Source organism: Leptothermofonsia sp. ETS-13, from assembly GCF_049200465.1.
GTDB lineage: Bacteria > Cyanobacteriota > Cyanobacteriia > Leptolyngbyales > Leptolyngbyaceae > Leptothermofonsia.
This window is the reverse complement of the sequence record NZ_CP120836.1, coordinates 3,800,854-3,858,524: the sequence shown is the minus strand read 5'-3', so window position 1 is coordinate 3,858,524 and position 57,671 is coordinate 3,800,854. Positions and strand designations below refer to the sequence as shown.

The window sequence follows — 57,671 nt, the reverse complement described above, 5'->3', positions numbered from 1 at the left end:
CCTTCAACGAGCCAATCAATCGTTTCTAGTTCAGGAGCTTGCAGCGTGTATTCCTTACCAGCCGGAATCACCACATTGCCTTTGTTATCTCTCATTTCTCCCTTAAAAATCACCAGACTACCATCCATAAGCCTGTCTTTCGCCAGATCTGCGGCTTTTTTAGCTTCCTCGCTTACAGCCGAACCATAGGGAGAGTTTTTGCAATATCCCTCTTTTAACCCACCTCGAATAACGTGCGGAATCTCTCCGTTCATCAAGGTTTTGCCTGCACGAATCATTTCTGCGTAGTTAACGTAAAACTTGCCCCAATTCCATTCCACTCCGGTTAAGTAGCCTTTGGGGGCGAGATCGGATTGATCCACATGGTAACCACAGCAGTAGATCCCCCGTTTCTCAGCCGTTGTAATGATCACTTTCAAATTATCTACCCGACCGGTAATTACATCCGCTCCCTGATCAACCAGACTGTTAGCTGCTTCCGCCTCTTTCACAGGCAAGGACCAGTCACCAGTCAGTACAGCCTGAACAGTGATATCCGGCTTAACGCTACGCGCTCCGAGGGTAAAAGCATTCACTTCGCGCAGCACGATGGAAATAGGCTTGGGCACAACAAAGCCCAGTTTCCCTGTTTTGGACATATAGGCAGCAACAATCCCAGCAATGTAGGCAGGTTCTATTAGGTAGGCAAGGTAGGAACCAACATTCTTGGGATGAACGCCTTCTTGATAAAGCGCCCCTGTATGGAAGAACTGAACTTCAGGAAACTCCTGCGCCATCTTTAAGATGTGCGGATCGTAATACCCGTAGGAAGAGGGAAATAGAGCGATCGCTCCGTCCTCTTCAATCATGTTCCGCATGGTTTCCTGAACTGCAGTAGTTTCAGGTACGTTGGCTTCGGTGACAGTTTTAACCCAATCGAGTGATGCGATCGCTTGCCTCCCTTCCGAAAGCGCCTGGTTATAGCCATAATCATCCTCTGGCCCCACATAAATGAATCCCATTTTTAGAGTCTGCCCCGATGTAGGGGAAGGCCCAGTCTGGCTTTGCGGAGGAGCGGGAGTGCAGGCCCACAGCCGTGAAGTAACCCCAAAAGCCCCGGTAGCAAGCAGCCCACGAATGACTGTCCGGCGGCTCATGGAAGAGAAAGATTTGCTGCTCATTAGGGTATGTCTCCTGGAGAGTTTGGGATTGCAATCTGCTGTTATCGCAGATCCAGGCTGATATTGCCCTGAACTGCGACAAACAGCACGAAAAGTAACCAATCTCAACCAAAGAAAACCCTATGAGAAGTCAGAAGCCAGAAGCCAGAATATAGCTATAGCCACCAGGCTAAGGACGGGGTGGAGGGGTGGACCCTGGCTGGGGGCGAAGCCCCCACACCCCCTTAAAACCAATGTCCTAAGCAACCTGGTGACAGCTATAAATCGGACTTCTGGCTTCCTCCGTCAAGCTACCGGCCGCCATCAAAATTGACATCCACTCAATATGCGCCCGCCTTAGTCAAAATCACCTGAACTGTTCGAGCAATCAAGATTAAGTCATAGAGAGGATGCCACTGATTTTGGTACTGCAAATCTAAACGGACAATGTCTTCAAAGTCTTTTATCATCGATCGCCCATTGACCTGCCACTCCCCAGTTATACCGGGTTTAACACGGAGACGTTGCCAGTGATGCAATTCATATCGGGCAACTTCATCCCCTGTTGGGGGGCGGGTTCCCACCAGGCTCATTTCACCCCGCAGCACATTCCAAAATTGAGGGAACTCATCCAGACTGGTACGGCGGAGAAACTTTCCAGTACGAGTGATGCGAGGATCCGATTCGTTTTTAAATATGAGCCCCTTTGCTTCATTTTTGATCTGCGCCTTCAGTTGCTCGGCATTGTCTACCATCGAGCGGAACTTGTAGATTCGGAAGGGGCGACCCATTAAACCGTAACGTTCCTGGGAGTAAAAAATAGGACCAGGGCTGTCGAACTTAATGGCGATCGCAACCGGAACGAATAGAATGGCGAGGACTATCAACCCTACCAGGCTACCTAAGATATCAACTGCCCGCTTGAAAACAGATGAAGCTGAACGATGGGGAGATTCTAAGTCTGCTGGAGCGATTACAGGGGAGTCCATGAGCGTCATGGGTAGAGCAGACTGCATAGCTTCTTCCGGAGACAACACTAACCGTATAAATACTGAATTCCATCTGGAATCACTATAGTGCCAACCCCCCCGACTGCGATAGTATCCGTTAGAACACGGAGTGAACTCTTTTCAAGAAATTCATATTTTGCTGTCTGTATAAAGTTTTAGTGAATTGATTGGTAGTGAACAGGCTTTCTACAGTTCTACCAATTCCGCCATCCACCTTTAGTTTCAACTTTTCCATTAGGCTGGACGGGGCGAATTTGCAGCAGGGAATGGTATTCCCGGCTACTTGCCCAGCGGTCAATCTCCCTTGCCCGCAAAACTGGAACGGGGTGGGTTAACTGTTCAGTCATCGCCTGCTTCAGCATAGCACCGAACTGATCTTCACTAATGTCGTCGTATGCCCGGGCCTGCTCCAAAAAGGCATCAAGATTCAGGTGTTCTGCCAGTTTGGGAGAACCACCGGAGAGTTTCATCAAAACGGAAGCTACTACTCTGGGATTCTGAGTCGCAAGGAGAGCGGCGCGATCGCAGGTAAACTCTGCACAGCGCACCCATTCCATCAACTGCGACTGTAAACCCTGGGCTACCCCCCCCAGACTGGCTAACTGAATCAAAATATTGGCCAGGGTCAGATAAACCCCGTGGTCACACTTCAAATGCCCCAATTCGTGGGCAATGACCGCCTGGATCTCCTCAGGAGTTAGTAAATCAATCAAAGCCGTATGCATAACAATGAACGGCTTCTTGCCCCGCATGGCAAACGTGTAAGCATTGGGAACCGGGTGCTGTCGAACATAAAGCTGTGGTGGCTCCAGGTCAAGAATCTGGCAAGCTTCCAACAACAATGCATGAAAGTTGGGAAGCTGCTTTTCACTCACTAAAACACTGGAGGCAATGTTATCTAAATAAAAAACTTGCTCAGCCAGAGGTCCCAACAGGTTACGAATCACCATGTCAAAGCCAGGCAGTTGCTTCAAATTTGCAGTTGCCTGTAAATCCAGGGGATGACGAAAGTGATCAGCTCTCAAACCAATGAGAGGCGTTTTCAGAAGAGACATAGGGTCAAGTCAATGCACGCTCACCGTCAGTATAGCGAGAAGTGAGGACAGCCGGATGAAGGGCAATGGAGTAGGGGTTTGAAGTGGACCCGTAAAACTGGACAGGGGGTTAAACTTTGAGCCACCTAAAAGTAGTGGCTGACCACTCCCAGTTGAGTGGAGCTTGGCAATGCCAATTACTGAACATTGCTCGTTCGATCTTCTATAGCTGTCGCCAGGTTGCTTAGGACATTGGCTTTAAAGGGGATGTGAGAAAGACTGGATCTCAATTTTCAGAGCTTAGGATCATGGACTTTAAACACTGCATTCTCTGAGTAAACTGGCCTATCCCCCTTACCATCTCCGAGTTGAAGCGGGGTGCCAAAGGCAAAGTGAGGTTTTGGGAGTTATTTAACTCTCATGCCTCCCCTTGACTTCCTGACTCCTATTTCCTTCGCAGCGCTGCATACCATTCATTAGCGCTAGTGATCAAATACACCTTGATACTGCAACAAGTCCAGTGCTGCCATGGTTGGAAGGCACTGAAAACATTGTTGGGCCAGATCCCAGCGTTCTTCTCGCTGAAGCATTGCGGTTAGTTTTCTACAGGCGCTCAACAGGTATCGCACATCGTTGGCGGCATAGCGAAGCTGGTCAGGAGAAAGGTTGGCGGCATTGCCCCAATCAGAGCTTTGCGCACTTTTGTCAAGCTCTATCTGTTCAAGTTCCTGAATCAGGTCTTTAAGTCCGTGACGCGGAGAGTAGGTACGAACGAGCTTGCTGGCAACTTTGGTGCAAAATAGTGGCGTGACCTGAATATTCAGGTGATAACGCAGAGTGGCGATATCAAACCGGGCAAAGTGAAAGACTTTGAGGGTACTATTTGCTTCTAGTAAATACTTAAGATTAGCAGCTTCGGTTTGTCCACGGGCAATCCGAATCACACTCACACGATCGCAGGGGTCGCACAGTTGTACCAGGCAGAGACGATCGCGCTGGGGTAACAGTCCCATTGTTTCAGTATCTACAGCGATCGCCTCCGCCTTCAGATACTCAGTCAGTTGATCAGCAGACAAGTCACCGTCAAAAATTTGAAAATTTTCCAACGCCATTGTGAGATCGGAAGCAGGATATAGGCTATAGAGTACAGAGTACAAGGATTTGGGATTTTGAGTTTCAGATTTTAGATTTAAGTCTATCCTGCCCGTTCCTGCTACCTTTCTCCCCTACCGGCGTTTAATAAAGATTTGGGTGAAATAATACTGCCCCTTCGAATTCTGGGCGACCCCAATACCAGTCAGGTCGTAGTTTCCTTCAATATTTTTGCGGTGCCCGGAACTTTTGAGCCAGCCTTGCACCGCCTGAGTGGCTGGATCTTGATGCCCTATATTGTAGGCAACATTCTCTGCGGCGCCAGCATAGGGGATCGAACGGGCAATCACCTGTACCCGTTGCTGAAATCCGTTATGGCTGAACGGAACCCGACCACTGGCCATTGCCTGGCTATGAGCCTGGGCCTGGGTACTAATTCGAGAGTCTAAAGTCAGGGGAGGGAGCCGACGGCTCCGCCGATGTTGGTTGATTTGGGTCAGGACGGATTGTTCGAGGGACTGGCGCGAAGCTGTTACCTGGTAGGTTCGTTGGGTTGGAGCCTGGACTGGTCGCCAAAGATGCCAATCAGGGAAAGGAGCAGCTACAGCAGACATTAGACTACCCGTTGTTGCGAAAGTACTGAGGGCAACAACTTTCATCAGGTTAGAGATTTTCATCGGTTTCACACTCGGTTCAAAGACAAAACTGGCAAATACTCATGACAAAACCATCCCTATGGTTCCCTGTAAAGGGGAAGAACAGAGAATGCTGGCGTGTACCCTGATGAGGGGGATGACTATGTTGGAGCTAAAGAAGTTCCAGTGAGTAGTAGAGTGACAAATGTCAAGTATTGTTAAGCCTGTAATGAGGATTTCACGGTCGCGCCTACGGATTGTGGTTTCTTAGACTGAGTATTAGATTCTTTCTCAAAATCTTTTGAAAGCGCTACGATGGCTTCCTCTCCCGACCCCTGAAACCCTCAGTTCACATCGCACTCTTACGCTTAAGTAATCTGTTTAATTAGCTTAATTAGTTAAATGAGTAAGTCGATGACCTCTGTAATTGAAAATAGATTAGAAATTTCCTCCTCTATAAATTTGCCCATCCCTTATGCTGATTATGTTTTGGGTGTAGCAATCTTTGACTTGAATGGTCTGCCTAAGGAGTATTACACAACATCAGAAAGCAGCAACATGAGCTGGGTACAAACAATTTTTCAAGCGCTGGGGCTGCAGTCGTTACTCATGTCTTCGCTGCAAGTGGAGGGATTTCACCACGCCACGATTTATGGCTCTGATTGCTGTGCTGTAGTTGTTAAACAGAGAACGCACTACACAGCCATGTTGGTTCAAAAGCATGATGAGTTGATTGATGATGCCTTTATTCATTGGATGCAACACTTCCAACTAAGTGAACTGAGACAAAATCCGCGTTTTCACGTTGCGTAGATGAGCAGATAGGAGCAAGCAACAAGCAACAAGCGACAGGCAAAAGGGTGGATGAGGGATAGGATGATGGGGTGATTAAGATATTTTTCTACTCCCTCCCTCACTCATTCCTTTCACCGTTCCTCTCCTGGCTTCTGACTCCTTTTTTCTCCGTAGCCTTAGCAAGCGATCGCTCCCTGGGTATCAATCTGCAAAACCTTTACCTGCGCTGTGGTACCCTGGCTTGCCCAGGCGGATTCCATCGCTGACCTGACGGCTTCTGCGGTTTCTGGAGCGGTGAGTGCTAACAGAGTCGGGCCAGCTCCGCTGATGACCATTCCGTAGGCTCCCGCTCCAATAGCGGCAGACTGAACTGCTTCATAGCCCGGAATTAATGGCTGACGATAGGGTTGATGAATTCGGTCTTGCAATGCTGCTTTTAGCCAATTACTATTAGCCGTTTCCAGTCCACGCAACAGCAGTCCTAAATGGGCAGTGTTGAAAATGGCGTCGGCACGGCTATAGGTAGCCGGTAGCACCCGTCGAGCTTCCTGGGTTGAGAGTTCAAAATTGGGAATTGCGACGACCGGAACAATATCTCTGTGCCAGGGAATTTCGCAGATTTCCCAGGGGGGAATCGATGCCCGTTGCTGCTAAGCGAGCCCCCCCCAACAAAGCTGGAATGACATTATCTGGATGGCCCTCAATATCCACTGCCAATTGCATGACCTGGTTCTGTGTCAAAGGTTTACTCACCAACACGTTCGCACCAACCAGGCCCCCGACAATGGCTGTGGCTGAGCTGCCCAACCCCCGTGCCAGGGGGAACACCTAGCTGAATCTCAATCTGGACTGGAGGAGGGACTTGATTGAGATGCTGGAATAGTCTGGCAAATGCCTGATAGACGAGGTTGTTGCTATCAGTGCTGACGTGATCGGCTTCTGCACCGCTCACTTTCATCACTACGCGATCACCACCCGTTGGCAATCGCGAAAAAGTGAACTGGTTGTAGAGCGTCAGAGCTGCTCCCAAACAATCGAACCCTGGACCCAGATTAGCCGTAGTAGCGGGGACTGTAACCGTGACTGTAGAATTCACAGACTTAGCCCTCGCTTCCCAAAACGTGCTGAAGGGCTTGCCTGACCGTTGGGTACTGGTACTGAAAACCAGTGGATTGGGTGCGCTTGGGCAACACCTGCTGCCCTTCTAAAACCACTTTTGCGCCGTCTCCTAGCAGCACTTCTAATGCGAAGCTGGGTACGGGTAGCCAGGAGGGGCGATGCATTACTTCCCCCATGGTGTTGCAGAACTCAGCCATTCTGACGGGATTGGGCGCAGTCGCGTTGTAGGTACCTTCCATGCTGGGTTGAGTCAGGGCTTGCAGAATCAGGTTGACCAGATCATCGCGGTGAATCCAGGAAAACCACTGTTTGCCTGTGCCAATAGGACCGCCTGCAAAAAGCTTGAAGGGAGTGAGCATTTTGGCGATCGCCCCTCCCATTCCGAGGACAATCCCAATTCGCAAAATCACCAGTCGCACTCCGAGTTCTCTTACTTTTTGGGCTTCGGCTTCCCATTCCTGGCAGACCTCAGCCAAAAAATCATTGCCAGGAGGACTCGTTTCATCAAACGTGGCAGTTTCGCTAGTCCCGTAGTAGCCAACCGCCGAAGCATTAACCAGCACCTGGGGTTTGGCTGTTACCTGGGAAATAGCCTCCACAATTTTCTGGGTACCCAACTTGCGGCTCCTCAGAATGCTTTGCTTATGAGCAGCTGACCACCGTTCTGAAATTGGTTCTCCTGCCAGATTGACCACTCCATCGCACCCCGAAATGGCCTGTTGCCAGTCTCCTGATTCAGTAGGAGTATAGGCCACAATTTCCACGCCAGGAAAAGTAGATTTTGGGAACACCCGTTCTGCATGAACCGCATTGCGAGTGAGCGCAACGACTTGATGCCCTTCCTGCTGTAGCCGTTCGACTAATCGGCTACCGACAAATCCTGTTGCCCCTGTAATGGCTACTTTCATAAATGGGTTGTTAGCTATTGGCTGTTAGTTGTCAGTTGGTGTGAGGGGAGGAGCGTGAGGGGGGATGGGTAGATGAGTAATAGGGTGAGGTTTCTTGACTCCATCACTCCTCCACTCCATCACTCCTCTACACATCCCCTTCCTTTTTCTTTCTTCTTCCTTTCTTCCTTCTTCTCCCCGGCCCCAATCTCTTCGCATTTACTTCGGATCGGGTTCTCCAATTTACTTCGGATCGGGTTCTCCATAAGCCATCCCATTAGCTTCGGCGTAGCGATTCATGAATCGCATGAATCGATCCCAGTGGTCTTCCTGGTCAATTTCGAAGCGACACTCCATATGATCGAAGTCGTCTCCTTCTGGACCTCCAAAATAAAATTTAACGGAGGAGGGTTCAACTTGAATCTCCCCTTCCGCATCAATTAACCGCATTGATTTGGAGAAGCGATTACGAAAACTGTTGAAGTGTTCGATGGATTTAAGTTGCCGGAAGATCATCAGGACGCTGCGAACACCCGTTGAACGATTGCGGCGGAGGCTAACGCCCTCAAGTTCTTCGGCAAGACCTTCAAAAAATTGGATGCTGGGGGCAGAGGTATTCATGATTTGGATGGCAAAGGGTAAACCTCAGTATACAAAAGTTCCGTAGCCTCCAAAACGATTGCCAACGGTAACGGGGATCACTTCAAGCGAGATAATGGGAGAAGATCCATCGCAGTGAGAACAATCTCCTGCTTTCGTTGCGGTTAGCTGAATGCCCTTTCTTTCCTGGTTTGTGAGTGCGCCGTTGTGGCTCCACATTGTTGCAGTAGGAGCCTGGTTGGGTGCGATCGGGTTGCTGGCAGAAGGGTTATATCGTCGCACCTCCGCTGGTTCAGAAATCGCTCGCAAGGTGCTTCACATTGGGGCTGGTAATGTGATCCTGTTTGCCTGGTGGCTTCAGATTCCGGCGTGGGTAGGAATTACGGCATCGGTGGTATTTAGCGCGATCGCCTTTCTTTCCTATCGATTCCCTATCCTGCCAGGAATCAACGGGATTGGGCGGAAAAGTTTGGGTACTTTTTTCTATGCGGTGAGTATTGGTATTTTGGTGGGCTGGTTCTGGTCTATTCAGCAGTATCACCATGCGGTGTTGGGGGTGCTGGTAATGACCTGGGGAGACGGGTTGGCAGCCCTGGTGGGGCAGCGGTTTGGCGAACACCCCTATAAGGTTTGGGATATGCACAAGAGTTGGGAAGGCTCTTTTGCCATGCTTCTGGTAAGTGGTCTCGTCAGCAGTCTGATTTTGCTGAGTGTTTACGGTAATAGCTGGCAGGTTTGGGCAATTTCGTTGACGGTTGCTCTGCTGGCAACGGGACTGGAAGCATTCTCAAAGTATGGAATCGATAATCTGACGGTCCCAATCGGGAGTGCAGCACTCAGTTTTGCGCTCACCCAGTTTTTACTTTGAAGTCCACCATTTTTCTGGAGTGATCCATCAGGGGGATGCCTGATGCTGAGCGTGCATGAAAGAATTTCTAGGAAACATATAGCTAGGTTTTCAAGTCTGTTTCAAGACAGGTAACCATCTCGCTGAACCCTGTTTTGCCTCCTATCGTTAGAGATATGTCAACTACTATCAAGTCGCCCGCGATCGCTTCCATTGAGTCTCTTCCACTTGCCTGTCAGCCCGATCCTACCCAGTTAGACAACATCAAAGCTCAACTTGATCTGGTGCTATTGGCACTGGAGGCGCTGGCAAAGATTGGTTCCGAAGCGATGCTACAGGCAGCGATCGACCTGAATCTGGAATCTCTGGTTGCGGATCGGGTTGCACTTTGGCGACTGCGTCAGTCGAGTCCCCTCCGTAAGGGGCAGGGTGGGCGCAAAAAGCTCGATGTGGAGGAGGCACGGGCACTGGTTCTGATTAGTTGTCATCTCGCTAAACAGCATCAGGAACTGATTCGGCGCGCAGTTGCCCTGTTAGAACAATTGGCGGAGCAAAATCGGGAACCTCACCAGTCAGCCTTGCTTGGAGACTATCTGGATGCTTTTAACAATACCTATCAGGAACGGATGGAGGAGGGTAGCAATGTTTCTCCAGAGGTCTTGACCCATCTCGCACTGAAGCTCCTGATTGATTTACTGTTTTATAGTGCGGCGAACGGTCCTCGCCGCCTCTGGCTGGCATTGATGGATCGGGCAAAATAGGGGCCAGGGGTTGGGGGATAGGAAGAAGAAAGAGGGAAGAAGAAAGAAAAAAAAGACAGGGATTGAGGATTAGGGATTGGGGACTGGGGGCTAGGGAACAGGGATTGGGGCAATTCAGAACTCAAAACTTTTCTGACCCTGTCACTCCCCTACTTCATCACTCCATCACTCCGTCACCCATCCATTCATCCACTCATTCACCTCTTTGCCCATCTACCCCTCTCAACAACTAACAATTAACAACTTCCCCTGTCGCCTGACACCGGATACCTGACACCTACTTACCCCCCTGTTCTTCACTAGTGATGCTCATGTCCCACTCAGTTTTGCGACGATATACCCCTCCAACCTGCACTTTGGAGATTATTGGGAGCCATTCGCCGCTGTCTCGGTGGATGGCACAACCAGTGTTGAAGAATCTGCGATTTCAATTGAGTCTGGATGATCCCAAGGTGCCCAAGGAGCAGTGGGTTACGCTGCGGGGCGATCGCGCCCAGCTAGAAGCTCTTTGCGAAGTTGTCTCAACCTATGTTCAGCATTTCCTGGAGCAGTCTTATAAACCAGCGGATGAACTGGTTCTGGCATCACAAACAGGTGCGATCGCCCCACGTCCAACCGTAAATGAAGAGTTGTTTATACCCCAGGCCACTCAAACCAACGCTGCTGGAATAGTGCTTCAACCGAAGGGGCTACTGACCCACGAACTGGTTTTGGGTTCCCTGGCAACTGAGGAAACAGGTCCAGTGGTGCGTCTGAGTGCATTACAGTTGTTTGACCTGGCAAATGCTCTGGATGAATACACCACCGAGATGGTGGCACTGCCAAATCTTCAACCTTCTCGCTCTGGCTGGCTCAAATCTTCTCCGGGGTGGGCTCAAATTGCAGCCGTATGCCTCGTTGTGGTGGGGCTTTCAACATCGGTTGTGAAACTGCTCGATCGCTCCCTCAGCCCAAACCCAGCAACCACGAGTCAGGGAGCCAGTAGCCGTGACCAACAGGTAGCATCCCAGCTTCCCCCGGCGGCAAAGGAAAATGTGCATCCCCCCGCAGCCTCCACCCAAAAACTTCCCCCTCTGCCCCCACCTGGGTCTGCCATTCTTGCAAGCCCACCCATGCCCAGGATCACCGTTCCATCAACGCTCCCAGCAAATACTGACAACAGTGCGGGAGAGGGGGCCAAGAGTGCCTCCGGTACCACTACAGAAAGTCGCGATGATCGCGCCCCAGCCCAGCCCCAAAGCTCCATCGCGCTGAATGAAGCAAGATCAGGAGGTCAAAGTAACCTTCCGGCTCCTGTATTCAAGGCTCCTGTATTCAAAAAGTCAGAGCGTGGTGATGATCAGGCTTCCCGGCGAACAGCAAGATCAACAGCATCTGAATCTGAGTCGACCTCTATTCAAGAGGATGCGCCTCAATCGGCGGATAGCAGCGCCTTTGATACAATTCCTCAAGTGGCTGAAGCGCGACGTTACTTTCAGCAGCGATGGAAGCCACCCGAAGGGCTCAACCAAACAATTGAATATACGCTGGTTATTAACCCCAACGGGTCGATTCAGCAAATTCTACCCCTCGGCCAAACGGCTGGTGATTATGTCGATCGCACCAGTATCCCCCTAGTCGGTGAGCCATTTGTCTCCTCTATTAAAGGGAGGCGAACTGCCAGAATTCGCCTTGTGTTAAGCCCGGATGGTAAAGTCCAAACGTTCCTAGAACAACTTTACTAGCTGTAATGAATTTTCACCTCAGCCCTCAGCCCTCTCCAACAACTAATATAGCGGTAGTCATTATGGTTAGGACGGGGCGCAGGGGTGGAACCCCTGGCTGGGGGCGAAGCCCCCACTCCCTCTCTAATTCCAATGTCCTAACGCTACCGCGTAGAGCTATATAAACTCTTAAACAACTAAGAAAAAATGAAAAAAAATGAAAAAAGAGGCTAAACAATAGCCTCAAAAAAACTTAAACAGAAATTCTGCAAAAACTTAAGTTCGCTTCTTTCGTCTGGCCTTCATCCTTTGAGCCCGATAACCCTTGGCAACGATAGCATGGTCAACTGGAAAACCTACCACAGGAATAACCTGGTACTTCCGCTCTTCATCCAGATGCTTCAGCTCGGTAAAGTCAACCCAGTGAATACAATCTACCGGGCAAGTGTCAATCGCTTCTTGAATCAACTCATCTGGATCGCCATCTTGCCGAACAACACGAGAGCGCCCATAGTCGGGCTCGATATAAAACGTATTGCGAGCAACATGAGCACAATGCTTACAACCAATGCAGGTTAACTCATCAACATATACCCCCTTCTGGCGGAAGGAACCCCCCAGTTCGGGTTCCAGCCCTGTACGCTCAGGAGAATCGCGTAAAAAACCACCCAACTCAGGCTCAAACCCTGATCGGTTCTCCCCCATCACAGGTTCAGACGCGATCGCCTTCTGTTCGACAGGTATCGGCGATGAGGAATCAGACATTAGGCACTCCAGCGTTGTAAAACCAGACGAATCGAACCATCTGCATTCTGCTGCTCTTCTGAAACTTGAAATCCTTTCTGAGTGGTTTCATTCAGAACAGTGTGGTACGCATATCGCTGAGTAACTTTGCTGAGGAAGCGATCAACCGTCAAATTTTGATTCCAGAATTGGAGGTCAGCCACCAATTCATACTCACTACCATTCCAGGCAAAGCCAACGTCATAGCCGTTGTCTTGCTCAATCGCGACTTCAGCAGTTTTTTTCTGTCCCCGATAACCGCGGACATCGCAGGGGCCTTCTTTCCAGTCAATCTCTAGATCGGTAAGAGCTGCTTTGAGAGAAGAAAGATTACGAATTTGAGTTTTGATCTGGCTAAAGTGTGACATGGCAATTTTTAACAAAAAGTAAAGGAAAAGAAAGATAAGGTTGAAAGACTACCACTCGCTAAAAGTAGCCTGCGCAGTTGCAGTTGCTGACTGATGTACCTCTTGAGCAAAATACTCAGAGGTTGCTTCCTGACTAAGTACCTGACCTAATTGGGCTTCGATCGCTGCAGTAACTTCCGCACAAGAAGCACCCACGATTCCAGTAACCTTCTCCTGTACCCGACCATCGGGATAGATAACAAATTCCAGTGTTTCCATGCTTCCCACTTAATAGATTGAATAGAAGCTAACCACCTGGCATATCAGCTGAAATAGTCGGCGAAACTCAATTGCCACGAAGTTAAGTCGCTTCAGAGAGTCACTCCACTTCACCACTGACCCAGTTATTCGAATGTGACCATTCGAATAAATACGAGTCATTTCTTTACAAAAAGAGTCAACCCAGTAGGGCAGCAACTCAATTATCTGACAGTTTCGCCTAACTTCGAACAGCAGTCAAGATAAAGATGGGCGAGGTTTTTAGCTTTACAAATCTTTACAAGATTGGTTTACAAATCTTTCCTCAATCCTGAGGATGAGGTTTCCTGACTATTACTCATTCACCTACCCACTTCTTTCGGCTCCTGACTTCTGGCTTCTATATAGCGATCCTATTTGAATTGTGAGAAAGGATTTCGCAGGAGTCCTTTCTCACAAAGCCTCTTAATCTCACGACTGATTGAGGACAACTGCTATAGCTGTTCTAAATTGTTTGTGAACAAGAGATTGTTTGTGAACAAGAGGAGTTGTGAAAGCCCTCCCACCAGGGAAAGACTCTTTCGCAATCCAAATAGAATTGCTGCTAGGCACAATTAAATTAAGGAAAATTTTGGGGGTGAAGGGGGTGAAACCCTCTGCCTGGGGGCGCAGCCCCCACTCTCCCCTTTACAAATTAATGATGACTACCTACTTAATTGGGTGGAAATTGATTGGATAATGGAGGTCTGTTTAGCCTACACATAGTGAATCAAGCGATGGATAGAGAGCATGCAACCAGCCGGGTCAACCTTTCATCTTCCCAGCCTGCCGCTTTGAGAGTTGGTGTCTTGGGGTTTGGAGGGCTTGGACAGGCGGCTGCCAGAGTGTTAGCCCCCAAACAAGAAATGCATTGGGTTGCCGCAGCAGACCGAAAAGGCTATGCCTACGATGCTCAGGGTTTAGATCCGGACTCCTGTATTGCTGTTTATCGTTCGCAAGGTTCACTAGGTTATCTCGAACCTGGTGGCGTTCTCAGCAATAACAGTATTCAAGAATTGATTGGACGCGCTCCGGTGGATGGATATTTTCTGGCTCTCCCGAATCTGCCGAATACCTTTATGGCGTCTGTTGCACGGCAGTTTATCCAGGCTGGCTGGCAGGGAGTTTTGGTGGATGCGATCAAACGAACCAGTGCTGTGGAGCAATTGCTTGCCATGGCAGATGAGCTGCAAGCGGCTGGGATTACTTACATGACGGGATGTGGGGCAACACCTGGCCTCTTAACTGCTGCGGCAGCATTGGCAGCCCAGAGCTATGCTGAAATTCATAGTGTCAAAATCACCTTTGGGGTTGGAATTGCGAATTGGGAAGCGTATCGTGCAACGGTACGAGAAGACATTGCACATTTGCCGGGTTACACGGTAGAGCAGGCACGAGCTATGACGGATGCCGAGGTGGAAGCCCTGTTGGATCAAACAAATGGTTTGATTATGCTGGAAAATATGGAACACGCCGATGATGTGATGCTGGAACGGCTAGGCATTTGCTCCCGCGATCGCGTTACTGTAGGCGGAATTGTAGATACCCGTAATCCGAAAAAGCCGCTCAGCACCAATGTTCAGGTAACAGGGCGGACCTTTGAGGGGAAGATTTCTACCCATACGTTTACCCTGGGTGACGAAACTAGCATGGCGGCTAATGTTTGTGGTCCTGCCTTTGGCTACCTTAAAACGGGGATTGGGCTGCACCAACGGGGACTGTACGGACTATTTACTGCCGCAGAGGTGATGCCACAGTTTGTTCGCTGACAGAGTGAGCGACGTATCACCAGCAGATGGTGTTCTTTGATAGAAGACTGTCAGTACATCTCTTGTCTCAGGATGCCACTGAGGGGTATCCCCCCCTTGGAAGGAGGGTGCTTTTGTGGGTAATAATCGCTATGCTGGGTGACATCTGTCTCCCAATATGTACGCTTTTTTACAAAAATCAAAATGGTACTCCCAATTCAGGAGGGGATGGTTCTAAGACAGCGGTACGTGATCCAGCAGATTCTGGGTCAGGGTGGCTTTGGGCGAACTTATCTGGCGCTTGATCGTGAACGGTTCGATGAGCCTTGCGTGATCAAAGAATTTGTTGTGCCTTACCAGGATAGTGCCCTGGTTGAGAAATCAAAGGTGTTGTTTCAGCGAGAAGCCAGTATTCTCTATCAGATTCAGCATCCTCAAATTCCCCGATTTTGGGCAGCGTTTGAAGATGAGCAGCGGCTGTTTCTGGTGCAGGACTATATCGAAGGACAGACCTACCGCCGCTTGTTGAGCGATCGCAAACAGCAGGGAAAGACCTTTTCAGAAGCAGAGGTGCTGCACTTTCTCAAGCATCTGTTGCCGGTTCTAATTTATATCCATGATCGGGATATCGTTCATCGAGATATCAGCCCTGAAAACCTGATTCTAAAAACGCAGGAAACGACCCAGCTTTCACCTACAGACTTCTCAACGACATCGGGTTTGCCTGTGCTGATTGATTTTGGGGCTGTTAAGGAAGCAACCAGCCATTGGCCCCTCATGTCCGCAGCTACGCGGGTCGGTAAGGTTGGCTATGCTCCGCCTGAGCAGATGCAAACGGGTAAAGTCTATCCCAACAGCGATCTCTATGCCCTGGCAGCTACGGCTCTGGCGCTTCTGACAGGGCGTGAACCTCAAACCTTGCTTGACAGCCAAACGCTGACCTGGCGCTGGCAGCCCTATGCCACTATTGAGGCAGAACTGGGCAGAATTTTGCAGAAAATGCTGTCGGTGTATCCGGGCGATCGCTACCAATCCGCACGGGAAGTACTGGCGGAACTCCAGCCTTTATTGGAGTCTTCCCAGGAAAGTACGTTGCTACCATCCCCTGCCACAGTTTCCAATCGCCCACAACCTCGCTCTGATGGGACTCCATCTCTGAAGCCAGCCGTTTCTTACTCTACGGTTTCCCAACCCTCTGGAGTGTCTTCTCCCTTAGCCAATGCTGAACTGCAGAAACCTCCCCAGCAATCGCGAAAGGGAATGGGGACAGGAGTTCAAGTGGGAATTGCCGCCTCTTTTCTGATTGCGTTGGGCATTGCGGTTCCTGTTCTATGGCGTGCCTGGACGGGAAACTCTGACTCCAATAAAGTCTGGGTATCCGGTGCAAAGCTTTCGGAGTCGGAAGCGTCCCGAATTCTTGAATTCCAGGGCATTAATTCCAGAGCCTCGGCGCTCAAAACACCAACTAATCCATCCTCTAGCCCAGACGATAGTAACCGTTCGCTTCAAGGGAATAAGTCTCCTCAGCCGATCCAGTTTCCACCGGGTAAAATCACGGCCACGCTTCAGGGCAATCTGGAGAATAATGACTCACAACCCTATGTTTTGAAGGGAGCGCAGGGACAAATTATGACAGCAACCCTGGAAGGAAGCGGGGTAACGATGAATCTCTTGCGCTCTAACCAGGAAGGGATTGATGAGGCATCTTATCGGACAAAAAGCTGGACTGGTCTGCTACCAGTTGATGACCAGTACCTGATTCAAGTTACAGGCTCCGGTTCCTATACGCTTGATGTGGTAATGTCTCCCCTTTCCCGCCCAACCCAGGAGCAAACGCAGCGAGTTTCCTTTGCCCGCGGTGCTTCAGGTACAACGGTGACCGGGAGCATCTCACCCAAACAGATCCGCCGCTATTTACTGAGGGCAAAACAGGGGCAGATCCTTGCGCTTAAGGTTTTGCAGGGGACTATCAATCTCAGTGCGATCGCCCCCAACGGTCAGCGGATTGGCGGCAGCACACCCCAATCCAAAGGATGGCAGGGACGACTCCCAACCAATGGAGATTATGTCATCGAAGTTTCTGCTCCTCAAACGGGAGACTATGTCCTCTCCCTGGAAATTTTTTAGCGCTACCCTCTGCCCCCTTTTTCGATCTCCTGGCAGACTAGCTGCACTAGTTTCTCAGCGGCTCCCGTTTGACCTCGCACCTGTCGGAGGTTTGCTTGCATCTGATTCAGCTTTTCTGGGTGCTTCAGAAAATCAAGCACCATTGCTGCTACATCCTCTGGCTGTAGCTTGCCAACCAATTCGGGTACGATTTCTGCCCTTGCCCAAATGTTAGGCCATGCCAGCAACCCCAGACGACGCAGTGCCCACCAGTTGATGACTGTTGCAAAGGCGGAACCTACCCCTGGCAGGTTTGCCAGCAGTCCGGGTAAACCATCCCACGCCCGCATGACATCCATCTGCTGAGTAGGCAATAAAACAATCATGGGCACTGCCAGGGCTCCCAGTTCAGCAGTGTTTGCCCCAACGGTTGTGATGCAGAGTGTGCATTGGGACAGCATTTCGTAGGCAGGAAAGGGAGTCCACAGCTCAACTTGTAAGCCAGAGCCTGTCTTCAGGATAGGTGTTCCTGATTCAGCCGCAGCAGATTCGGCTAGGCTGGCTTCTGCCCAACCAAATCGCTGAATGATTGGGTTTTGGAGGGGGCTTCCATACTTTGCCAGAGTTTGTAAATCAAGGGTGGGGGCAACGGGCATCACAAAGCGAATATTGGGGTAAATTTGGGCCACTCTTTCGGCGATCGCCAGCGTCAATGGTAATCCCAGCGCCAGCTTCATTGGTTTTGAGCCTGGCAGCAGCCCAATTAAAGGAGAATCGGTTGCAGATTTGGACGATTCAGTTTCTCCGGTTGTCCTGGCTTCTTCCGCCCCCACCTCTGCCATCAAATCTCCTACAACCGTGAATTTGTCTGCATGCTTGGGGGCGACGTGGGCTGCGACTTTGGGGTGCATGATGGCAAAGCGATCAATCCAGGCATGCCAGCGAGCTTCCCACTCGGCATAGACAACTGTGCGATAGCCCAATCGCTTGCCAATCACAACCGGGAAAAACTGATCACCTCCCAAAAACAGGACAACCCCCCGCTGTCGCCAATCCCAGTTTTCAGCAGTTTTTCCCCACAGCAAAAACTGGAAAAAATGCTTTGCTCCCTGCACTCGATCGACTTCTGGAAAGCGACGGGCGATCGCGACTTCCTGCCCGCTTGCATTGGCGCAGGGTGAGAGGATAACTGAGATCCGCACCTGGTCGCGATCGTCTCCCAATTTTTGCCGCAGAACCTGCACAACTGGTTTCACCCAGGTCGCCAGTTCTCCAGGTGCATTCGACAGAATTAAAATATCAATTGCATTATTCCTTTGTATAAGCATAGAGTTCTGTTCCCCTACCAGCCCCTCCTCCCTCACTAACAACTCCTAACACCTACACCCTACATCCTCTTTTAATTAAAATGATCGACTCGATTTGTGCAGCAAGGAATGGTGATCTGGTGCTATTCAAGCATTCATTGCTCAAGGCGCAGACATAAATCATTAGATGAAGAGGTTTCACGGCTTTCGTGGCAGTGGCCAAGGCAAGGTTCGATGGGATTTTACAGCAATTGCTACTACTCTGTTCCTGTCTGTATAGTGGGTGTTACAGTAAAAATTTTTTTCAGCTCTGTCCATGATTGACACCACCGTTCAAGTCAACGTGCGTGCTGCCACATTGAATGATGTTTCTACCTTGTTTAATTTGGTGAGGTCATTGGCGGAATATGAAAACCTTTCCCATGCAGTAACGGGTGATGAGGAACTGCTGAAGGAACATCTTTTTGGCGATCGCCCTTACGCAGAAGCAATCCTAGCGGAATATGCCGGAGAGGTGGCTGGATTTGCACTGTTCTTTTACAACTACTCCACATTCTTGACGAAACCGGGAATTTATCTCGAAGACCTGTTTGTTCTGCCTGAATATCGGCGGCATGGAATTGGCACCGCCTTGTTCAACTACCTAGCGCAGCGAGCAATTGCAGAGGGCTGTGGACGTTTCGAGTGGAGCGTACTGGACTGGAATGAACCTGCGATCTCCTTTTACCAGCGGATGGGCGCTGATATTCTGCCCGACTGGCGAATTTGCCGACTTACAGGAGCAGCTTTAGAGAAACTGGCAAAAGGGAAGCTAAGCTGGATGGCTTTGCCAATCCCTTCTCTGATAACGTTACAACCTGCGGGTGGAATAGAGATGGGATGCCTCAGGTACGTTTCATCAAACGTCCTTACAAACAAAAACATCCTTATATAGCTCTACGCGGGTGCGTTAGGACATTGGAATTAGAGAGGGAGTGGGGGCTTCGCCCCCAGCCAGGGGTGGAACCCCTGCACCCCGTCCTAACCACAATAACTATCACTATACTAATTCAAACAATGACTACCGCTATTCAAACAATGACTACCGCTATACCAATTCAATATGAGGATGCGTAGAATCAGAACCCTCTGTAGTCCCCCTTACCAAGAGGGACGGCGACAGCCGGGGGGTGATAATGTACAGCTTCATAAAACATTGGTATTACAAACAAAAACAGATGTGAAACAAGCTGGGAAATACGTCCCCTTCTTTTTTTAGATTACTAAGGTGGAAGTTTAGATTACTAAGGTGGAAGTTGCTTTATCCTACCCGCTTCATCTCCGAATAGACTTTAAATAGTAAGTATATAACGGTTGCAGATAAAACCCAGATTGTTACCGTGGGATGGGATAACAATGCAGCGAGGGTTAAACCTTTGATTGAATATTTTCTCAGCTATCCGCTGCGGGCATTTTTGGAAGCTGCAATGGATGCCATGGTGTTGATTGATACGGCATTGATTGCAGTTGATGCCAATTCTCTTGCCTGCGAGTTTTTTGGGCTTAAGAAAGAAGATATTGTCGGGCGGGCAATCGCCGATTTCACCCAACCAGACCCCAACCAACCAGTTCCCTGGCGAGATTTTGGTCTTCAACTCCGCTCAACCGGAGTACTCCGGCTCAAAAGTCTCGGTACCTGGCGAGAAGCCAGATACACCTTTACCCCCAATATCCTGCCAGAGCTAAGTTTGCTGGTCTTACGAGACGTAACTGGACAGCAACAGGCAGAACAGACAATACGGCAGTTAAACCAGGAATTGCAACAACTCAACCAGGAAATCGAGCAACGAGTTGAGCAACGCACTACAGAACTGCAAACTGCCTATGACCAGTTGTATACAGAATTGCAACGACAACGACAAGTTGAACAGACCTTAGCCGAAAGCGAAGCCCGTTATCGCTCACTAGTCGTTGCTACTTCCCAGGCTGTCTGGATTACAGATGCAGAAGGCCGTGCCCTGTCAGCTACTCCTGCCTGGTCAAAATTAACGGGGCAAACTCCAGACGAGCATCGCGGCTATGGTTGGCTCAATGCTGTTCACCCCGAAGACCGGGAATGGGTTTTGCAGGCGTGGAGACATGCGGTTGCAACGCAGATGCCCTACGAGGCAGAGTACCGGATCCTGATCAATGGTGAAGTACGATACATTATTGCCCGTGCAGTGCCAGTGCACTCCACCAATGGGCAGGTGCGGGAATGGATCGGCACCAGTACCGATATCACCCAGCGCAAACTCATTGAAGAGAACCTGCGGCAGAGTGAATCCAGGCTGGCGGCAGCCCAGGAAATTGCGCACCTTGGCAACTGGGAATATGACCTCACTACCCACAAAATTACCTGGTCAAAAGAACAGTTCCAAATTTACGGGGTGAATCCCGCGGAGTTTGAGCCCAGCTATCCCGAACTGCTTCAGTGGTTTTATCCCGAAGATGGTGAGCGGCTCAAGCAAGCGGTACAGCAAGCTATTTCCTCTGGTACTCCTTATGTCCTTGACCTGCGGCGGTTGCAGCCCGATGGCTCTGTTCAATATCTCGAAATTCGAGGACAAACCGTTTTAGATAACCAGGGGCGCGTCATTCGGCTTTATGGAACGACGCAGGATATTACTGAACGCAAACAACTGGAATATCGATTGCGATCGCAGGCTGAATATGAAGCTTTGATTGGAAAAGTCACACAACGAATTCGTCAATCACTGAATCTGGATGAGATTCTCAACAAAACTGTCAATGAGGTGCGGCAGTTGCTGCAGGCAGATCGGGTGCTGATTTACCGGGTTGCATCCGATAAAGCCAGTTTTGTCATTACAGAAGCGGTTGCAAACAATTGTCCTTCTATCATTGGGCGGGTTCTCCCCCCCGAAATTTTTCCGGCAGAGTGTCTCCAACTCTATCGGCAAGGGCAAGTGTGGGCCGTCACAGATATTGAGCAGGATAAGCTTTCCCCCTGTGTGGTCGATTCCCTGCACCAGCTAGGTGTGAAAGCCAAAATTGTTATTCCCATCCTTTGCCATACAGAAACTTCCAGCGAACCGTCAGAAAGCCTGTGGGGGCTTCTCATCGCCCATCAATGCTCAGCATCCCGACAGTGGCAGCCAACTGAAGTAGATTTGTTAGAACAACTGGCAAGCCAGGTGGGAATTGCAATTCAGCAGGCTGAACTTTACCACCAGGTTCAGCAACTCAACTCTGACCTGGAAAAGGAAGTGGAAAAGCGCACCAATCTACTTCGGCAAGCCTATGAGTTTGAGTCTACCTTGAAGCGAATTACCGATAAAGTACGCGACTCACTGGATGAAAATCAGATTTTGCAGAGCGCCGTTGAAGAATTGGCAAGAGTTCTCAGTATTCGCTGCTGCAATGCAGCATTGTTTGACTTTAATCTGGGGACCTCCACCATCTGCTACGAGTACACCAACGGAGCGGATGTTCCCTCCCACGGGCGTGTATCCAAAATTGTTGATTTTCCAGAGATCTACAGCCAGATTTTGCTGGGCCAGCACTTCCAGTTTTGCTCATTGGTGCCCAATCCCAGACGTGGGCGAGCAGCCATGCTTTGCTGCCCCATTTTTGATGACCAGGGGGTGTTGGGTGATCTGTGGCTGGTGAACCAGGCTGACTATGGCTTTAGTGAACAAGACATCCGTCTGGTACAACAGGTCGCTAACCAATGCGCGATCGCCCTGCGTCAGGCTCGTCTTTATCAGGCAGCCCAAGCCCAGGTTCAAGAACTGGAACGGCTCAACCAGCTTAAAGATGATTTTGTTAGCACAGTTTCCCACGAACTGCGCACCCCCATGTCCAACATTAAGATGGCGACTCAAATGCTGGAAATTGCGCTCAAAGAGGAGACTGGAGTTAGAAACCAGAAGTCAAAATTGGAAAAACATTCTCGTTCAAAGGTCGCCCATTATCTGACGATTCTCAAAGCGGAATGTCAACGCGAAATCAATTTAATCAATGATCTGCTTGACCTTTCCCGTTTGGATAATGGCAATGTATCCCTGAACCCAACCCAAGTTGACCTCCAACCGTGGCTCACTCATCTGGCAGAACCCTTTGTAGAACGGGCCAAAACTCAACAACAGCAGTTCAGGCTTGATGTTCCTGATCATCTGCTCACACTTATTACCGATGTGACCTACCTGGAGCGATTGCTGAGTGAGCTCCTAACCAATGCCTGCAAGTACACTCCCGCGGGAGAACAGATTGAGGTCAGAGTGAGACAAGAGAAAAGTCACATAGTAAAACATGACACTTCGCTAGTTTTTCTCTCCTATGCGCCCTCGCTGCAAATTTTCATTACAAATACCGGGGTTGAAATCTCTGAACACGAGCGCGATCGCGTCTTTGAAAAGTTCTACCGCATTCCCAGTAACGACCCCTGGAAGCACGGTGGCACAGGTTTAGGCTTGGCATTGGTGAAAAGGCTAGCAGAACGTCTAGGTGGAGAAATCGCCCTAGAAAGCGGCGAAGGGAAAACGACATTTAGGCTGCAATTGCCTATGGTACTTCCTTCACCTGAATAGTAGCAGTCGCTTGAATAGGCCGACCATTATAGACCAGAGTCTCGTGGGCATTAGTGTTCAACGTGACTCGAATTTTGTGCTCACCAGGAGGCAAGACGCCTAGGTAATACCAGTTGCCGTAGAGACGGGTGATTTTCTTGCCATCAATGTAAAGATGAGCATGTCCTTCACGAAAATTACCTCTTGTATTCACGCGCTCGGGCGCAAACGTGAAATTGGTAGTTTGAAGCTCCAGATTCCATCCCTTCATCGCATCGAGGTGCACAATCAATCGCACGGTAGGAACAGGCTGTCCTGGAGGAACTTCAACCATGGAATGGCGATGATGAGTTTCATCCTGGTGAGGCATTCCTGAACGATCGTGGGCATACAGTAAAGGGTGAGGAGGAAAAAGATCCGCGATCGCACCAGTTGGAGCGCAGAGTATACCACTAACCAGTATTTTGACGAGCCCCAAACCTTTTTGCATCATTACTTACTCTTTCCTCCGGGTGCTAGCACAGGGTGTAATCGCTACTTCCAACCCTTTGAAGACTGATCCAGTACGTAGGCTGCCACGGCTTCAATTTGCTCATCAGTTAACCGTCCTTTAAATGAGGGCATTGCGTTCTTACCATTTTTGACCTGGTTGATAATCGCATCCGCAGAGTCCATACCAAACTGTTTCAAGGTTTCGGCTTTGAGGGTTTTACTGGCTAAAACCACATTGCCCCCATTCATATGGCAAGCCGCACAGTTAGAACTGAAAACTTTGGCCCCCAGAGCAAGGTCTGCAGCCAAAACAGGACGGGCAAAGGTCAGGGTCAGGAGGGCGATCGCAACCACGATCATCAACAACTTTTTTCTCATGAGTGCTCTTCTTATTTAACGAATCGGCAAAACTCTTCTAATTTTGGGGAGCATTTACCCCGAAGTCAAAAGACAGGCTGTCGAAGATTGTTACAGTGGTATGTAGCGAACCTGTGCATACAGAATGAGGCAGGGTTTCTAAGGGATTGCGAGATCGCCTTCTGGCCCGTCGTCAGGCGCGTTAGGAGGCCAATTTGTAACAGGTGCCGGTTGGGGGTCAGGTAACAGGTGTCAGTCAGAGTTTGAGCTTCGCTGTGAATGGGGCGATCGCGGTGTTGTTTAATTAACGCCAGGCAGCGATGTGGTAATCATTTTGATTCAACTATTAACCTCAGTGCAGTTCAGGGAAAGAGCTGATAGCTAGAGGCTTTCCAATCAATGTGGAGTTGGCAGTTGCCTTCAATGTCAGCAATTGTGTTCCTCTGTTGAGCCAGCAAGCATATGTCAGAGCGAATAGCTGATGGCTAACGGCTAATGGTACAGTTTTCATCGGAGGGTCTTGAGGAATTTGCGATGAAAGCGCAGGTGTTTCGAGGGGTTAATCAACTGAGCTACGAGGAAGTCCCAACCCCGGAAATTTTGCCAGATGAAGTCCTGGTGCAGGTGCAAGTTGTTGGATTGTGCCAATCGGATATTAAAAAGATTCGTTATCCACTCTATGAACCCCCGCGCATTTTTGGGCACGAAACCGCTGGAACTATTGCGGCTGTCGGTTCTGAGGTGAAAGGCTGGCAGGTGGGCGATCGCGTCGTCGTGCTGCATCACATTCCCTGCATGCACTGTGCCTACTGCCTCAATGACAACTTCTCCATGTGTGATGTCTATAAAAACATCACTACAACGGCTGGTTTTGCCCCCAGTGGCGGTGGGTTTGCAGAATATGTCAAAGTGCCAGGGCATATTGTGCATAATGGCGGTTTGATGCAGATTCCCGATGGAATTACCTTTGAGCAGGCTAGCTTTGTGGAGCCAACCAATTGTTGCCTGAAAGCCGTCAAGAAAGCCCAGGTGCAACCCGGTCAAACCGTTCTGATCACCGGAGCGGGGCCAATTGGATTAATGTTTATCATGCTGGTGAAATATTGTGGGGCACGGGCGATCGCTACAGACCTGATTCCCAGTCGGGTTAAGAAGGCACTGGAGGTAGGGGCTGATGCGGCCTTTGATGCCCGCGACCCCGATTTACCGGCTAAAATTCAGGCGCTCACCAGAGGGTTGGGGGTCGATACCAGCCTACTGGCGGTTCCCAGCGAGAAGGCTTTCTTCCAGGCACTGGACTGCACTCGTAAGGGTGGCAAAATTCTCTTCTTTGCTGAATTTCCCGATGAGGTCGAAATTCCCATCAATCCCAATATTCTTTATCGCCGCGAGATCGACCTGATGGGCAGCTACAGTTCCTCCTTCCGGGTGCAACAACTGGCCGCAGACATTGTATTCAATCAATGGATTGATGTTGATGTGCTGGTGAGCGATCGCTTTCCCCTGAAAGATCTGGCTGTCGCCGTAGAACGAGCCGTTTCGCCAACCCCTGAAACCTACAAAATTCTGATTTATCCGCAATCATCGGGAAGGCAAATCTGAGCGAACCTTGCACCATGGAAAAGTATCTCTCGCCGTTATGAAAGGTCAGCCAGTGCAGCCCTCATTCACCTTCCTGATAGAAAGCTCACCCAGTTCAATTTATCGACGCATCACAACAGGTTACAGAGATGCTTTAGAACGACGAGGACATCAAGTTATCTACTTTGATCCGACACAGTATCCTGATTTTGAGCATGCCTTAAATCACTATATTGAGATCCTCAAATCACAAACAATTGACTATTTTGTTATCTTTGACAATTCCCCTCTCTCTTCCTTCTACTTAAAGGAATTAAATCGCTTTGTATTTGAAGAAAGTTTAGCTTTTCTCATTTTTATTCACCACGATAACATCTGGAGCAGTTTTACTACAACTGAATTAGAAACGGGTCATCATCCTTTAGAAGCCTGGCGCAGGACAGATAACAGAAGTATTCATTTCTGCCTGGAATACAGTAACTTCATTGATTTGAAGATCATGGGATTCAGTCATGCGCATCCCATTTTTCATGGTTCTGAATTTGAAAAGATAAACCCACCAGAAACCTATACTCATGATGTCTCGTTCGTTGGACATGTTTTACCAGGCATTGGGGATGTTTTTGAGCGATTTGAACATTTAGATTACTCTCATCTCATTGCCGCTGACTTCTGGTTACGGCTTGCTTCTCTCGATAGAAAAATTGCTCCTTCTGCAGTAGCCTATGCCAGTCGGGGCGGGAAGGTGATGGGCCATCCAGAATTTATTCAACAGCGATCGCTCTATCAGTATACGGTTAGCCTTCTATCCACCAGTTTTCGGGGAGAAATCCTTAAACGTCTTGCGACTAATTTTAAGATAGATATTATTGGTGGTGATCCGGGTTATCTGAGTGGGATTTCAACCAACCGCCTTTTGACAAAGGAAAACATTAGCTACCATCCTCCAACAGATAACTATAGAAAAACCCAAGCGGTATACAGCAGTTCTAAAATCAACTTGAATATCACAGGCATTCAATTTGATGATGCGGTCGTTAATCGCGTGATTGATGCAGGTTCATCGGGTGGATTTATCCTGACGGATCGAAGAACCGATTTAAGTAAAATCACGACCGTTAGCGAAGCAATTAGTTATCAAACGATCGATGAACTTTTAATGAGAAGATTCAATACTACCTGATCCATGAAAAAGAACGATTAGAAATTATCCATCAACTGCACAAAGATATTCAAGAGAAATGTACCTACGATGAACTCGTTGAATTTATCTTTTCAACCATCAGCTCTATGTCAGAACCAGAAGAAAATCAACCTGAAAGAATTTGCGTTGATCTTGGATGCGGTGATCATAAATCACCCGGTTTTATAGGCGTAGATATTTATCCTGGGCCTGAAGTGGATATTGTTGCAGACCTCAATCAGCAATTTCCATTTCCTGACAACAGTGTCGATTTGCTTAAAGCCTATGATTCGATTGAACATTTGAGCGATCGCCTCCATACCATGAATGAAATCTGGAGGATTTGTAAACCGGATGGAATTGTGGATATTCGAGTTCCTTCAACGGATGGTCGGGGAGCATTTCAAGATCCAACCCACATTAGCTTCTGGAACATCAATTCATTTAAATACTATTGTGTCGAATTTCCCAGCTACCTGGCTCTGTGTCAAAGATACGGCTTTAAAGGTGCGTTCAGTATTATTGAACTGAACCATGAAGACGAAACTCAAGATCATGTCATCCATGTCAGAGCCATCTTAAAGGCGATTAAGTCGGACGGTTTTCTAATCGATGATCTGGAAAAGCGGTTACGGCTTAGAGCCACCAATTTGATTATTTTTCCAGATTGGTCTCAATTGGGTGAACAACTCTACGAATACCTGAGTGAAGTGATTCGAGCGATCGCCCAACACCCGGACCGCCAATCGATGACCTTGCTTGTTGAAAAAGGCAACTTTCCTGAACAGGCTGAGATCAGTCTCGAAGAAGTGTTCTACGAGTTAGTACTCAACCTGTTTTTAACTGAGGGGATCGACATTGCAAATGAAGGGCCTGAAGTTTCACTCCTGGAAAATTTAGCTCCCCATGAATATGAAAAACTGTTTCAGTCCATCTCCTATCGAATTTCTATCCCCTTCGAAGATAGGGAGATCGTTGAATTCTTTCAGGCAGAAAGTTTACCGATTTGTGATTTAGAAACGTTGAAACAAAGTGGGGAAATTGCCTGATTCTCATCCACCGCAGCCACCACAACCGCCACAGCCAGCATCTCCACCACCATCCCCACTACCACAGCCGCTATTTCCACTCGTGCTGCTGCACTGACCACAGTCACTACCGCAGATTCTGCGTCCACTACTTCCACTACGACTGGTTCTTCTCTGACCCGTAATCAGACAGAACAGGAGCAAGGAGCCAGTGATGGTAGCAAGCAGCCCCTGAGCGCCAAAAATTTGCACAAAAACGAAGATTCCAAACAATCCTAGAGGAACCAGTGTCAGCCAGAGAATGAAATACAGCAGGTCAGTCAAACCCTTCAATAGTGGGAGTTGTTGATTTCTGAAGCTAATTTGTAGCCGCCAGATCAGGTAAACACCGACTAGCACGCACAGGAAACCCATATAGCCAACAGGTTTATTGCGAGACAGGCCGATCGCAATGCGAATCAGGCCCGTTGTGTATAAACCTGCAATTGCAAATAAAGTGATCTGGAGCGCGATCGCAGCCAAACTCTGAGAAAGGGGACGGTTTAGCAAACCTCCCCCAGCCGCCACGAGTGAGATTTGAGGAGACGTTTGCCCCATCCTGCGTAACTGACGCCTGATACCCCACTGAAACGCCTGATCCAGCAACCCTCCAACCAGAGCCGATAAAGCAAAAAAAGTGATAGAAACTCCCAGGCTACCAGGTTGGACAACTCTACAATCAGTTTTCCCATTCCCAACCCAAAGGGCACTAAACAAAAACCAGCCATCACCATTGGGGGAATGAATGAGTGTTCATTCATTCGCCAAAGTCGCCATTCCAGAACTCGGACCATAACAAAGCCAGTGACCCCAACCAGCAGGCAAAAGAAGAAGAAATCCGGGACAGCATATCTGAATGGGTTTAACCAATGGGAGGATGCCTGAATGGGTGGCGCGGCAACCGCCCAGGCGACACCACTAAACACCATGATCCACACCAGTCCCACAATCATGAAGGGATTGGCATAGAGGGTTGCAATCCACTGGCAATCTGGTTTAGGGATGATCCAGTTCTGCTCGGTATTTACGCGAGTAAAACGAGTATCCCGCCCAAACCGGATATGAGCGGGATGCCAGATGTCTGAAGGGGGAGGCTGATTAAAAAACTGTTCGTAGCTTTTTAGCGTTTTATTGTACCAGTCATTAAATTTCTGACGCCCCCAGGTTCCTCCCTTTGTGGGGCCGTGGTGCAAAGGCTTTTGCAATACTTTGGGACAAAATTCTTCCCAGTAGGAACGGGTGTAAAGCAAATGCAAATGCCAGACCTGATCCACCTGGTCAGAGGGTGTTACGGGATGATCGGAAATGGCTGCCAGAAAGACAAATTTCTTGTACTCTTCAATCACGCGGCTGGTATATTCGAGGCTCCAGCCATTCTCCCGGGCAAGACGGTGACTAAAGGGGAGGGCTGTATCCGTTTCGTCTAAAGAAGCTGTATCCGTTTCGTCTAAAGAAAATGTTTGAATCCGCTGGTATAACTCTGCCTGTTGCCTGTTCACAGTCAACTCCTTTGTGGGAATTCGGGAAGGGGCGAAATTCGTTGTGGTGTTGTTTCCAAAACCTTTCCTTACAGAGCCGATAGATTGACCATCTATCCAATAGGATCGAAACGCTGGAAATAAAATGGCTTCTATAACATTCCGTAGCGCTTAACATTCCGTGACGATTTACCAGAAACTTCAACTGCGATCGCTCCCATTCCTGATAGCCGGGCTAGTCAGTTTGCTGCTCCTGCTGTTATCTGGTTGCCACCCTTCCAACTTCCGCAGCCAGGCTGCCCAGGGTTCCCAGCTTGTGCTGAGTGCGCTCACCGATCCCAAAACATTCAATTTCGCGAATAACCAGTCCTTTCCCAACATTTTTTTGTTTGCCTATGAAGGATTGACCCGTGAAAACGGAGTGACGGGGAAAGTGGAACCCGCCCTGGCCGAATCCTGGGAAATGTCAGCAGATAAAAAGCGAATTGTGTTTACCCTGCGCGAAGGGTTGAAATGGTCGGATGGACACCCCCTGACTGTGGATGATGTGGTTTTCACCTATCGGGATATTGTGGCTAATCCGGACATTCCAACGGATGCAAAGGATGGTCTGCGGATTGGTCCCAGGGGATTGTTTCCCCAGGTGCGTAAATTGAGCGATCGCCGCGTCGAATTTCTGCTGCCAGAACCCTTTGCGCCTTTACTGCGGGCCACTTCTGCTCCCGATGGCGTTTTGATCATGCCCAAACATGCACTGGAAGAAACACTGCGAACCAGGGGCTCGGACGGCAATCTGAAGTTCATTTCCACCTGGAATACGGATACCCCACCGGAACAAATTATCGTCAATGGCCCTTTTCTGCTGGAGAGCTACACAGCGGGTCAACGCCTCGTGTTTCGCCGCAATCCCTACTACTGGCGCCAAGATGCCCAGGGTAATCCGCTGCCCTATATTGACCGGATTGTCTGGCAATTTGTGGAGAGCACCGATACCCAACTTCTCCGCTTTCGATCCGGTGACTTGGATGTAATGGGCGATTCCCGTCCCCTGCACCCGGAATACTACTCGCTGCTAAAACGGGAGGAGAAGCGAGGCAATTTTCAGGTTTACAATGGCGGTCCCTGGTCGGGTATCCTCTACATGGCATTTAATTTGAACAAAGCCCAGGATGCCAGCGGTAAACCGATTGTGGATCCGGTTAAGTCTCGCTGGTTCAATAATCTGGCCTTCCGGCAGGCGGTAGCCCATGCGATTGATCGCGATCGCATCAACGTCAACCTGTTTCGCGGTTTGGGAGTCATCCAAAATTCTCCGATTTCAGTCCAGAGCCCCTATTTCCTGTCACCCAAAGATGGCTTGAAGGTTTACGAATACAATCCCCAAATTGCGAAGGATCTGCTACTGAAAGCCGGGTTTCAATACAATAACCAGGGGCAACTGCTGGATGCAGATGGCAATCGGGTGCGGTTCACGCTATTGACGAATGCCAGTAATTTAGTTCGGGTAGCGATCGGTTCCCAAATTAAACAAGACCTGGCGAGAATCGGCATTCAAGTAGACTTTAACGCTATTAATTTCAACACTCTGGGCGACAAGATCTCGACGACAAGGGATTGGGATGCCCATATCATTGGCTTTACGGGTGGCATCGAACCCCACAGTTCTGCCAACTTTTGGATGACCAATGGAGCCTCTCACTACTTCAACCTTGCCCCCCAACCCGGTCAGCAACCACCGATTCAGGGCTGGCAGGCAACGGATTACGAAAAGGAAATTGATCGCCTCTTCATCGCCGGAGCTCGAGAATTGGACGAAACCAGGCGCAAAGCCATCTACGCCGATTTTCAGCGTCTCGTTCAAGAGCAACTTCCCATTCTCCTGCTGGTGAATGACTCTGCCTTGATGGCATCCCGCAACACAGTCGATGGCCTGAAATACACCGGCTTACCCAGTTGGGGATTATGGAATATCCACGAGCTGCGAGTTAAAAAATAGATGCTGCATAAGTAGCCACCTTAAACAGCATAAGGGACTCGCCGAGAAATAACATCCCACTTTCATCCACTTATCCACCCATCCACCCCGTTCAACTTGGGATTCTATTTGTACGCTGATCCCTAAGTAGGTGGCCACAATTAATTGTGAAGGGAGGCTTGGGGGCTACGCCCCCAGCCAGGGGTAGAACCCCTGCACCCCGTCCTAACCATAATGACTACCGCTATAAAGGTCAGTTTTCAGCATTTCTTAGCATCGTTCTGAGAATTGGGCTTGGATTACGATTGGCAGTAAGCTGGTTTACAGCGGTTTATGTCACTGGGTCACCCAGGAAGCATAGCGGTTTTCACTCCTATGAGGTACCTCCCTGTCCTAACCTACTGTGTATACCAGTGATTTGTTTCTGCTGGAAGCCTCTAAGACCTAAGCCCCAACCCCTTCCCTTGGAGGGAAGGGGAGCTCTGATTCAAGTCCCTCTCCATGTCGGAGAGGGGTTTGGGGAGAGGTCAAGCGATTTGTGTATACACGATAGCTGTCCTAACAGGATGTCCCTCGTTGGAACAGAAATTGCTATAGTTGATACCCATTGGGCAGAGCGGTTCCAACTTCTGCCGGGGGAGCTAAGCCTGGGAAAGCCACTGTAGGGTACTTGAAGCAATCATTATGGCAATCATTAACGATAATTACCTCAAACTAAAGGCAGGTTACCTGTTTCCCGAAATTGCCCGACGGGTGAACGCATTTGCCGAAGCAAACCCGACTGCCAGAATCATTCGATTGGGCATTGGCGACGTTACAGAACCGCTACCAGAGGCTTGCCGTATCGCCATGATTACGGCAGTTGAAGAAATGGGCGATCGCACCACGTTCAAAGGCTACGGCCCCGAACAGGGCTATTCCTGGCTGCGGGAAAAGATCGCCACCCACGATTTTCAGGCTCGTGGCTGCGATATTGATGCCTCTGAAATCTTTGTCTCCGATGGCTCTAAGTGCGACACTGGGAACATTCTGGACATCTTTGGCAACGACAACACAATCGCGGTTACTGACCCGGTGTATCCCGTATACGTAGATACTAACGTCATGGCCGGACATACCAGAGAAGCAAACGAGAAAGGAGAATACGGAGGGTTGGTTTATTTGCCAATTACTGCCGAAAATAACTTCACGGCAACGATCCCTACTCAAAAAGTGGATCTGATCTACCTCTGCTTTCCCAATAATCCTACAGGGGCAACGGCTACCAGAGAACACCTGCAAGCCTGGGTAGACTACGCCCGCACCCATGGCTCTATTCTCTTTTTTGATGCCGCCTACGAAGCGTTTATCACCGATCCAGCAGTTCCCCATTCGATTTACGAGATTGAGGGAGCCAGAGAATGTGCGATCGAATTTCGCTCCTTTTCCAAAAATGCAGGCTTTACTGGTACCCGCTGCGCCTTCACCGTTGTGCCCAAGACCTTGACAGCAAAAGCTTCCGATGGTTCTGATGTCGAACTCTGGAAGTTGTGGAATCGTCGCCAATCTACCAAGTTCAATGGCGTATCCTACATTGTACAGCGGGGGGCCGAAGCGGTCTATTCACCAGAGGGGCAGGCCCAAACTAAAGCCCTGGTCAACTTCTATATGGAAAATGCCCGCATCATTCGTGAACAGCTTACAGCGGCTGGATTGTCCGTTTATGGCGGGGTCAATGCTCCCTACGTCTGGGTCAAAACGCCCCATGGTCTTTCCAGTTGGGACTTCTTCGATAAACTGCTGCACACCTGCAACGTGGTAGGAACTCCCGGCTCCGGCTTTGGGGCGGCGGGAGAAGGCTACTTCCGCATCTCGGCCTTCAATAGCCGGGAAAACGTAGAAGAGGCTATGAGACGGATTACAGAAAAGTTTAAGGCATAATGCTAATTGACTGACAAAACTTGAAAAGGAGGGAGGCTAAGCCCTTGGTAAAAGGGCACTCGCAGATTAATGTGAAAGTTATAGCGGTAGTCATTATGGTTAGGACGGGGTGCAGGGGTGGAATCTCTGGCTGGGGGCGAAACCCCCACTCCCTCTCTAATTCCAGTGTCCTAACGCACCCGCGTAGAGCTATATATGAGTACTACAAGTGCTGCACATTTGACTCCTCCTAGCCTACCCTTGCCAAGGGGGGGCCATAGGCGGTGGGGTTTTGAGGTAGCCTTTATTGAGGAAACTGGTATTAGACTGAAACCTATCACCTACCCCCTGGCCCAATCTCCTACTCCCCTGGTGCTGGACACCATTGGACGCTTTTCATTATTTGAGAGGGCGATCGCCTGGTAGCTTTCGCACAAACCCCCCTGCGATTCCCCGATTGGGGTCTCGTAATTGAATGTGCTTTGAAGGTTGGAAGGAACAGGGGATCTGCGTTGCCCAGCACAGGTAATCGCCCTGAGTGTGGAAATAAACAACATCATTGACCTGCCTTTGCTCAACCTGGGCATTCCGCATCCGGGGTGGTAAAAAGATTCGTGCCTGGGCATTGCTGATACAGGTTGCGACTATAAGGCTGCCCACGAAAACCGGCAGCCACTTTATGACCTGATGGGATTTAGATCGATTCAGATCGTAGCTTTGTAGGGAATGGATGAGGGGAAATGTGCTGCCAAACCATTTATGAAAACAGATTGCTGCGGATAGCCCGATTAAAAGAACAATGTAGGGAATACAAAATCGAATCCAGGGAGCTTTGAGCATGATGAAGGTCATGCCGGTAAACCCTAATCCGGTTAACCAGCGCTGTCCAGGGTTGGGGTTCGTGAGCAGAGACTTGGTGTGGCAAACCGTTGCTAGAAGGGCGATCGCAATCAGAGCAACCAGGATTTGGTTTGGATAATTATCCCTCAGCCAGCGTTGAAATGACCAGAGCCAGGGAATGGTGCCCGTCGGAGGTTTGCCATACCAACTGGTCCATTGATGAGTGCTATTAGCAACAGACCGTACAGTTTCTAAAGACTGCGACCAGGGCAAATCCAAACACAAAATTGAGGAGGGATACAGTGGACAACCAGTCTTCACAACCCCTGAGAGCAGCATTGGAGAAAGCAGAACAATCAGAATCGCACTAGCTATCAACCCTTTTCGAAACCAACGTTTTCTGCCTCCCATAAAAAAGAGGCCAGACACCAGCACCAGGGGAAGCGCCGTTGGTTTCATGGTCATCGCCCCTGCTGCCAGGATGAGGGGAATGGCTTGTGCGCCGAGATCGTTAAGGGAGTGGTGGATGGATGGATGGATGGGTGGATAAGGGAGTGGGTGGAGTAATGGGGTGATGGGGTGATGGGGTGATGAGGGGGATGGGTAGGAGGAGGGATGGGTAATCCACTCACTCACCTTCCCACCCATCCATTCATTGGCTCTTTTTGTCTGTCGCCTATCCTCTAAGACAACAGGTGGTACGGCATTGAATTCAGACAAAACTATCATTGTCCAGGCAACGACTTCGACCAGCCAGAGTACCGGGAAGTCTGGGGAGGGAGATAGGGCGATCGCTACCAGAGTGCGAGAAGAGAGGATACTCAACGGCAGCAGACCAGCCAGGACAATAATGAACCAATCGCTGAGTCTTGCCTGATTGTGAACACTAAGATTTATGCTGATCAAAAGCTGAATAACTGCTATCCAGATCAGAAAGCTATTGGTTACTGCACTGACACGAGCATCGAAGATTTCGGGATTGAAGGGAGCCGCCAGCGCAAACCAGGATGAGGTGAACCCCAGATTGTTCATCAATAGCGCCAGACCAGGAACAGTGCCAAATTTAGCCAACCAGTTAATGGCCCCGTAGTGGTAGATTCCCGTATCAATCCAGGTGACCTGATGGCTGGTAAGGGCTGCAATCATGACTGCTACCAGCCCAAAACCTGCCATCCTTTGCAATGACAGTGCAGACCTGAAAGCAGCCAGATCTATGCGGGATCTGGGAGACAAAAGAGAGAGGGTGCAAAGTAAGCCAGCCGTAACTGCCCCCACCAGCGGAGATAGCGGAGAAATCAGAGACACCGCCAGTAAAGTCACCGATAAAACAACGATACCTAACCAGACGGCAAGAATGAAGCGATCGCCCATCCGCTCCAACTGATTGGCCCGCAGCGCATTGAGCAAGCCCGTGCCGATGACGCAGCACCCAATGAGTAGAAGTATCCAGGCAGCAATGAAATAAAGCATATACCTTGCGCAGCTTCAGATTTGCGGTTGGTAGATGCCTCTCACCCTCCCCCTTATTTCTTCAATTCAGATGCCAAATCGGGAAGTTTTGTAACGGTTCTTGCCACAAAGAGGTATTCTTTACCCTGCCTGGAATAGAAGCCAGGAGCCAGAATTAGAAGTCAGAAGAGAAAAGGGTTCTGGCTCCTGGCTCCCCAATCTCAATCAGTGCTGCTGGGCATCATTCCTACTGGCTACTTAACCTAAAGTGCCGGAAACACGTAAATTACAGCTCCTGTCTTCGAATCATTTTGAATGTCTGCGTGCCCTTTCTTTGCCATTGCCAGTAAAGTTGCCTCAACATCTTGAAAGCTGGCCCCTGTATCGGCAACGCCCTGGGTGACTGAGATTCTGCCATGACGAGCCTGGGCAGCCTTCAACAACCTGACATCCAGTGATTTGGCGTTCAGTTTGGGCTCCAGAGTATTCACGACCCGCGAGATACCTGGTTCCAGATCTCCATAGGAGTAACCCAGGTGCTTCAGACGCTTCAGGTTGTGTTCTTCCACCATTTCGGGAATGAGAAAGAGATCAACAATTTGACCAATCCCAAACAAACCGCCCGTTAGCAACCACAGAAAGCCAGAGACCATCTTGCCATTGTAGAAGCGGTGCAGCCCTCCGATTCCCAGTAAAATTGCCAGCCAAAGCAGATAGGAAGTCCATTTCGGTTCATGGTTATTAATTTTGTGTGTTTAGGGAACAGGTTATAGATTCAGCCCTAGCTCTCTGGTTTCCTGAACGAAAAACCGATCTCAAAATGGAGGGTTACCGTCAGTGATTATGCTTCAGATTTCCGACTTTTTTGGAAAAGTCGGAAATCTGGATCGGTTCAGAGAAAGAAAGCAGATGTCAATCAGGATTCATTTAATATCTGCAATGCCTTCCAAACCCGTTCTGGAGTCATGGGTAGCTGGGCCAGACGGGCTCCGGTGGCGTTGGCAACCGCATTGGCGATCGCCGGAGCCATACAGTTAGTGGTGATTTCTCCTACCCCTTTAGCGCCAAAGGGACCGTGGGGGTCTTCCGACTCAACCAGAAACACTTCCATTGGGCACATATCTGCCGCTGTCGGAATGCGGTAAGAGCGGAAAGCAGGGTTAAGAATTTTACCCTGTTCATCGAAAAGCAACTCTTCCATCAAAGCATAGCCAATGCCCATCGCACTGCCTCCCGTCGCCTGCCCCAGACAGATGCGTGGATTGATGGCCTTGCCTAAGTCGATCGCCTGCACCGAGCGCAATACCCTGACCCTGCCAGTTTCGGTATCAACTTCGACCTCAACCCCTTGAACCGCAAAGGTGAGGGTAGATTCGTCGGCAAAGTATTCCACATCGGCGCAGAGGCAGGAGTGGGAGGTGGCTTGAGCCAGGTCTTTGAAGGTCAGGGTTTTGCCATTCGCGTGGAACGTGCCGTTCGAAAAAGAGACTTGTTCGGGTTCCGCCTGTAAAAGTGTTGCTGCCAGTTGCAACAGTTGAGCATGGAGTTTTTCGGCTACCAGTTTGGCGGCATAACCAGAAATATAGAGCGTAGCGGAGGCATAGGAACCGGCATCAAAAGGAGTGGTATGGGTGTCAGCAGTGATGATGTCAATATCGGTAACGGTGATGCCCAGAACGTGGGCAGCAATCTGGCGCAAGGTAGTGTCCGAGCCTGTACCGACATCGACCGAGCCTGTCCGCATACAGAACCGACCGTCTGGCTGGAGAGATAGCCTAACACAGGCCATATGAATTTTCGCCAGGCCACTACCCTGCATGGAAATAGCAAAACCAACGCCACGCCGCAGATGAGGATTGGAAGCTGGTGATGGACTGGGGGCGTTACTCATCGCCTGGATTACTTTGTCAAAGCACTCTTCCAGCGCATAACCGCCGATCAAATTAAAGTGGTTTTCGCCCTGCCCGATCGCAATTACATCCCCTGGACAAATCACGTTTTTCCGGCGCACTTCGATTGGGTCAAGCCCCAACTTATGAGCCATTTCGTCCAGTAAAGTTTCCATCGCGAAAACTCCCTGGGTTGCACCATAACCCCGAAAGGCTCCTGCTGGCATGGTGTTGGTGTAAACGGCATAGCCAACGAAACGCTTGTTGGGGCAGCGGTACATCCCCAGCGATTCATTACCCGTTAGAAAGACTACGGTTTGACCGTGGTTGCCATAGGCTCCTGTGTTGGCGATCGCTTCCATATCCATCGCCACAAATGTTCCATCGGTTTTCATTCCAACTTTCAGGCGCACAATCATCGCATGGCGGCTATTGGTGCAAGTAAATTCCTCCTGGCGGGTAAACTCCCACTGGACGGGTTGCCCAATTCGTAGCGTTGCCAGAGCGCACAGGTCTTCACAGAGAATCTCCTGCTTATTGCCAAAACCGCCCCCGATCTTTGCCTTGTAAACCCGGATTTTCTCCTTGGGCAGGTCGTAGAGTTCTGACAGCACCCGCTGGCAATGAAACGGCACCTGAGTACTGGAGCAGACTACCAGCGTACCCTCCTCATCCAGCCAGCTTGTGCAGATGTGTGGCTCCAGATGAGCATGTTGCACTGCTGGCAGACGGTAAGTTTTTTCAACCACTAAATCAGCCTGCGCAAACCCCTGTTCTAAATCTCCTGACTGCATTGAAATGTAGCCAGAAATATTGCGATTGGGGTCAGCGATCGCGCTGGATTCAGGTTCGTCATGAAGGAGGGGAAAGTTTTGATTGTTAAATTCTGAGTATTGAATATTGAGTTCTGAGTTAACTCCCGGTTCCTGACTCCTAGCTCCCGACTCCTGGCTTCTGACTTCTGGCCCCTGACTTTTTTCTTCTTCCTTCTTTCTTCTTCCTTCTTCCTCATGGCTCCTACCCATCGCTGCGATTGGATCAATCACATGGGGCAGGAGTTCATAATCCACTTCAATCAACTGGCAGGCTTTTTCAGCGATCGCAACAGAATCGGCAACGACGGCAGCGACGCGATCACCTATGAAGCGGACTTTGTAATCCAGAATGTAATGGTCGAGAGGGTCAGGTACCGGGTCAGCATGTCCAGCCGTAGTGTAGGGGCGGCGGGGCACATCTTTATGAGTGAGAACCAGATGGACACCGGGGAGAGATTTCGCTTTTTCAGTGTGGATCTGGCGAATAATGGCGTGGGGGTAGGGCGATCGCAGCACTTTCATGTGCAGTAACCCTGGTGGTGCCCAATCAGAGGTATACACCGGCTTACCCGTCACAATGTCGGGACCATCTTGTTTGGGAACGCTCTGCCCAATTTGGGGAGTGGAGGGGGAGTTTTGAGTTTCGAGTTCTTCTGGTTCCTGATTGTTTTCTTTCCTCGTTTCTCTTTCTTCTTCCTTCTTCTCAGCCCCCAACCCCTCCTGACTCCTGACTTCTGGCTCCTTCCCCAAAAGAATACTCTCCACGATCGCCTGATACCCCGTACACCGACACAAGTTCCCTCGCATCGCCAGCCGCAGGTCGCTCTCGCCCTCAAACTTCACCTTCTCCGCACTCATCACCATGCCAGGGGTGCAGAAGCCACATTGGAAACCTTGCTTTTCCAGAAATGCCTGCTGCATCGATGAAAGCTGCCCGTCCTGAGCCAGCCCTTCAATCGTGGTAATAGTGTGTCCCTCTGCCCGCATCGCTGGATAGAGGCAACTATGCACCGGGGTTCCATCCATCCAGACAGTACAGGCTCCACAATCTCCTGTTTCACAAACCCGATGCACCCCGACCCAGCCATTTTGACGAAGCAGGCTCAGCAGGCTGGTTCCAGGAGAACACTCTCCGACTAATGACTGTTTGTTGACTTTGAGAGTGATGGGTTGCATGGGGGTGAGGAGTCGTTGTTAGTTGTTAGTTGTTGGTCAAATGAGTGAGGGGTGAGGGGGTGGATGAGTGATGGAGTCAGGAGTGATGAATTTTGAATTTTGGGGTTTGTCAAATTTTTTGTGGCAATCCTGGAAAGGGGGTCGAGGGAATCAGGATTTCAAGGAGTTAGAACCCCGTTTCCAGAACACTTTCGAATTTTGAGCTCTGGACCTGGCACCTATCACCTCTCCCTGACTCCTACCTTCTACTTCCTCAATTCTTCTAAGGCACGTGCAATCAAAACTTCGGTAATGTGCTGTCGATAGATAGCGCTGGCTCTGGCGTCTTGCAGCCAGTTGAGCGATCGCGTCGCTGCCACAACTTGTTCGTGGATGGGAAATCCCGAAAATTCCAGCAGGCATGGGGCTGCTACACAAGCTCCCAGACTAATGCGAGTCTGGGAGCTTGTACTATCATGGGCGGCCATTACCAGCGACAGGGCTGGGTCTGTAGCTGCGATGCCAAACCGCTGAACACTGGTAGACCAGTACAGCGAAGTTTGAGGGATTAATACCCGACGCAGGACTTCACCAGTCTGCAAAGCGGTCTTTTGTACACCAAGCTGAAAATCCTTTGCCGCAATCAGGCGAGGAGGGGCGCTGGGGCTCCAAATCTCATAAATGGCATCCAGCAGCACCATTAAGGGAGCCATCACTCCTACGGCCAGGGCCAGGCAGAGGTTTCCCCCAATGGTTGCCAGGTGGGTCACTTTAAAGGAAGCTGCCAGTGCGGAAACCGCTCTCTTAAAGGCTGAAGTCGCCTGCCACTCTGGCAACCAGGGATAGTCCAACAGTTGGCTGAACGTACAGGTTGCCCCGATCGCCAGATAATCTTCTCTAACCTCGATCGCTGACCAGTCCAGTGGTTCCAGATCAACCAGTGTATTGAGTGCGGGCTGCGGTTCAGAAAAAAGCCACGTCCCCCCCGCCAGCCATGCCCATCCCTGCTTCCAATCCTGAACAGCCTCTAAGCTAGACGGACGCAGGTAAGTTTCAATATTATGCAAATCCATAGCTCAATTCATAAGTAGGTAGTCATAATTAATTGGTAAAGGGGGGAGCTACTTATCTCACTGTATTCATTGGTGAATTTGTCGGCGCGATCGCGAATGTTCCACACCGCCGCTAGTCGTCCGGATGGTTTCAAAATCCGATGGAATTCAGGCAGGCACCGGATTGGGTCAAACCAGTGAAACGCCTGAAAACAGGTGACAAGATCAACTGAGGTATCTGGTAATCCTGTGTTTTCTGTGTTTCCGGCCTGAAATGTCACCTGGGGATGGCTTGTAGCAGCCTGACGCATTGCTAAGTTTGGCTCAATGGCGTAGACCTGTAAACCGCGATCGCCCAGTAGCCGTGAGGAAATACCCGTTCCTGCGCCTACATCTGCTGCCACCAAACCCGCCCCCATATTCAAGCCCTCTAGAATGGTGTCAATAACTTGCACCGGGTAATCGGGGCAGTATTGGGCATAAACTTCAGCCCGGTCTGAAAAGCATTCTAGTGAATCCATCTGGTGAAGTAGTGTTTTGTCTGCCATGTTACAAATGTGGCAAAAATCACATCTCACACCCGCTATCTCTAGTATTCTTTGTTTTTGGTGTTTTAAATTCAAAGTCGATGTGAGGATCGATGTCTAATTTTATTTTTAAATGGAAGTCATTGCTGGCTACTCCTTTCGGCTTTTGGTTAGCATTATTTGTATCAATAACGGCAGCAGGGCTGGTACCAACCAAAGCTTTTGCTGATCAAGTTCGGAACGCTTCGGACGATGTCCCAATAAGCTCTGTAGAGCCAGTATCAATTGATCAAATTTCAAATGTTGCCAGTCTTGATAATTCTGCTGGTTCCGATGCAGTTGAAGTCGATAATGGCATGGAACAGGTCACCTCGGTTTCCCAATTGAGGGATGTGAGGCCGACTGACTGGGCATTTCAGGCACTGCAATCCCTGGTAGAACGCTATGGCTGTATCGTTGGCTATCCAGACAGAACCTATCGGGGTAACCGGGCTCTGAGCCGTTACGAGTTTGCAGCCGGGGTCAATGCCTGTATGGACCGGATTACCGAGTTGCTGGCAGCGGCTACCAGCGATCTGGTAAAGAAGGAAGACCTGCTGGCTCTGCAAAAGCTTCAGGAAGAGTTTGCGGCTGAACTGGCTGTTTTAAGGGGTCGGGTAGACCAGATCGAAGTTCGCACCACCACCCTGGAAGCCCAACAGTTTTCGACCACAACCAAGTTAAACGGTTTGGTCTGGTTTAATGTGACTGGGGCCACGGCTGGGGATGATGTTTTATATGAAGCTGTTCCCGGTGCCAGGGCAGACGTGCGGTTTGCGGGTGCTCGCGATGCGTTGGGCAACCCCATCGTTTTGACCACAGGTGACCCTGAAATTACCTTTGGTTTCCTTACCTGGCTGACTCTCAGCACATCCTTCTCAGGTAAGGATCAACTGGTGACTCAGTTGACTGCGGGAAACTCCATTTCTCCGGTGAACCAGTACGCTTCTGCGGGGTTCTTTAACGCTTTTGGTGTACCGTTTACGGATCAGACAGCAGGCACGGTCAATGGCAGAAGTGATTTTGTTATCCATGACCTGTTCTATAGCTTCCCGATCAACGATTCTATGAAGCTGACGGTGGGTCCACGGGTTAACTGGTATCGCCATTTTGACTTCAACCGCTACACCTTTTTCCTGACGGGGACTAGTTCCTTTGATTCCATTGGCAGCACCCAAACCAATGCGATCGACCGGGGTTCGGGTCTGGTGTTTGAGTGGAACATCAGTAAGCAGTTCCGGTTTGCGGCTGCCTACCTGGGAGAAAATACCGAATTTTTGCCCAGCCAGTTTGGGTTTAACACCTCCAGCAATCCCAACTTTGGATTGTTTGGGGGTACCAACACCACCACGGCTGAGTTGACCTTCTCACCCACAAACACCATCAACATTCGCTTCCTGTACAACTATTCCAGGATTCAGGCTTATGGAGGACAGATTGGTGGTGCGATTGGTGAGCCAATTCCTTATGGTTATCTGGATGCGGGTCCCGGTTTCTCGATCTTTGACCCCATTACAGGCAATGTGTCAGATGGAGGGTTGAAGTATGCTTTTGCCCATACTTTTTCAGTGAACTTTGATTGGGCGATCGCTCCCTGGATTGGCATCTTCGGACGTTACAACTACGCCACCACCAAGCTCAAGCCGATTGATGAGCGAGTCAATACTCAATCCTTCCAGGTTGGGCTTGGCTTCCCCGATCTGTTCAAGAAGGGCGCTTTGGGTGTTGTTACCTACCTGGTGCCGATGGATATTTTGAAGGGTGAAGAGTTCTTTGCCTCCGGTGCGGGGGATGGCGGCACTATGTCTGAGTTTGAAGCCAGTTACTACTTCCCGATTACCAACAACATTGCCCTTGTACCGGCGTTCTATGTAATCTTCAACGCTAACAATTTTGACGACAACCCTACCATTTATGTGGGGAATGTTCGGGCGCAGTTTAGCTTCTGATTTAAGAATAGAAGCCAGGAGCCAGAATCGGTTTCTCTTCTGTTTCCTCTTCTATGGTGACCCTGCTTGAAATTTGGGCGTTACTGAAAAGTAGTATAGCGGTAGTCATTCTGGTTAGGACGGGGTGCAGGGGTGGACCCCTGGCTGGGTGATTCGCCCCCACGCCCCACATTTAAAACCAATGTTCTAAGCCACCTGGCGACAGTTATATCACCCAAACAAAATCAATACTCCAGGGGTTTCTTTGGGGTGGAAGAATACTTACACTGCTCTTTCACCGGTAAGCTGGGAGAACTTTTCTGGCTAACCCAATTTCAGAGGGTTACTGCCTAGAGTGCGTTGTTGCTTATTGCCCAAATCTTGCAGGAGATAGCTGTGCCAGGAGTTCATCGGGTTTTCCGGCTGCATTTTGGGCAAAGCGTCGCGCCAGCGGAGGAACGATCGCTAGCGGATTGCTGAACCCGGAAAACAGGTGAACACCCTCATGGCCAGGAATTGCGCCGATCAGGGGGAGGCGATCGCGGCTGAATGCAATCAGGCAGTGGTGCCAGATTCCCGGCAGATCCTTTAAGGCAGGCAAGATACGTCCAACCTGGGTTCGGATTTCTGTTTCACTCTTTTGGGCATCCACCGGCGCATCGGGGTCGGTTAAAGTGCGGCTGACCTGACCCATGCGCAGGGTCCCATCCCTCATCTGAATAGCTCCTGCGTCCAGAATTGCGGGTGCTGGTTCGTATCCCGGTTGATCCCACAGGGCATCCAGCTCTGCTTTGCTGGCCTCGGCTTCAAGCTGAAACCGTTGGGTATCGGCTGGCATCACTAAAGTTCGCAGGTTCAGGTCAACGGGAGGTGTCTCCACCAGTTCGGCATGGGTAAAGTAAAGCCGCACAGGGATTCCGGCAGCTTTCAGGAGCGATCGACTTAGAGCCCCGGCACAAACGGCAACATTCGCACTGTGGTAGACCTCTTCTCCACAGGCCACCCCGATGATCCGCAGGTTTTCGCCGTGCAACAGTCTGGTCACCTGCCCCACCTTTACCCTTCCTCCCAGTCGAGTGAATGCCTGAGTGTAGGCGCGGGCTGTGACCTCTGGAGCAATGTGTCCATGCTTAACTGTGAGGGCACCCGCGATCGCCGCCGGGTTCAGCAGCGGTTCCAGTTCACAGGCTTCCTTCACGCTCACCAACCTGGGCGGATCGGCAAAATGGGCATAGGACTGGGCAGTGGCCTCCAGATCCGCATCCGGGGTAATAGTTAACACCAGATCGAGCTCCCGGAACTGGGTATCCGCCTCTAGTTCTTGCGACAGGGTTTGATGAATCGCTTTTCCTTCAGCACAAATCTGACGTGTCAGGTCTGTGGTTCCAGACCAGTAAGCCAGCCCACCATAACCAAACCGGGTTGAGCCCTGAAGGAGGGAATGTCGCTCTAACAGAAGTACCGAAAACCCCCGTTTGACGAGTTCATAACTCAGTGCCGCTCCCGTAATTCCTGCGCCAATCACAATCCAGTCAAAGGGTTTCATAGGGAGATTGAAATGTATCTAAAGTAACAATGTTTGGCTCCAGCACAGTGATTTGATCATCCCCATGCGCTGCGATCGCCTCTGTAATCTAACGCATATGACATAGCAACAAAGTGACCCATTTATCTCTGCCAAGGAGGAGTTGAACGTGAACCATAACCGTCCCTTATCCATTCCCCGCCGTCAGGTCATTCGTGGACTACTGGCAGTCGGAGCCTTTGGCGCAACCTCGCAGTTTTGGGCCGGATGCAGTCCCAGTCCCATCTCAACTCCGGATGGTGGCACGAGTAGCCCCAGCCCTGCTACTGGCGGCAAAGAAATTTCAATGGGCTTCATCTACGTGGGGCCCAAAGATGACTATGGCTATAACCAGGCTCACTTTGAAGGGAAAGAAGGCGTCTCCAAAGTGACAGGGGTAAAAACCATTGAGCAGGCAAACGTTCCTGAAACAACGGAAGTGCAGGAAGTCATGCTGAACATGATCAACCAGGATGGGGTGACAGTCCTCTTCCCCACATCTTTTGGCTACTTTGACCCTCACATTCTGAAGATTGCCCAGGAAAACCCAGAAATCCAATTCTTTCACTGCGGTGGGCTTTATCAAGAAGGGAAACACCCCAACAACGTCGGCAGCTATTTTGGTTATATCGACGAAGCGCAATACGTGGCAGGTATCGTTGCTGCCCACACGTCCAAAACAGGTAAGCTTGGTTTCATCGCCGCTAAACCTATTCCTCAAGTGCTTCGAAATATTAACAGCTACACCCTGGGTGCCCGTACCGTTAACCCTAAAGTCACTACTCAGGTCGTCCTCACCGGCGATTGGGCGCTCCCCGTTAAAGAAGCCGAAGCTGCCAATAGCATGGCCGACCAGAGCATTGACGTGATTACATGCCATGTAGACGGCCCCAAAGTCATTATGGAAACCGCAGAGAAGCGGAGTATCTACTGTACCGGCTACCATACCAACCAATCTTCTCTGGCCCCCAAAGGCTACCTCACCGGTGCCGAGTGGGACTGGACAAAGATTTACACCAACTATGCTGAAGCAATCCTGGGTGGCAAGACCCTCATGAGCGAGGGGATTCCCCATCTGGTCAGAGGGGGATATAAGGATGGGTTTGTCAAGCTATCTGATTACGGCCCTGCCGTCAGCGAAGCCGCCAAAAAAGATGCGGACGCCGCTAAAGCGAAGCTAATGGAAGGTACGCTTGTGATTTACAAGGGAGAAATAAAAGACAATACCGGGAAAGTGGTTATTCCAGCAGGCAAAGAGTTTAAACAAACCGATCCTCAGTTGGAAACAATGGATTGGTTAGTGGAAGGAGTCATTGGCAGTACCAGGAGTTGAAGAAGTTGTTAAGGATCAACGTACAAATAAAATCCCAAGTTGAACGGGGTGGATGGGTAGATGAAAGTGGGATGTTATTTCTCGGCGAGTCCCTTAGGGGTTATTTGTTGGTCGCCAGTGAAGTGAGGGGTGGAGAGTGAGGGGTGAGAGGGCGATTCCTCTTTACCTCCAGTACCCAGCACTCCGTTACTCCCCAGCCGACTACTTTCCCGCTCCCCTTCCTGTACTCTCTATATAGCTCTACGCGGGTAGGTTAGGACATTGGAATTAGAGAGGGAGTGGGGGCGAAGCCCCCAGCCAGGGGTTCCACCCCTGCACCCCGTCCTAACCATGTCCTAACCATAATGACTACCGCTATAGCAGTTCTAAATCAGTCGTGAGATTGAGAAGCTTTGTGAGAAAGGATTCCTGCGGAATCCTTTCTCACAATCCAAACTTTCTCACAATCCAAATAGGATCACTATACTCATCTACCCTCCCACTCATCCACCCATGTACTCTTTTCCCTCTGCCTTCTTTCAAAGGCTTTCCAGATAACTCAGCAAATCTGCCATCTCCTGGGGAGTTGGTTGAAATTGAGGCATGGGAGGAGTTTTACCGCTGATTACCTGATAGATCAGGCTGACTTTCGACTTTCGCTCGGAAACGCCTTTAAGGCTGGGTCCCACGTGGCCATCTGCCTGGAGCCCGTGGCAGCCTGAGCAGTTCATCTGAAAAATGGCGTGCCCCTGAACCTCATCTCCTTTAAGGGAAAGAACTGTACGTATGTAGGGATCGGAAAGGCGAAATTGGTGTACACCCCAAAAAGCCAAACCGATAATTAGCAGGATTGCTAAAACTGCTAGCGCAATCCGCAGAGTAAAGTCTTGGTTCTTGAGCAGTTGGTTATCCAAAAGTCTTATCTAAAAAGTTAATAGAAAAGATTTTGAGAGGGATAGGAACAGACTTCTATACTTTAGAGCTTCTTCAGATAACTTTGCAATTTGGTAAAGGCTTGTATAGCGATCCTGCTTGAAATTTGAACGAGGTGCAGGGCTTCCACCCCTGCACCTCGTCCTAAGCCTGGTGGCTAAGCTATATCAGTAGAAAATTTGCTATCGACTGCGGGAATGGTTTCCAGTATGGACAGAGTGCTTTTGCTGAACCGCTATAGTACGATGGATGGTAGATAGACATTGTATAACCCTGTCTGCTGATTATTAAGGAGAAGCAACTTGGTAGAACCTATTCTTTGCGGCATTGTGCTTGGTCTAGTTCCCATTACCCTGGCTGGTTTATTCGTTGCAGCTTATTTGCAGTATAAGCGTGGCAACCAAGTGGGGATTTAGTGGGCGATCGCTTAATAGAGCAAAAGCTAATAAAGCATAAAGCCTGACTCAATGAGCCAGGCTTTTTAATGGTATGACGTGATTGATCTCATAACGAGACTACTCTCGAAAAGCAGCCCAAAAACAACTCCCTTCCGGGGGTAGAAATCTGGGGTAGAAATCTAAAGATTTTATAGGTCTTGTCTCTTCAAGATAAGAAGATGCTGTCGAAACTCAATAACCAGATTGGGCCTTGCCCTAATTTCCCAAACAGGTAGTATTTTAACGGTTCTTAACAAACTGAATGCGATAGGGTTACACTCAGCTCATTTCTATCCTTATTGTCCATGGCTTCTACCATTACTCTTGATTAAGAGGCAGTGGATCTATGCGCTTATTAGGGATTTCTTCAGATTTGGAACTAGACTGGTCGGTCTCCTACCACTTCGAGGCGTTAGAGTCCTACCCAGGTTTACTCAATTTTTTCAAAACCATTCCACCAGAGCGCGTGGGTTTAGTGGGTTTAAATGGGGAATATGACCACAGCGGTCTGGCTAAGCGAGTTGTGCAAGTACTTCACCAGAAGTTTGCTCCCCAATATCTGGAACATTTGCATGTTACACAACGGGGGGCTGTGATTGTTTTACGGGGACAGGTGCATGATCGCCAGGTCCTGACTCAGATGGTAGAGGTTGCTGGAACTGTGAATGGCACATTAAATGTCGAAACCTATGGAGTTCGATTGGTAGAGATTTAACGCTAAACAGTGGATTGATCGCCCTCGCCTCAGAAGAGCGATCAATCTGCTGATGCAAGGATTTCAAACTCAACCCCAAAACGTTCCAGCAAATCGCAGGTATCGTGGTCAACGAGATTGGTATCGCTGAGTTCAAGATTGTAAAAATCAACGCTGGTATGCTCAAAGTAGGGGCCAGCATGCCAGGTTCCCATCTCTAACTTGATGAAACAGTTGCCGGGAATTCGAAAGGCAGTAATGGCTTCCCAATTGGGGTAGGGGGCATCAGAGGCGGAGGCAACTCCAATCAACCAGTCCTTGCCTTCCAGGGAGCCAAGGCATTGGGTGCAGCGTAAGTGGCGGGTAATTTTGTGAAATCTTTGCCCGCGATCGCGTAATCGCATGATGTAAAAGCGGGGGATGCCGTTCTGCAATTGCAGTTGAGCATCTGCAGGACCGTAAGGCACACCATCTTCGGAAGCAAAGATGACCTGACCAAATGGCTCGAAAAGCTCCGGGGTTATTTCGAGGGCGGGGACTTGTCTCAAAAGATGGGTTTTCATGGTTGTTAGTTGTTAGAGAGGTGTGAGGGTGAGGTGGTGGTGGAATGATAGGTGATAGGTGAGGTTTCTCCACCCCCACCTTCCCACCCTTCCACTCCCCCACTCATCTACCTCTTGCCGCTTTTGCCTCCTTTCTCACCGCGTACCAAAGAGGCGATCGCCCGCATCTCCCAGTCCTGGGATGATATAGCCGTGCTCATCCAGTCCTTCATCGATTGCGGCAGTGTAGATGGGGACATCGGGATGCTGTTCATGAAAGTTACTGATGCCTTCTGGAGCGGCAAGGAGGCATATTAATTTGAGCGATTTGGGACTGGTTTCTTTTAGCCGCTGAACCGCGGCAACCGCAGAGTTTCCGGTGGCCACCATGGGGTCAACTACTAACATGTCTCGCTCTTCGATGTCGTGAGGCACTTTAAAGTAATACTCAACCGGAATCAGCGTTGTAGGGTCGCGGTATAAGCCAATATGTCCCACCCTGGCAGATGGCATCAGTTGCAGCATTCCATCGAGAATTCCCTGTCCTGCCCGCATGATGGGTACAATCACTAGCTTCTTTTCGGGGGCAAGGATGGGTGCATGCATGTTCGCGAGTGGGGTTTTAATCGGTTCATACTTAACTGGCAAATCTCGCGTTACCTCATAGGCCAGCAGCATGCTGATCTCGATCAGGAGCGATCGAAATTTTGCCGTACTCGTTTCTGCCCGGCGCATTAGTGTAAGTTTGTGCTGGACAAGAGGATGATCAATCACGATAACCTCACCAGTCATGAACGGCTCCTTTGTAGATGCACAGACCATTAGGGAAGATACTTTTGTACAACATTCCAGCCTGTTAAAGAAACCCAAATAAACGCAATACAAAGAATGGTATTAGTGCCAATGTGAAGCCACCTCGCCCAGGGACGTTCTTCACTGATTTGAATGGCGCTCCAAGCAGACAGAAATACCAGGTCAACGACTGCCAACCCCGCAAGAAGATGGGATGAGTGCCCCAGACTGCCATAGTGGCCTATAGTCCCTACGATGCCAATCCCCAGTAACAGCAGGACTAATCCGATCATGGCGATTCCGGTGATGTAGTGAAAAAGGTCGCACCCAATTAGGGCGGGACTGTTGATTTTGGCGAGAAAACAACATCCATCCCCCCGAACTGGCTAGCAGAAGGTAGGCAAAGATTGCAAATCCCATTGACCAGGCCGCAATCTTCCAGAGCCAGAGAAAAGAAGGGAGATTCATGATTTAGCCCTCTTCGTATTTGAATGCGGCTTTCTCGGCAACGAGGGTCAAGTAATTGGAAGTGGCACGGGTTGGTGTGTAAATCCCCCTTTTCCCACTCGCTGACGGTCTGTTGGCGCACTCCCAATTCTCTGGCAAGTTCTGCCTGGGTCATTCCCATATGTTGCCGCAAAGCTCGAATTAGCCTACCATCCCACTGTACTGTGCCATCGATTCGCTGCACTTTATAAACGGAGGGTGGTTTGCTAAATGTCACCTGCTCTGTCGCCAGATCTAATGCCTTGACAGTGTAGTCGGCATCTAACCAGGCAGATGCCTGCAGCCCACCTTTTTTGCGATTACTCCACCAACCCCGTTTGCTGCGCGCGGAATCTGGCAAGCATTCCCCAAGAATTGTTTCGATTTCTGCAAACGTTAGCACAACCTGGGGGCGATCGCACCGTCTCAAGTACTCCAACAAGGGTTGATACTTATTTCCGCCTTTCATCGAGAACGTTTTCCCTCCTCACCCGAAACTCATCAAACCTGACAACGGCTGATTCTGGCTCCTGAGTATCAAACCGATAGCTGCTGATGGTGCCGCTGCCGGTGTCGAAGATGCTGAATACGGTGATGTCGTTACTGGCAATATAGGGCATCGGTTGACCGCTGGTATCTCGGAGGGGAGCAATGGTTGGTACAACGGGTTCCAGACCATTAGGATCGCCGGTGGCGACGTATTCTTCCTTGTAATTTAAGGGGATGGGGCGTTTGCGATCACCCACATAAGCCCCATAGGAATTCCCGACATTGGATGACTCCAGGTAATGAGTACCGCTGGGGCTGACAAAGCGGTTCCAGAGGTGGGAATGTCCAAAGAAGACAAGGTGAGTTCCAGCGGCTTCTAACAACGGCACAACGTCTCGAATAATGTAATCTGCCTGTTTCGGGTACTCATAACGAATAGCCCTAATCGTACCGTCTATATCGCGCTCAATCACCTGCACCGGGTCGGTATAGGCGGGAACAATGTTATCTCCCAACGTGTGGGGCGGGTGGTGAAACATGACCACTCGATATTTGGCCTGCTGAAACTCAGGATGGTTTAGCTCCTGTTTCAACCAGTTGTACTGCGGGCTACCCTCCGCGATCGGTTCAAAGATGTGCTGTCCGTAGCCCCACTTATCAGGGATATTCAGATCTGCCTGCTGTTCGTGATACCGTCCTTTTTCATTTGCTGTAAGGTTATAGGTGCGCCAGATGTTGGTGATATAGAGGACAATTAACCGGACATCGCCAAAGGTAATGGCATAATACTTCTTGCCACCGGGAGAGTTCTCTGGAAAGCTGAAGATTTCTTCGTAGGTGTCTGTGTTGAAGGAATGATTTTTCAACCAACTGTCCTGTATTGCAGGATCATTGGTGGGATTAATCACTCTGGCATCCTGGTCATACCGCTCTTTGGCTTTTGTACGAGGAACAGCATCATTAAATTGGAAATGGAGGCTAGATTCGGTGGAAAACCGTCCCATCACTTCGTGATTACCAATTGCTGCAAATAGAGGTGCCGACTGAATCAACGCCCCCCCTACATAGGTGGTTTTGACACCGTTCCTTTCCATCTCGTAGTGTGCCCGTCCTTGAAGAACTGGAAAGAACGCATTGCCTGTACTGGCATCAAACCATTCGGAGGCGCGATCGGGGACGTTAATCAGATCTCCAGCAAACAACACGGCATCCACTTTCCCAACCGTCTCAACCACCTTTTGATAGTTAGCAGCCACCATTGGCTTCAGTTGGTGGTCGGATGTGAGTAAAATCTTGAGCGGTTGACCGGGCGCAGGACTGGCAGATAGGGTAAATATTTCGCTGTGAACTGCTTCTCCATCTTCGCGGGTGCTGCTTACTTGATAGGGAATGGGAGTTCCAGGAAGTAGCCCGGTTACTTCTGCCTCATGCCGCCAGATCAAACGGCGAGTTAGCTGAGTGGCAGGTGTTTCCAGGTAGGAATCTGCATCTTCATGGGTGCGGCTGAGTAAGGTGGTTTTTGCCCCAGCCTTTTGCCCCAGTCCCTCCCCGTAGTGAACGGTATGTTGAATACCGGCAAACTCAGTAAACCAAACAACCCGAACCGAATTTTTAGTGGGAAGTTGCAGAAAGGGATCAGTCAGAAGTTTTGGATGGATAACCATAGCAGAAACCTTGGGAACCAGTCGAGATAGGAAGAGCTTGGCTATCAACTGGCAAACCAGCGCTGACGCGGCTGCCATTGAAAAATGACGGCGGGTTAAAAAATTTACCCATCGCTAATCTAAACTCATTTTGCTAATTGGGGCACGCTTTAGACCTGATTGACCATCTGTAGAAACAGAACAGGTGACATCTGTAGACACAAAATTCTGTTTCCAGAACCCACCCGCTAATCCTATCCATTCCAGGTTAAGACCGTAACCAGGTCAGGTGAACCTGGCAAGGGAATGATGAGCGGTGCTAGCCGCCTCGTTAAGACTCAAGAATTATAGCTATAGCCACCAGGCTGAGGACGGGGTTTGGGGGTTTCACCCCTGGCTGGGGGTGAAACCCCCAAACCCCCATGTTGCAAAATTTAGTGTTTGCAAAACTAGTACAGCTTGGCGGGAATACGGATACCATTCTGGTTCCCTCCGACTCCCCATTCCCCAACCCAATAGTTACTGGACTGATGCCATCGTCCACTAGTTGCTGAGCGTATCGGAGAGATAATCAGCAGCGGCTTCAACCAGGGCGATCGCATTTTCGTACACCATACGGGTGGGACCCAGCATGCCCACACTGCCCACTGGCGTTGTTCCCCGCTGGTAGGTGGACGAGATCAGCGTGCAGGTTCGAATCGGTTCTAGAGGATTTTCAGAACCAATCCGGATGGTCAGCCGTTTTCCAGGATTTCGAGGTTCTGGCTGCTCAAAGATAAGAGGCAGTAACTGGTCTTGCTCTTCTTCCAGCAGGTGAACAATAGTTTGAATCTGATGCAATTCAGAAAATTCGGGCTGACGCAAAACTTCTGCTAAACCGCTGACCATGATCTGGGTCGGTGCGGAGGATTGGGAGCGACGGGCCACCTCTGCCCGCACTGCCCTTAAAAAGTCGGCATAGCGCTCAAATTCGCGATCCAGTTCGGTCCAGTCAAGGGTGGTTAGTTCGGCGATCGCCCTTCCTCGCAACTGGTCATTCAAAAAATTGGAAAGAATCTGAAGTTCCCGCTCCAAAAGCTCAGTGTCAGGGTCAGGGCTGCCTTCAGGTTTAGGCAAGTCCATCAGGGCAGACTGGGTTTCATAGGAATCGGTCACAAAGATCAGCATGACTCGCCCAGGATCGACAGGGACAAGTTGAACGTGTCGAAGGTAAGTCGTGTTAGTTAGGGGCAGAGTAATTAGCGTGATGTAGCCACTAACCGTTGCCAGAATCTGAGCTGCGCCCCGCAGGAGTGCTTCTAAACTCCAGTCTTCGCGGTTGAGGCGATCGGCTAGCAATTGCTCAACTTGAGAGGTCAGTTCATTAGCAGGCGTAAGCAACTGATCCACATAAATTCGGTAGCCAGAGTCGGAAGGAACACGCCCAGCAGACGTATGGGGTTGAAACAACAATCCACTCTTTTCCAACACTGACATAGCATTACGAATGGTTGCTGAACTGACACTCAGGTTATATTCCTTGACCAACGCTTCTGAGCCAACCGGTTCTGCGGTTGCAATGTAGTGGCGGACGGTTGCCCAAAGAACCTGCTGCTGACGACTAGTGAGATGGACCGGGTGCGACATTGGCAAAAAACTAAGGGATACTAAATAGATATATGAATAAACAGTGCCCAGATGAATTAGGCGTAGAGTATGGTGCTTCTCTTGAGAGTTTAGTGATAAAAACTCATCACTAAATAAAAATTGATATTCCAGGGATTTGGGTTGGGATGAAAGGATGGCTTACGCTACTCTTTCACTGGCACACCAGGATAACTCGTATGATATTGAGTTGTGTGAATAAAGATAACAGATACTTTATTTTCCCTTCAGTTCCAGTATTGATCAGTAGCCAATACAGTTAAAGATTATCCATCGCAATCCTGAATTTTTTGTGAAAAAGGAGAACTGTGAAAAGCTTTCCCTGGTGGAAAAGTCCTCTCACAATCCAGACAGGATTGCTATATCTGAAGTCGTCTGGGCAATAGCGGTCAGTCCACTAAGCCCCATTAAGCCAATGAGAGGCTGTATATCCTGAGTCTACTCTGGCGCAACCTTGATTGAAAAGTCACGTTGAAGGAAGCCAGGTCTGCTTTCGCTCCCTCTTCCCCTCAAATTGGTTGCCAAACTTAAGCCACAGAGTACTAATAGCGAGGTACTGAGGGGTCTACCAGAACCGAATAGGCATCAATGCCTCCAGCAACGTTTCGTACCTGAGTAAAGCCCTGGCTCATTAACCATTGACACATTTGAGCCGATCGCATTCCGTGATGACACATCACTACTGTAGGTTTCTCCGGCTCCAGGCAGGTGAGGATATTCCCAGACCATTCTGCGTACTGACTCAAAGGCAGGTTTTGAAACCCTGGTAGACTAGCAAGCTCCAATTCACGAGGCTCCCGCACATCGATAAACTGTACCTTGGTTGGTGTTTCCGTCAGAAGGCGGGCCAGCTCTTCGACCGTAACTGTGGCAATTGGTTGGCTAAAGAATTGTGCAGACATGGGAAAGGACAGTTGTTACCAATTTATTGTGATTAATTTAAAATCCGATTGATTAAGCGAAAGGTTGGGCGATCGCCAAAATCCCTTTAACCCTTGAACGCAGAATTCAGTGAATAAATCAAAAATTGCTTACACCAAGTCTGTTTATATAGCGATCCTATTTGGATTATAAGAAGGAATTCCGTAGGAGTTTCTTCTTACAAAAGCCTCTCTATCTCACAACTGATTTAGATCTCACAACTGAATTAGGCTGGTATCGAGTAGCCCTATCCCATGGTGAACGGCTGTTCGCCCTTGGGTAGAAGTTCTGAATTAGTAACAGTTTGCCAGACAGATTCCCTATCAGATCTCTCTCCACAGACAGAGAAAGTCTCTACTTGTGGTTAGAGGTAAATGTTTCCCTGCTTCAAAGATAGTAGTAGAGAAAGTGGAATGTTAACAATTGCTACTAGCTTTCTCATGGAGTGGTTTGTGCATAAAAGGGGAGCATCTACTGACTACAGATTACTGAGCTGTTAGGAGTTGTCCCAATGGAGTATTCGATTGTCTACAAACCCTACCGTAACCGTCAAAAACCCTGGGTTTTGAAGGTTTGGGAGCCAGCACCAAAAACGCGAGATAAACGAAAAGTCTCCTATTTATTCAATGCTCAATACTGGCTGAAGTCCCAGGCCGATGCGCAAGCCATTCTAGCTGAATTCCACCTGGCTGAGCTGCAACAGGTAGCAGGCAGTCCAGGGTAGATTAAGGAAGGGAGGGAAGGACTGAGGGAGTGGAGAAACCTCACTCTATCACGAGGGTGTTCTAGAAACGAGGGTGTTCTAGAAACGGGGTTCTGAATCCTTGAAACCCTGATTCCCTCAACCCCGTTTCCAGGACTGCCACAAAAAAAATTGACAAACCCTCTATCACCCCATTACCCTACCACTCCACCACATCCTTACTCTCACCCCTCACTTGGCTAATCCACTAACTAACAACCAACAACTGCTCTGCCCTTATATTGCGGCAGCGGTTCTCCTTATACTGTTTTGGCTCTCTTCCAGGTATCTGCGTCGCATAGCACTGTAGGGCAACACCCGTAGAACTTCTTTGACAGTAGTAATACCCGTCGTCACCTTTTCAATCGCTGCAACCCGAAAGGAGTCAAAACCGCTTTCGTTCAGGTAGCGATGAAGTTGGGTCATGGTGCCTTCATAAATGATCTGGCGAATGGTGTCATCGACATTCAGTAGCTCGATGATGGCTTCCCGACCGAGAAAACCAGAATTGAAGCAGCGGGAGCAGCCGCGACCCTGTTGCCACTGTCCAGTATTGGCCTGTTCCCAGTCAATTCCCAGCACTTTTAAGTCAGCTTCGGTGGGTTTGTAGGGCTCAGCACAGTGGGGGCAAATTTTACGCACCAAACGCTGGGCTACAATCCCCAGAAGAGCATCGCTAATTAAGCCAGGATCGGGGCCAATGTCTTTCAGGCGAGGGATAGCACTGACAGCATCATTAGTGTGCAGAGTAGTTAAAACCAGGTGTCCGGTAAGAGCTGCCCGGACGGCGGTTTCTGCTGTTTCGTGGTCGCGAATTTCGCCAACCATGATGATATCTGGATCTTGCCTCAGAATGGCACGTAGTCCGGCAGCAAAGGTCATTCCGGCAGGTTCGTGAACCTGGGTTTGGGTGATGCGGGGCAGGATATACTCTACGGGGTCTTCGACGGTGACTACGTTGACATATTCAGTAGCAACCGTTTGCAGACTGGTATAAAGAGTACTGGTTTTACCAGAGCCCGTGGGTCCGGTGAAAATGACCATTCCCTGGGGCTGCTGAAGCCAGTTCTTGTAGATTTCCAGCGTGTGCTGGGAAAACCCCAGCTCATCCATGCTGGAGAAGGGATTTTGACGGGGAAGGAGGCGGATAACGGCTTTTTCGCCACCGACGCAGGGCAATGTGCTGACTCGCATGTCTAACCCTAAACCAGTTGCCTGTCCTGTGGCGTAGCTATCGCCAATCCGGGCATCCTGGGGGCGGCGACTTTCGGCAATATCCATATCGGACATGACTTTGAGCGCTACGATCGCCCTCCGGCTAATGTCTGATGGCAGGGTAGTGATGTCTCGCAAAATTCCATCGATCCGGTAGCGTACCCGTAGCCCATCCAGCGTGGGTTCCAGGTGAATGTCGCTGGCTCGATTTCGTAGTGCCCCGGAGATAATGGTTCTAATGCGTTCAATCTGGTCGGCAGCCTTGGAGAGTAGCTCTTTGGTAACTTCGCTGATGTCTTCCTGCTCCAGTTCGCCAGTCAGAGGGTTGATGAATGGTTGAGCGCTAAGCTGGTTACAATCAATGTTTTGGGCGCGATGCCAGGCGCGGTAGCTTTTGTCGGAGATGGGAATGACTTTGATATCAGTGAAGGTGCGATCGCTCAATTTGCGAAGTGCCTCCGGGGTGATGGGCACCGGGCTGCCCAGATAGAAGCAGTTGCGCCATAGCAGCAGGGGGATAACGGGCGGGAGCGTGCTGCGATCTGGAAATTCTCGTAAAAATCGGTAGGTGACTTCTGGATCGAGCAATCCAAGCGTCACTGTTCCATCTTGATGGACTAACAGGTTGAGAGCTTCTTCGCAGTTAATTTCACGGTTCTTCAGTTGTTTCCAGACCGATAGAGCAGACGCGGTAGATTTCATGGCACTAGGGAAGCGAATGGTAGAGCGCCTTGAGAAATGAGGAGCGCAGAAAGTAGTGTAAACGCTGAGTGGAAGAGAGATAAAGTGCGGATAGACACATGCCCGCACTTTATCTCTCTTCAGGGTGATTCTCAGCACTGGAACGCCGGAGGTTTTTCTGTTGCATAAACTGCTTGAGGGCAATTTGGCGGTTGGTCATAAAGCGGTTCCAGAAGCCCGGAAGCAAGCCATCCATCGTTTTGGCGATCGACCATACCTCCAGCGCCATGATGTTGTAGAACGAGCGATCGGCACGCTGTAAGTTCTCAATCCACTGTTCAATATCCATAGATTGCAAAGACTCCTGGTCAGGAAATTGCTCGGTTTCGTCAGAATCAGGTTTGGGCATTGAAGTCCTCACTAACAGTGATCCACAAACGCTCTGCACCCCGACCATCAATCAGTGCTGTATTAAATCTGTAAGTGATTATCCGCTAAATCTGTAAGTGATTATCCGCAGGAACATTGAATGAACTGTCTCTACAGACCAAAACACCATTTCTCAACACACCTGATTAATTCAACTTCTTTCTTCATCATGCCTACAAACTGAGGGAACGTCTGCACATGAGTTCCTGGTAGATAACCCGGTTGCCGATGAAAAAATCATGTCAGCCTCTCTGTTGATGCCAAACAAAATTTTTATTGGATAAGCAAAGCTTATTGACAAACTCTCAGGAGAGCCTTTTCGGCATCTTTTTCGGCATCTTTAATATGCTCTGGGGACACTGTGCTGAAATAATGGTTTGTTGCTGGACTGTTTTGCTTGTTCGCTTGAAAGCGACCTCTGATTTGCCATGAAGCTGCGATCGTTCTACTTTATCCTGGCAAGTGTGGTTGGGGGGCTGTTGCTCGTTGCCACGATTGGTTTTTACTGGCTGCTTTCTCAAAGCCCACTGAATTTGCTGAAGGCTGGGCAGGATGTGACCCCTGCGGCTGCTATGTTTGTGCCCAGGCAGGCTCCGGCCATGGTTTCCCTGCTGGCTAATCCTGACCAATTAGAGGCGTTTCGGCTAGGAGTAGCGCGACCGGG

The 57,671-nt window shown here is 49.7% G+C and carries 53 protein-coding genes (2 of these 53 only partly in view); 19 read left to right on the top strand and 34 right to left on the bottom strand.

The annotated features are described in order from the left end of the window. The 5 genes from P4D80_RS17555 to P4D80_RS17535 form a co-directional block, all read right to left on the bottom strand. On the bottom strand, nt 1-1,160 hold the 5' portion of the coding sequence (locus P4D80_RS17555) for a BMP family ABC transporter substrate-binding protein (RefSeq protein WP_421655304.1). The gene continues 28 nt to the left of window position 1, outside the view; the window shows 1,160 of its 1,188 coding nt (coding positions 1-1,160); it begins with the start codon at nt 1,158-1,160; its stop codon lies beyond the left edge, outside the window. A gap of 320 nt (nt 1,161-1,480) precedes the next feature. Further along, on the bottom strand, nt 1,481-2,155 hold the full coding sequence (locus P4D80_RS17550; protein WP_421655303.1) for a sugar transferase: 675 nt from the start codon (nt 2,153-2,155) through the stop codon (nt 1,481-1,483). A gap of 188 nt (nt 2,156-2,343) precedes the next feature. After that, nucleotides 2,344-3,204, bottom strand: a complete 861-nt coding sequence (locus tag P4D80_RS17545) for a M48 family metallopeptidase (protein WP_421655302.1) — start codon at nt 3,202-3,204, stop codon at nt 2,344-2,346. A 461-nt stretch (nt 3,205-3,665) separates the two neighbouring features. Then, on the bottom strand, nt 3,666-4,295 hold the full coding sequence (locus P4D80_RS17540) for a ribonuclease H-like domain-containing protein (RefSeq protein ID WP_421655301.1): 630 nt from the start codon (nt 4,293-4,295) through the stop codon (nt 3,666-3,668). 114 nt (nt 4,296-4,409) lie between these two features. Next, nucleotides 4,410-4,952 carry a CAP domain-containing protein gene (locus P4D80_RS17535; protein ID WP_421655300.1) on the bottom strand — a complete coding sequence of 181 codons (543 nt, stop codon included), beginning with the start codon at nt 4,950-4,952 and terminating at the stop codon, nt 4,410-4,412. Nucleotides 4,953-5,324: 372 nt separating this feature from the next. On the opposite strand from P4D80_RS17535, the gene P4D80_RS17530 reads away from it, so the two are divergent. Continuing rightward, nucleotides 5,325-5,723 (top strand): hypothetical protein, encoded by a 399-nt coding sequence (locus P4D80_RS17530; RefSeq protein WP_421655299.1) that lies wholly within the window; start codon nt 5,325-5,327, stop codon nt 5,721-5,723. A 158-nt stretch (nt 5,724-5,881) separates the two neighbouring features. Here P4D80_RS17530 and P4D80_RS17525 read toward each other — a convergent pair whose 3' ends face one another. The 5 genes from P4D80_RS17525 to psb28 form a co-directional block, all read right to left on the bottom strand. Continuing rightward, nucleotides 5,882-6,241, bottom strand: a complete 360-nt coding sequence (locus tag P4D80_RS17525) for a homoserine kinase (RefSeq protein ID WP_421655298.1) — start codon at nt 6,239-6,241, stop codon at nt 5,882-5,884. Nucleotides 6,242-6,266: 25 nt separating this feature from the next. Further along, nucleotides 6,267-6,533: a hypothetical protein gene (locus P4D80_RS17520; RefSeq protein ID WP_421655297.1), complete on the bottom strand. Its 267-nt coding sequence runs from the start codon at nt 6,531-6,533 to the stop codon at nt 6,267-6,269. Beyond that, nucleotides 6,451-6,801 (bottom strand): hypothetical protein, encoded by a 351-nt coding sequence (locus P4D80_RS17515; RefSeq protein WP_421655296.1) that lies wholly within the window; start codon nt 6,799-6,801, stop codon nt 6,451-6,453. Before P4D80_RS17515 ends, P4D80_RS17520 begins: the two co-directional genes overlap by 83 nt. A gap of 4 nt (nt 6,802-6,805) precedes the next feature. Then, nucleotides 6,806-7,732, bottom strand: coding sequence for a TIGR01777 family oxidoreductase (locus P4D80_RS17510; RefSeq protein WP_421655295.1), 927 nt, complete (start codon nt 7,730-7,732; stop codon nt 6,806-6,808). Nucleotides 7,733-7,954: 222 nt separating this feature from the next. After that, complete coding sequence (psb28, locus tag P4D80_RS17505; protein WP_421655294.1) at nt 7,955-8,332, bottom strand: photosystem II reaction center protein Psb28; 378 nt, start codon at nt 8,330-8,332, stop codon at nt 7,955-7,957. Nucleotides 8,333-8,483: 151 nt separating this feature from the next. Between psb28 and P4D80_RS17500 the strand changes: the two genes are divergently transcribed. The 3 genes from P4D80_RS17500 to P4D80_RS17490 all read left to right on the top strand — a co-directional run bounded on the left by P4D80_RS17500 (nt 8,484) and on the right by P4D80_RS17490 (nt 11,643). Beyond that, on the top strand, nt 8,484-9,179 hold the full coding sequence (locus tag P4D80_RS17500) for a diacylglycerol/polyprenol kinase family protein (protein ID WP_421655293.1): 696 nt from the start codon (nt 8,484-8,486) through the stop codon (nt 9,177-9,179). Nucleotides 9,180-9,334: 155 nt separating this feature from the next. Further along, entirely contained in the window at nt 9,335-9,919 is a 585-nt protein-coding gene (locus P4D80_RS17495; RefSeq protein ID WP_421655292.1) for a DUF3038 domain-containing protein, read from the top strand. 311 nt (nt 9,920-10,230) lie between these two features. Beyond that, nucleotides 10,231-11,643, top strand: a complete 1,413-nt coding sequence (locus tag P4D80_RS17490; RefSeq protein WP_421655291.1) for a DUF4335 domain-containing protein — start codon at nt 10,231-10,233, stop codon at nt 11,641-11,643. Between the two features lie 255 nt (nt 11,644-11,898). Here the strand turns inward: P4D80_RS17490 and P4D80_RS17485 are convergent, their stop codons facing one another. From P4D80_RS17485 to P4D80_RS17475, 3 genes are read right to left on the bottom strand one after another with little or no spacing between them, the layout of a single operon-like run. Continuing rightward, nucleotides 11,899-12,387: a ferredoxin gene (locus P4D80_RS17485; RefSeq protein ID WP_421655290.1), complete on the bottom strand. Its 489-nt coding sequence runs from the start codon at nt 12,385-12,387 to the stop codon at nt 11,899-11,901. Further along, nucleotides 12,387-12,773 (bottom strand): DUF1257 domain-containing protein, encoded by a 387-nt coding sequence (locus P4D80_RS17480; RefSeq protein ID WP_421655289.1) that lies wholly within the window; start codon nt 12,771-12,773, stop codon nt 12,387-12,389. Before P4D80_RS17480 ends, P4D80_RS17485 begins: the two co-directional genes overlap by 1 nt. Nucleotides 12,774-12,821: 48 nt before the next feature. Next, the gene (locus P4D80_RS17475) at nt 12,822-13,031 is read right to left on the bottom strand and encodes a DUF2997 domain-containing protein (RefSeq protein ID WP_421655288.1); all 210 of its coding nucleotides are present in this window, start codon (nt 13,029-13,031) and stop codon (nt 12,822-12,824) included. Nucleotides 13,032-13,786: 755 nt separating this feature from the next. Between P4D80_RS17475 and bioU the strand changes: the two genes are divergently transcribed. Continuing rightward, nucleotides 13,787-14,818, top strand: coding sequence for a (S)-8-amino-7-oxononanoate synthase BioU (bioU, locus tag P4D80_RS17470; RefSeq protein ID WP_421655287.1), 1,032 nt, complete (start codon nt 13,787-13,789; stop codon nt 14,816-14,818). A 183-nt stretch (nt 14,819-15,001) separates the two neighbouring features. Continuing rightward, nucleotides 15,002-16,924, top strand: coding sequence for a serine/threonine protein kinase (locus P4D80_RS17465; RefSeq protein ID WP_421655286.1), 1,923 nt, complete (start codon nt 15,002-15,004; stop codon nt 16,922-16,924). A 2-nt stretch (nt 16,925-16,926) separates the two neighbouring features. Here P4D80_RS17465 and P4D80_RS17460 read toward each other — a convergent pair whose 3' ends face one another. Further along, nucleotides 16,927-18,231 (bottom strand): lipid-A-disaccharide synthase, encoded by a 1,305-nt coding sequence (locus P4D80_RS17460; RefSeq protein ID WP_421655285.1) that lies wholly within the window; start codon nt 18,229-18,231, stop codon nt 16,927-16,929. 295 nt (nt 18,232-18,526) lie between these two features. Between P4D80_RS17460 and P4D80_RS17455 the strand changes: the two genes are divergently transcribed. Next, nucleotides 18,527-19,144 (top strand): GNAT family N-acetyltransferase, encoded by a 618-nt coding sequence (locus P4D80_RS17455; RefSeq protein WP_421655284.1) that lies wholly within the window; start codon nt 18,527-18,529, stop codon nt 19,142-19,144. A gap of 481 nt (nt 19,145-19,625) precedes the next feature. Further along, a complete protein-coding gene (locus tag P4D80_RS17450) occupies nt 19,626-22,778 on the top strand; it encodes a PAS domain S-box protein (RefSeq protein WP_421655283.1) in 3,153 nt (1,050 codons plus the stop codon). Here the strand turns inward: P4D80_RS17450 and P4D80_RS17445 are convergent. Further along, complete coding sequence (locus P4D80_RS17445) at nt 22,753-23,250, bottom strand: hypothetical protein (RefSeq protein ID WP_421655282.1); 498 nt, start codon at nt 23,248-23,250, stop codon at nt 22,753-22,755. The genes P4D80_RS17450 and P4D80_RS17445 overlap by 26 nt on opposite strands. Nucleotides 23,251-23,291: 41 nt before the next feature. Beyond that, a complete protein-coding gene (gene petJ / locus P4D80_RS17440; protein ID WP_421655281.1) occupies nt 23,292-23,627 on the bottom strand; it encodes a cytochrome c6 PetJ in 336 nt (111 codons plus the stop codon). A 513-nt stretch (nt 23,628-24,140) separates the two neighbouring features. Between petJ and P4D80_RS17435 the strand changes: the two genes are divergently transcribed. The 3 genes from P4D80_RS17435 to P4D80_RS17425 all read left to right on the top strand — a co-directional run bounded on the left by P4D80_RS17435 (nt 24,141) and on the right by P4D80_RS17425 (nt 27,419). Further along, nucleotides 24,141-25,208, top strand: a complete 1,068-nt coding sequence (locus P4D80_RS17435) for a zinc-dependent dehydrogenase (protein WP_421655280.1) — start codon at nt 24,141-24,143, stop codon at nt 25,206-25,208. 37 nt (nt 25,209-25,245) lie between these two features. Then, the gene (locus P4D80_RS17430) at nt 25,246-26,370 is read left to right on the top strand and encodes a glycosyltransferase family protein (RefSeq protein WP_421655279.1); all 1,125 of its coding nucleotides are present in this window, start codon (nt 25,246-25,248) and stop codon (nt 26,368-26,370) included. 107 nt (nt 26,371-26,477) lie between these two features. Beyond that, nucleotides 26,478-27,419 carry a class I SAM-dependent methyltransferase gene (locus tag P4D80_RS17425; protein WP_421655278.1) on the top strand — a complete coding sequence of 314 codons (942 nt, stop codon included), beginning with the start codon at nt 26,478-26,480 and terminating at the stop codon, nt 27,417-27,419. 3 nt (nt 27,420-27,422) lie between these two features. Here the strand turns inward: P4D80_RS17425 and P4D80_RS17420 are convergent, their stop codons facing one another. Continuing rightward, on the bottom strand, nt 27,423-27,947 hold the full coding sequence (locus tag P4D80_RS17420; RefSeq protein ID WP_421655277.1) for a hypothetical protein: 525 nt from the start codon (nt 27,945-27,947) through the stop codon (nt 27,423-27,425). Further along, a complete protein-coding gene (locus P4D80_RS17415; RefSeq protein ID WP_421655276.1) occupies nt 27,941-28,936 on the bottom strand; it encodes a glycine-rich domain-containing protein in 996 nt (331 codons plus the stop codon). The genes P4D80_RS17420 and P4D80_RS17415 overlap by 7 nt, the downstream gene beginning before the upstream one ends. A 160-nt stretch (nt 28,937-29,096) precedes the next feature. Here P4D80_RS17415 and P4D80_RS17410 point away from each other — a divergent pair, with 160 nt between their 5' ends. Further along, nucleotides 29,097-30,911: an ABC transporter substrate-binding protein gene (locus P4D80_RS17410; protein WP_421655275.1), complete on the top strand. Its 1,815-nt coding sequence runs from the start codon at nt 29,097-29,099 to the stop codon at nt 30,909-30,911. Between the two features lie 663 nt (nt 30,912-31,574). After that, nucleotides 31,575-32,810, top strand: coding sequence for an LL-diaminopimelate aminotransferase (locus tag P4D80_RS17405; protein ID WP_421655274.1), 1,236 nt, complete (start codon nt 31,575-31,577; stop codon nt 32,808-32,810). A 378-nt stretch (nt 32,811-33,188) separates the two neighbouring features. Here the strand turns inward: P4D80_RS17405 and P4D80_RS17400 are convergent, their stop codons facing one another. The 5 genes from P4D80_RS17400 to P4D80_RS17380 all read right to left on the bottom strand — a co-directional run bounded on the left by P4D80_RS17400 (nt 33,189) and on the right by P4D80_RS17380 (nt 40,537). After that, nucleotides 33,189-35,099 (bottom strand): LIC_10190 family membrane protein, encoded by a 1,911-nt coding sequence (locus P4D80_RS17400; protein WP_421655273.1) that lies wholly within the window; start codon nt 35,097-35,099, stop codon nt 33,189-33,191. A 242-nt stretch (nt 35,100-35,341) separates the two neighbouring features. Beyond that, nucleotides 35,342-35,824, bottom strand: a complete 483-nt coding sequence (locus P4D80_RS17395) for a TM2 domain-containing protein (protein ID WP_421659555.1) — start codon at nt 35,822-35,824, stop codon at nt 35,342-35,344. Between the two features lie 170 nt (nt 35,825-35,994). Then, the gene (locus P4D80_RS17390) at nt 35,995-38,958 is read right to left on the bottom strand and encodes a molybdopterin-dependent oxidoreductase (protein WP_421655272.1); all 2,964 of its coding nucleotides are present in this window, start codon (nt 38,956-38,958) and stop codon (nt 35,995-35,997) included. A gap of 245 nt (nt 38,959-39,203) precedes the next feature. Next, nucleotides 39,204-40,010, bottom strand: a complete 807-nt coding sequence (locus tag P4D80_RS17385) for an FAD binding domain-containing protein (protein ID WP_421655271.1) — start codon at nt 40,008-40,010, stop codon at nt 39,204-39,206. A gap of 8 nt (nt 40,011-40,018) precedes the next feature. After that, nucleotides 40,019-40,537 (bottom strand): class I SAM-dependent methyltransferase, encoded by a 519-nt coding sequence (locus P4D80_RS17380; RefSeq protein ID WP_421655270.1) that lies wholly within the window; start codon nt 40,535-40,537, stop codon nt 40,019-40,021. A gap of 92 nt (nt 40,538-40,629) precedes the next feature. On the opposite strand from P4D80_RS17380, the gene P4D80_RS17375 reads away from it, so the two are divergent. After that, nucleotides 40,630-42,504: an iron uptake porin gene (locus P4D80_RS17375; RefSeq protein WP_421655269.1), complete on the top strand. Its 1,875-nt coding sequence runs from the start codon at nt 40,630-40,632 to the stop codon at nt 42,502-42,504. A 346-nt stretch (nt 42,505-42,850) separates the two neighbouring features. Here the strand turns inward: P4D80_RS17375 and P4D80_RS17370 are convergent, their stop codons facing one another. After that, the gene (locus tag P4D80_RS17370) at nt 42,851-44,029 is read right to left on the bottom strand and encodes an NAD(P)/FAD-dependent oxidoreductase (protein ID WP_421655268.1); all 1,179 of its coding nucleotides are present in this window, start codon (nt 44,027-44,029) and stop codon (nt 42,851-42,853) included. 148 nt (nt 44,030-44,177) lie between these two features. Between P4D80_RS17370 and P4D80_RS17365 the strand changes: the two genes are divergently transcribed. Next, nucleotides 44,178-45,380, top strand: coding sequence for a BMP family ABC transporter substrate-binding protein (locus P4D80_RS17365; protein ID WP_421655267.1), 1,203 nt, complete (start codon nt 44,178-44,180; stop codon nt 45,378-45,380). Nucleotides 45,381-45,898: 518 nt separating this feature from the next. Here P4D80_RS17365 and P4D80_RS17360 read toward each other — a convergent pair. After that, entirely contained in the window at nt 45,899-46,273 is a 375-nt protein-coding gene (locus P4D80_RS17360) for a c-type cytochrome (RefSeq protein ID WP_421655266.1), read from the bottom strand. Between the two features lie 321 nt (nt 46,274-46,594). Between P4D80_RS17360 and petG the strand changes: the two genes are divergently transcribed. Next, nucleotides 46,595-46,708 (top strand): cytochrome b6-f complex subunit V, encoded by a 114-nt coding sequence (petG, locus tag P4D80_RS17355; RefSeq protein ID WP_421655265.1) that lies wholly within the window; start codon nt 46,595-46,597, stop codon nt 46,706-46,708. A gap of 367 nt (nt 46,709-47,075) precedes the next feature. After that, the gene (locus tag P4D80_RS17350; protein WP_421655264.1) at nt 47,076-47,444 is read left to right on the top strand and encodes a hypothetical protein; all 369 of its coding nucleotides are present in this window, start codon (nt 47,076-47,078) and stop codon (nt 47,442-47,444) included. Between the two features lie 41 nt (nt 47,445-47,485). Here the strand turns inward: P4D80_RS17350 and P4D80_RS17345 are convergent, their stop codons facing one another. The 7 genes from P4D80_RS17345 to P4D80_RS17315 all read right to left on the bottom strand — a co-directional run bounded on the left by P4D80_RS17345 (nt 47,486) and on the right by P4D80_RS17315 (nt 53,921). Continuing rightward, a complete protein-coding gene (locus P4D80_RS17345; RefSeq protein ID WP_421655263.1) occupies nt 47,486-47,986 on the bottom strand; it encodes an ureidoglycolate lyase in 501 nt (166 codons plus the stop codon). Between the two features lie 135 nt (nt 47,987-48,121). Then, nucleotides 48,122-48,757, bottom strand: a complete 636-nt coding sequence (upp, locus tag P4D80_RS17340; RefSeq protein WP_421655262.1) for a uracil phosphoribosyltransferase — start codon at nt 48,755-48,757, stop codon at nt 48,122-48,124. 29 nt (nt 48,758-48,786) lie between these two features. Next, nucleotides 48,787-49,050, bottom strand: a complete 264-nt coding sequence (locus tag P4D80_RS17335) for a DUF4079 domain-containing protein (RefSeq protein WP_421655261.1) — start codon at nt 49,048-49,050, stop codon at nt 48,787-48,789. A gap of 38 nt (nt 49,051-49,088) precedes the next feature. Beyond that, complete coding sequence (locus P4D80_RS17330; RefSeq protein ID WP_421655260.1) at nt 49,089-49,712, bottom strand: helix-turn-helix transcriptional regulator; 624 nt, start codon at nt 49,710-49,712, stop codon at nt 49,089-49,091. Continuing rightward, entirely contained in the window at nt 49,696-51,474 is a 1,779-nt protein-coding gene (locus P4D80_RS17325; protein ID WP_421655259.1) for a metallophosphoesterase family protein, read from the bottom strand. The genes P4D80_RS17330 and P4D80_RS17325 overlap by 17 nt, the downstream gene beginning before the upstream one ends. Nucleotides 51,475-51,918: 444 nt before the next feature. Then, the gene (gene hrcA / locus P4D80_RS17320) at nt 51,919-53,001 is read right to left on the bottom strand and encodes a heat-inducible transcriptional repressor HrcA (RefSeq protein WP_421655258.1); all 1,083 of its coding nucleotides are present in this window, start codon (nt 52,999-53,001) and stop codon (nt 51,919-51,921) included. 560 nt (nt 53,002-53,561) lie between these two features. Further along, nucleotides 53,562-53,921, bottom strand: a complete 360-nt coding sequence (locus P4D80_RS17315; RefSeq protein ID WP_421655257.1) for a rhodanese-like domain-containing protein — start codon at nt 53,919-53,921, stop codon at nt 53,562-53,564. A gap of 530 nt (nt 53,922-54,451) precedes the next feature. Between P4D80_RS17315 and P4D80_RS17310 the strand changes: the two genes are divergently transcribed. Further along, a complete protein-coding gene (locus P4D80_RS17310) occupies nt 54,452-54,664 on the top strand; it encodes a hypothetical protein (protein WP_421655256.1) in 213 nt (70 codons plus the stop codon). A gap of 255 nt (nt 54,665-54,919) precedes the next feature. Here P4D80_RS17310 and P4D80_RS17305 read toward each other — a convergent pair whose 3' ends face one another. Next, nucleotides 54,920-56,599, bottom strand: a complete 1,680-nt coding sequence (locus P4D80_RS17305; protein ID WP_421655255.1) for a GspE/PulE family protein — start codon at nt 56,597-56,599, stop codon at nt 54,920-54,922. Nucleotides 56,600-56,708: 109 nt separating this feature from the next. Beyond that, on the bottom strand, nt 56,709-56,987 hold the full coding sequence (locus P4D80_RS17300; RefSeq protein ID WP_421655254.1) for a hypothetical protein: 279 nt from the start codon (nt 56,985-56,987) through the stop codon (nt 56,709-56,711). 448 nt (nt 56,988-57,435) lie between these two features. Between P4D80_RS17300 and P4D80_RS17295 the strand changes: the two genes are divergently transcribed. Next, nucleotides 57,436-57,671, top strand: the 5' portion of a protein-coding gene (locus P4D80_RS17295) for a DUF3352 domain-containing protein (RefSeq protein ID WP_421655253.1). 1,603 nt of this gene lie beyond the right edge of the window; 236 of the gene's 1,839 nt are visible here — the first part of the coding sequence; the start codon lies at nt 57,436-57,438; its stop codon lies off the right edge, out of view.

Coding starts and splice junctions, on each gene's coding strand:
- P4D80_RS17550 (WP_421655303.1), bottom strand. CDS start 2,155: ATGCAGTCTGCTCTACCCATGACGCTCATGGACTCCCCTGTAATCGCT.
- P4D80_RS17545 (WP_421655302.1), bottom strand. CDS start 3,204: ATGTCTCTTCTGAAAACGCCTCTCATTGGTTTGAGAGCTGATCACTTT.
- P4D80_RS17540 (WP_421655301.1), bottom strand. CDS start 4,295: ATGGCGTTGGAAAATTTTCAAATTTTTGACGGTGACTTGTCTGCTGAT.
- P4D80_RS17535 (WP_421655300.1), bottom strand. CDS start 4,952: ATGAAAATCTCTAACCTGATGAAAGTTGTTGCCCTCAGTACTTTCGCA.
- P4D80_RS17530 (WP_421655299.1), top strand. CDS start 5,325: ATGACCTCTGTAATTGAAAATAGATTAGAAATTTCCTCCTCTATAAAT.
- P4D80_RS17510 (WP_421655295.1), bottom strand. CDS start 7,732: ATGAAAGTAGCCATTACAGGGGCAACAGGATTTGTCGGTAGCCGATTA.
- psb28 (WP_421655294.1), bottom strand. CDS start 8,332: ATGAATACCTCTGCCCCCAGCATCCAATTTTTTGAAGGTCTTGCCGAA.
- P4D80_RS17500 (WP_421655293.1), top strand. CDS start 8,484: ATGCCCTTTCTTTCCTGGTTTGTGAGTGCGCCGTTGTGGCTCCACATT.
- P4D80_RS17495 (WP_421655292.1), top strand. CDS start 9,335: ATGTCAACTACTATCAAGTCGCCCGCGATCGCTTCCATTGAGTCTCTT.
- P4D80_RS17490 (WP_421655291.1), top strand. CDS start 10,231: ATGTCCCACTCAGTTTTGCGACGATATACCCCTCCAACCTGCACTTTG.
- P4D80_RS17485 (WP_421655290.1), bottom strand. CDS start 12,387: ATGTCTGATTCCTCATCGCCGATACCTGTCGAACAGAAGGCGATCGCG.
- P4D80_RS17480 (WP_421655289.1), bottom strand. CDS start 12,773: ATGTCACACTTTAGCCAGATCAAAACTCAAATTCGTAATCTTTCTTCT.
- P4D80_RS17475 (WP_421655288.1), bottom strand. CDS start 13,031: ATGGAAACACTGGAATTTGTTATCTATCCCGATGGTCGGGTACAGGAG.
- bioU (WP_421655287.1), top strand. CDS start 13,787: ATGGATAGAGAGCATGCAACCAGCCGGGTCAACCTTTCATCTTCCCAG.
- P4D80_RS17465 (WP_421655286.1), top strand. CDS start 15,002: ATGGTACTCCCAATTCAGGAGGGGATGGTTCTAAGACAGCGGTACGTG.
- P4D80_RS17460 (WP_421655285.1), bottom strand. CDS start 18,231: ATGCTTATACAAAGGAATAATGCAATTGATATTTTAATTCTGTCGAAT.
- P4D80_RS17455 (WP_421655284.1), top strand. CDS start 18,527: ATGATTGACACCACCGTTCAAGTCAACGTGCGTGCTGCCACATTGAAT.
- P4D80_RS17445 (WP_421655282.1), bottom strand. CDS start 23,250: ATGATGCAAAAAGGTTTGGGGCTCGTCAAAATACTGGTTAGTGGTATA.
- petJ (WP_421655281.1), bottom strand. CDS start 23,627: ATGAGAAAAAAGTTGTTGATGATCGTGGTTGCGATCGCCCTCCTGACC.
- P4D80_RS17435 (WP_421655280.1), top strand. CDS start 24,141: ATGAAAGCGCAGGTGTTTCGAGGGGTTAATCAACTGAGCTACGAGGAA.
- P4D80_RS17430 (WP_421655279.1), top strand. CDS start 25,246: ATGAAAGGTCAGCCAGTGCAGCCCTCATTCACCTTCCTGATAGAAAGC.
- P4D80_RS17425 (WP_421655278.1), top strand. CDS start 26,478: ATGTCAGAACCAGAAGAAAATCAACCTGAAAGAATTTGCGTTGATCTT.
- P4D80_RS17405 (WP_421655274.1), top strand. CDS start 31,575: ATGGCAATCATTAACGATAATTACCTCAAACTAAAGGCAGGTTACCTG.
- P4D80_RS17400 (WP_421655273.1), bottom strand. CDS start 35,099: ATGCTTTATTTCATTGCTGCCTGGATACTTCTACTCATTGGGTGCTGC.
- P4D80_RS17390 (WP_421655272.1), bottom strand. CDS start 38,958: ATGCAACCCATCACTCTCAAAGTCAACAAACAGTCATTAGTCGGAGAG.
- P4D80_RS17385 (WP_421655271.1), bottom strand. CDS start 40,010: ATGGATTTGCATAATATTGAAACTTACCTGCGTCCGTCTAGCTTAGAG.
- P4D80_RS17380 (WP_421655270.1), bottom strand. CDS start 40,537: ATGGCAGACAAAACACTACTTCACCAGATGGATTCACTAGAATGCTTT.
- P4D80_RS17375 (WP_421655269.1), top strand. CDS start 40,630: ATGTCTAATTTTATTTTTAAATGGAAGTCATTGCTGGCTACTCCTTTC.
- P4D80_RS17370 (WP_421655268.1), bottom strand. CDS start 44,029: ATGAAACCCTTTGACTGGATTGTGATTGGCGCAGGAATTACGGGAGCG.
- P4D80_RS17350 (WP_421655264.1), top strand. CDS start 47,076: ATGCGCTTATTAGGGATTTCTTCAGATTTGGAACTAGACTGGTCGGTC.
- P4D80_RS17345 (WP_421655263.1), bottom strand. CDS start 47,986: ATGAAAACCCATCTTTTGAGACAAGTCCCCGCCCTCGAAATAACCCCG.
- upp (WP_421655262.1), bottom strand. CDS start 48,757: ATGACTGGTGAGGTTATCGTGATTGATCATCCTCTTGTCCAGCACAAA.
- P4D80_RS17335 (WP_421655261.1), bottom strand. CDS start 49,050: ATGATCGGATTAGTCCTGCTGTTACTGGGGATTGGCATCGTAGGGACT.
- P4D80_RS17330 (WP_421655260.1), bottom strand. CDS start 49,712: ATGAAAGGCGGAAATAAGTATCAACCCTTGTTGGAGTACTTGAGACGG.
- P4D80_RS17325 (WP_421655259.1), bottom strand. CDS start 51,474: ATGGCAGCCGCGTCAGCGCTGGTTTGCCAGTTGATAGCCAAGCTCTTC.
- hrcA (WP_421655258.1), bottom strand. CDS start 53,001: ATGTCGCACCCGGTCCATCTCACTAGTCGTCAGCAGCAGGTTCTTTGG.
- P4D80_RS17315 (WP_421655257.1), bottom strand. CDS start 53,921: ATGTCTGCACAATTCTTTAGCCAACCAATTGCCACAGTTACGGTCGAA.
- P4D80_RS17310 (WP_421655256.1), top strand. CDS start 54,452: ATGGAGTATTCGATTGTCTACAAACCCTACCGTAACCGTCAAAAACCC.
- P4D80_RS17305 (WP_421655255.1), bottom strand. CDS start 56,599: ATGAAATCTACCGCGTCTGCTCTATCGGTCTGGAAACAACTGAAGAAC.
- P4D80_RS17300 (WP_421655254.1), bottom strand. CDS start 56,987: ATGCCCAAACCTGATTCTGACGAAACCGAGCAATTTCCTGACCAGGAG.